56 protein-coding genes and 1 riboswitch (2 of these 57 running past the window's edge) are annotated in these 57,671 nt (G+C 33.6%); of the genes, 18 read left to right on the top strand and 38 right to left on the bottom strand.

The annotated features are described in order from the left end of the window. A protein-coding gene (locus tag J5E45_RS07335) for an APC family permease (protein WP_208181948.1) crosses the window boundary here: on the top strand, positions 1 to 1,164 show its 3' portion. It extends 267 nt beyond the left edge of the window; 1,164 of the gene's 1,431 nt are visible here — the last part of the coding sequence; the start codon falls outside the window, past its left edge; the stop codon is at positions 1,162 to 1,164. 71 nt (positions 1,165 to 1,235) lie between these two features. On the opposite strand, the gene J5E45_RS07330 is transcribed toward J5E45_RS07335, so the two are convergent. The 8 genes from J5E45_RS07330 to yut all read right to left on the bottom strand — a co-directional run bounded on the left by J5E45_RS07330 (position 1,236) and on the right by yut (position 8,943). Next, the gene (locus J5E45_RS07330; protein WP_039069153.1) at positions 1,236 to 1,652 is read right to left on the bottom strand and encodes a MarR family winged helix-turn-helix transcriptional regulator; all 417 of its coding nucleotides are present in this window, start codon (positions 1,650 to 1,652) and stop codon (positions 1,236 to 1,238) included. Between the two features lie 506 nt (positions 1,653 to 2,158). Next, entirely contained in the window at positions 2,159 to 3,070 is a 912-nt protein-coding gene (locus J5E45_RS07325; RefSeq protein ID WP_208181946.1) for an ABC transporter substrate-binding protein, read from the bottom strand. A gap of 132 nt (positions 3,071 to 3,202) precedes the next feature. Continuing rightward, positions 3,203 to 3,892, bottom strand: coding sequence for an ABC transporter ATP-binding protein (locus J5E45_RS07320; RefSeq protein ID WP_039069150.1), 690 nt, complete (start codon positions 3,890 to 3,892; stop codon positions 3,203 to 3,205). Continuing rightward, on the bottom strand, positions 3,885 to 4,664 hold the full coding sequence (locus J5E45_RS07315; RefSeq protein WP_107548519.1) for an ATP-binding cassette domain-containing protein: 780 nt from the start codon (positions 4,662 to 4,664) through the stop codon (positions 3,885 to 3,887). The genes J5E45_RS07320 and J5E45_RS07315 overlap by 8 nt, the downstream gene beginning before the upstream one ends. Further along, the gene (nikC, locus tag J5E45_RS07310; protein WP_039069148.1) at positions 4,657 to 5,478 is read right to left on the bottom strand and encodes a nickel transporter permease; all 822 of its coding nucleotides are present in this window, start codon (positions 5,476 to 5,478) and stop codon (positions 4,657 to 4,659) included. The genes J5E45_RS07315 and nikC overlap by 8 nt, the downstream gene beginning before the upstream one ends. Then, entirely contained in the window at positions 5,478 to 6,455 is a 978-nt protein-coding gene (gene nikB, locus J5E45_RS07305; protein WP_039069146.1) for a nickel ABC transporter permease, read from the bottom strand. Before nikB ends, nikC begins: the two co-directional genes overlap by 1 nt. Next, positions 6,452 to 7,933 (bottom strand): nickel ABC transporter substrate-binding protein, encoded by a 1,482-nt coding sequence (gene nikA / locus J5E45_RS07300; RefSeq protein WP_172643901.1) that lies wholly within the window; start codon positions 7,931 to 7,933, stop codon positions 6,452 to 6,454. Before nikA ends, nikB begins: the two co-directional genes overlap by 4 nt. A gap of 104 nt (positions 7,934 to 8,037) precedes the next feature. Continuing rightward, complete coding sequence (gene yut, locus J5E45_RS07295) at positions 8,038 to 8,943, bottom strand: urea transporter (protein WP_039069143.1); 906 nt, start codon at positions 8,941 to 8,943, stop codon at positions 8,038 to 8,040. Between the two features lie 215 nt (positions 8,944 to 9,158). Here yut and J5E45_RS07290 point away from each other — a divergent pair, with 215 nt between their 5' ends. From J5E45_RS07290 to J5E45_RS07260, 7 genes are read left to right on the top strand one after another with little or no spacing between them, the layout of a single operon-like run. Beyond that, positions 9,159 to 9,461, top strand: coding sequence for an urease subunit gamma (locus J5E45_RS07290; RefSeq protein WP_039069142.1), 303 nt, complete (start codon positions 9,159 to 9,161; stop codon positions 9,459 to 9,461). Positions 9,462 to 9,476: 15 nt separating this feature from the next. Then, the gene (locus J5E45_RS07285) at positions 9,477 to 9,890 is read left to right on the top strand and encodes an urease subunit beta (RefSeq protein ID WP_039069141.1); all 414 of its coding nucleotides are present in this window, start codon (positions 9,477 to 9,479) and stop codon (positions 9,888 to 9,890) included. Beyond that, the gene (gene ureC, locus J5E45_RS07280; RefSeq protein ID WP_039069139.1) at positions 9,887 to 11,602 is read left to right on the top strand and encodes an urease subunit alpha; all 1,716 of its coding nucleotides are present in this window, start codon (positions 9,887 to 9,889) and stop codon (positions 11,600 to 11,602) included. Before J5E45_RS07285 ends, ureC begins: the two co-directional genes overlap by 4 nt. A 10-nt stretch (positions 11,603 to 11,612) precedes the next feature. Continuing rightward, a complete protein-coding gene (ureE, locus tag J5E45_RS07275) occupies positions 11,613 to 12,065 on the top strand; it encodes an urease accessory protein UreE (RefSeq protein WP_069793169.1) in 453 nt (150 codons plus the stop codon). Next, on the top strand, positions 12,058 to 12,747 hold the full coding sequence (locus J5E45_RS07270) for an urease accessory protein UreF (RefSeq protein ID WP_039069137.1): 690 nt from the start codon (positions 12,058 to 12,060) through the stop codon (positions 12,745 to 12,747). Before ureE ends, J5E45_RS07270 begins: the two co-directional genes overlap by 8 nt. A gap of 13 nt (positions 12,748 to 12,760) precedes the next feature. After that, entirely contained in the window at positions 12,761 to 13,375 is a 615-nt protein-coding gene (gene ureG / locus J5E45_RS07265; protein ID WP_017723828.1) for an urease accessory protein UreG, read from the top strand. Continuing rightward, a complete protein-coding gene (locus J5E45_RS07260) occupies positions 13,375 to 14,217 on the top strand; it encodes an urease accessory protein UreD (protein WP_039069136.1) in 843 nt (280 codons plus the stop codon). Before ureG ends, J5E45_RS07260 begins: the two co-directional genes overlap by 1 nt. A gap of 132 nt (positions 14,218 to 14,349) precedes the next feature. Here J5E45_RS07260 and J5E45_RS07255 read toward each other — a convergent pair whose 3' ends face one another. Further along, positions 14,350 to 14,556, bottom strand: coding sequence for a hypothetical protein (locus J5E45_RS07255; protein ID WP_039069135.1), 207 nt, complete (start codon positions 14,554 to 14,556; stop codon positions 14,350 to 14,352). A 185-nt stretch (positions 14,557 to 14,741) separates the two neighbouring features. Between J5E45_RS07255 and J5E45_RS07250 the strand changes: the two genes are divergently transcribed. The 3 genes from J5E45_RS07250 (at position 14,742) to J5E45_RS07240 (ending at position 17,242) form a co-directional block, all read left to right on the top strand. Further along, on the top strand, positions 14,742 to 15,215 hold the full coding sequence (locus J5E45_RS07250) for a thioesterase family protein (RefSeq protein WP_039069134.1): 474 nt from the start codon (positions 14,742 to 14,744) through the stop codon (positions 15,213 to 15,215). A 92-nt stretch (positions 15,216 to 15,307) separates the two neighbouring features. After that, positions 15,308 to 15,862 (top strand): TetR/AcrR family transcriptional regulator, encoded by a 555-nt coding sequence (locus J5E45_RS07245; RefSeq protein ID WP_208181945.1) that lies wholly within the window; start codon positions 15,308 to 15,310, stop codon positions 15,860 to 15,862. 135 nt (positions 15,863 to 15,997) lie between these two features. Beyond that, positions 15,998 to 17,242 carry an MFS transporter gene (locus J5E45_RS07240; protein WP_069793170.1) on the top strand — a complete coding sequence of 415 codons (1,245 nt, stop codon included), beginning with the start codon at positions 15,998 to 16,000 and terminating at the stop codon, positions 17,240 to 17,242. A 135-nt stretch (positions 17,243 to 17,377) separates the two neighbouring features. On the opposite strand, the gene J5E45_RS07235 is transcribed toward J5E45_RS07240, so the two are convergent. Together J5E45_RS07235 and J5E45_RS07230 are read right to left on the bottom strand one after the other, a co-directional pair. After that, positions 17,378 to 18,523, bottom strand: coding sequence for a bifunctional cystathionine gamma-lyase/homocysteine desulfhydrase (locus tag J5E45_RS07235; RefSeq protein WP_039069130.1), 1,146 nt, complete (start codon positions 18,521 to 18,523; stop codon positions 17,378 to 17,380). Next, complete coding sequence (locus J5E45_RS07230) at positions 18,516 to 19,421, bottom strand: PLP-dependent cysteine synthase family protein (RefSeq protein ID WP_069793172.1); 906 nt, start codon at positions 19,419 to 19,421, stop codon at positions 18,516 to 18,518. Before J5E45_RS07230 ends, J5E45_RS07235 begins: the two co-directional genes overlap by 8 nt. Before the next feature lie 218 nt (positions 19,422 to 19,639). Here J5E45_RS07230 and J5E45_RS07225 point away from each other — a divergent pair, with 218 nt between their 5' ends. Then, positions 19,640 to 20,929 carry a homocysteine synthase gene (locus J5E45_RS07225; protein ID WP_039067430.1) on the top strand — a complete coding sequence of 430 codons (1,290 nt, stop codon included), beginning with the start codon at positions 19,640 to 19,642 and terminating at the stop codon, positions 20,927 to 20,929. A 509-nt stretch (positions 20,930 to 21,438) separates the two neighbouring features. Here the strand turns inward: J5E45_RS07225 and J5E45_RS07220 are convergent. The 7 genes from J5E45_RS07220 to J5E45_RS07190 all read right to left on the bottom strand — a co-directional run bounded on the left by J5E45_RS07220 (position 21,439) and on the right by J5E45_RS07190 (position 30,334). Then, positions 21,439 to 22,338, bottom strand: a complete 900-nt coding sequence (locus tag J5E45_RS07220) for an ROK family protein (protein WP_039067431.1) — start codon at positions 22,336 to 22,338, stop codon at positions 21,439 to 21,441. Positions 22,339 to 22,403: 65 nt separating this feature from the next. After that, complete coding sequence (gene manA, locus J5E45_RS07215) at positions 22,404 to 23,339, bottom strand: mannose-6-phosphate isomerase, class I (protein WP_208181943.1); 936 nt, start codon at positions 23,337 to 23,339, stop codon at positions 22,404 to 22,406. 17 nt (positions 23,340 to 23,356) lie between these two features. Beyond that, positions 23,357 to 25,330 carry a fructose-specific PTS transporter subunit EIIC gene (locus tag J5E45_RS07210; protein ID WP_069793174.1) on the bottom strand — a complete coding sequence of 658 codons (1,974 nt, stop codon included), beginning with the start codon at positions 25,328 to 25,330 and terminating at the stop codon, positions 23,357 to 23,359. Positions 25,331 to 25,408: 78 nt separating this feature from the next. Beyond that, a complete protein-coding gene (locus tag J5E45_RS07205; RefSeq protein WP_101094052.1) occupies positions 25,409 to 27,274 on the bottom strand; it encodes a BglG family transcription antiterminator in 1,866 nt (621 codons plus the stop codon). A 171-nt stretch (positions 27,275 to 27,445) separates the two neighbouring features. After that, a complete protein-coding gene (locus J5E45_RS07200; RefSeq protein ID WP_069793175.1) occupies positions 27,446 to 28,378 on the bottom strand; it encodes a lactate/malate family dehydrogenase in 933 nt (310 codons plus the stop codon). 43 nt (positions 28,379 to 28,421) lie between these two features. After that, entirely contained in the window at positions 28,422 to 29,240 is an 819-nt protein-coding gene (locus tag J5E45_RS07195; RefSeq protein ID WP_069793176.1) for a MetQ/NlpA family ABC transporter substrate-binding protein, read from the bottom strand. Positions 29,241 to 29,327: 87 nt separating this feature from the next. After that, positions 29,328 to 29,433: riboswitch (SAM riboswitch) on the bottom strand. Positions 29,434 to 29,578: 145 nt separating this feature from the next. Continuing rightward, positions 29,579 to 30,334 (bottom strand): CPBP family intramembrane glutamic endopeptidase, encoded by a 756-nt coding sequence (locus J5E45_RS07190; protein ID WP_101050122.1) that lies wholly within the window; start codon positions 30,332 to 30,334, stop codon positions 29,579 to 29,581. A gap of 201 nt (positions 30,335 to 30,535) precedes the next feature. Here J5E45_RS07190 and panE point away from each other — a divergent pair, with 201 nt between their 5' ends. The 3 genes from panE to J5E45_RS07175 all read left to right on the top strand — a co-directional run bounded on the left by panE (position 30,536) and on the right by J5E45_RS07175 (position 32,995). Continuing rightward, entirely contained in the window at positions 30,536 to 31,453 is a 918-nt protein-coding gene (panE, locus tag J5E45_RS07185) for a 2-dehydropantoate 2-reductase (RefSeq protein ID WP_208181942.1), read from the top strand. 155 nt (positions 31,454 to 31,608) lie between these two features. Next, positions 31,609 to 32,427 carry an acyl-CoA thioesterase gene (locus tag J5E45_RS07180; RefSeq protein WP_039067443.1) on the top strand — a complete coding sequence of 273 codons (819 nt, stop codon included), beginning with the start codon at positions 31,609 to 31,611 and terminating at the stop codon, positions 32,425 to 32,427. Positions 32,428 to 32,488: 61 nt separating this feature from the next. After that, complete coding sequence (locus J5E45_RS07175; RefSeq protein ID WP_039067444.1) at positions 32,489 to 32,995, top strand: cupin domain-containing protein; 507 nt, start codon at positions 32,489 to 32,491, stop codon at positions 32,993 to 32,995. A gap of 243 nt (positions 32,996 to 33,238) precedes the next feature. On the opposite strand, the gene J5E45_RS07170 is transcribed toward J5E45_RS07175, so the two are convergent. From J5E45_RS07170 to J5E45_RS07090, 17 genes are all read right to left on the bottom strand, one after another. Then, the gene (locus tag J5E45_RS07170; RefSeq protein ID WP_039067445.1) at positions 33,239 to 34,594 is read right to left on the bottom strand and encodes a PTS ascorbate transporter subunit IIC; all 1,356 of its coding nucleotides are present in this window, start codon (positions 34,592 to 34,594) and stop codon (positions 33,239 to 33,241) included. Between the two features lie 23 nt (positions 34,595 to 34,617). Further along, a complete protein-coding gene (locus J5E45_RS07165) occupies positions 34,618 to 34,902 on the bottom strand; it encodes a PTS sugar transporter subunit IIB (RefSeq protein ID WP_069793180.1) in 285 nt (94 codons plus the stop codon). A gap of 5 nt (positions 34,903 to 34,907) precedes the next feature. After that, positions 34,908 to 35,348 (bottom strand): PTS sugar transporter subunit IIA, encoded by a 441-nt coding sequence (locus tag J5E45_RS07160; RefSeq protein WP_069793181.1) that lies wholly within the window; start codon positions 35,346 to 35,348, stop codon positions 34,908 to 34,910. A gap of 13 nt (positions 35,349 to 35,361) precedes the next feature. Continuing rightward, positions 35,362 to 37,305, bottom strand: coding sequence for a BglG family transcription antiterminator (locus J5E45_RS07155; RefSeq protein WP_101094058.1), 1,944 nt, complete (start codon positions 37,303 to 37,305; stop codon positions 35,362 to 35,364). 227 nt (positions 37,306 to 37,532) lie between these two features. Further along, entirely contained in the window at positions 37,533 to 38,264 is a 732-nt protein-coding gene (locus J5E45_RS07150; protein ID WP_101094059.1) for an amino acid ABC transporter ATP-binding protein, read from the bottom strand. Then, on the bottom strand, positions 38,261 to 38,980 hold the full coding sequence (locus J5E45_RS07145; protein WP_069793183.1) for an amino acid ABC transporter permease: 720 nt from the start codon (positions 38,978 to 38,980) through the stop codon (positions 38,261 to 38,263). Before J5E45_RS07145 ends, J5E45_RS07150 begins: the two co-directional genes overlap by 4 nt. Further along, a complete protein-coding gene (locus J5E45_RS07140; protein WP_208181940.1) occupies positions 38,964 to 39,764 on the bottom strand; it encodes an amino acid ABC transporter substrate-binding protein in 801 nt (266 codons plus the stop codon). Before J5E45_RS07140 ends, J5E45_RS07145 begins: the two co-directional genes overlap by 17 nt. A gap of 223 nt (positions 39,765 to 39,987) precedes the next feature. Beyond that, a complete protein-coding gene (locus J5E45_RS07135; protein WP_039067454.1) occupies positions 39,988 to 40,314 on the bottom strand; it encodes a PTS sugar transporter subunit IIA in 327 nt (108 codons plus the stop codon). A gap of 10 nt (positions 40,315 to 40,324) precedes the next feature. After that, complete coding sequence (locus J5E45_RS07130; protein ID WP_039067455.1) at positions 40,325 to 40,645, bottom strand: PTS sugar transporter subunit IIB; 321 nt, start codon at positions 40,643 to 40,645, stop codon at positions 40,325 to 40,327. 25 nt (positions 40,646 to 40,670) lie between these two features. Further along, positions 40,671 to 41,567, bottom strand: a complete 897-nt coding sequence (locus J5E45_RS07125) for a DUF7916 family protein (RefSeq protein ID WP_107548504.1) — start codon at positions 41,565 to 41,567, stop codon at positions 40,671 to 40,673. Positions 41,568 to 41,579: 12 nt separating this feature from the next. Next, positions 41,580 to 42,902, bottom strand: a complete 1,323-nt coding sequence (locus J5E45_RS07120; protein ID WP_107548503.1) for a PTS sugar transporter subunit IIC — start codon at positions 42,900 to 42,902, stop codon at positions 41,580 to 41,582. Between the two features lie 70 nt (positions 42,903 to 42,972). Beyond that, positions 42,973 to 44,103, bottom strand: coding sequence for a zinc-dependent alcohol dehydrogenase family protein (locus J5E45_RS07115; RefSeq protein WP_107548502.1), 1,131 nt, complete (start codon positions 44,101 to 44,103; stop codon positions 42,973 to 42,975). A 62-nt stretch (positions 44,104 to 44,165) separates the two neighbouring features. Continuing rightward, entirely contained in the window at positions 44,166 to 45,014 is an 849-nt protein-coding gene (ahlS, locus tag J5E45_RS07110) for an AhlS family quorum-quenching N-acyl homoserine lactonase (RefSeq protein WP_039067461.1), read from the bottom strand. Between the two features lie 249 nt (positions 45,015 to 45,263). Then, on the bottom strand, positions 45,264 to 46,013 hold the full coding sequence (gene nagB / locus J5E45_RS07105; RefSeq protein ID WP_107548525.1) for a glucosamine-6-phosphate deaminase: 750 nt from the start codon (positions 46,011 to 46,013) through the stop codon (positions 45,264 to 45,266). A gap of 59 nt (positions 46,014 to 46,072) precedes the next feature. Then, positions 46,073 to 47,611, bottom strand: a complete 1,539-nt coding sequence (gene ptsG, locus J5E45_RS07100; RefSeq protein ID WP_069793188.1) for a glucose-specific PTS transporter subunit IIBC — start codon at positions 47,609 to 47,611, stop codon at positions 46,073 to 46,075. A gap of 308 nt (positions 47,612 to 47,919) precedes the next feature. Next, positions 47,920 to 48,951 (bottom strand): ornithine carbamoyltransferase, encoded by a 1,032-nt coding sequence (argF, locus tag J5E45_RS07095; RefSeq protein ID WP_107550225.1) that lies wholly within the window; start codon positions 48,949 to 48,951, stop codon positions 47,920 to 47,922. A gap of 722 nt (positions 48,952 to 49,673) precedes the next feature. Next, positions 49,674 to 50,906 (bottom strand): MFS transporter, encoded by a 1,233-nt coding sequence (locus tag J5E45_RS07090; RefSeq protein ID WP_208181938.1) that lies wholly within the window; start codon positions 50,904 to 50,906, stop codon positions 49,674 to 49,676. Positions 50,907 to 51,317: 411 nt separating this feature from the next. Between J5E45_RS07090 and J5E45_RS07085 the strand changes: the two genes are divergently transcribed. Then, positions 51,318 to 52,907 carry an L-lactate permease gene (locus J5E45_RS07085; protein WP_039067467.1) on the top strand — a complete coding sequence of 530 codons (1,590 nt, stop codon included), beginning with the start codon at positions 51,318 to 51,320 and terminating at the stop codon, positions 52,905 to 52,907. 168 nt (positions 52,908 to 53,075) lie between these two features. Here J5E45_RS07085 and J5E45_RS07080 read toward each other — a convergent pair whose 3' ends face one another. Beyond that, entirely contained in the window at positions 53,076 to 54,275 is a 1,200-nt protein-coding gene (locus tag J5E45_RS07080) for an MFS transporter (protein WP_208181936.1), read from the bottom strand. Positions 54,276 to 54,631: 356 nt separating this feature from the next. Between J5E45_RS07080 and J5E45_RS07075 the strand changes: the two genes are divergently transcribed. Next, positions 54,632 to 55,291 carry a hypothetical protein gene (locus J5E45_RS07075; protein ID WP_039067567.1) on the top strand — a complete coding sequence of 220 codons (660 nt, stop codon included), beginning with the start codon at positions 54,632 to 54,634 and terminating at the stop codon, positions 55,289 to 55,291. A gap of 175 nt (positions 55,292 to 55,466) precedes the next feature. Here the strand turns inward: J5E45_RS07075 and ssuE are convergent, their stop codons facing one another. Beyond that, positions 55,467 to 56,006, bottom strand: a complete 540-nt coding sequence (ssuE, locus tag J5E45_RS07070; protein WP_039067470.1) for an NADPH-dependent FMN reductase — start codon at positions 56,004 to 56,006, stop codon at positions 55,467 to 55,469. Between the two features lie 173 nt (positions 56,007 to 56,179). Beyond that, complete coding sequence (locus J5E45_RS07065; RefSeq protein ID WP_039067471.1) at positions 56,180 to 56,569, bottom strand: DUF1398 domain-containing protein; 390 nt, start codon at positions 56,567 to 56,569, stop codon at positions 56,180 to 56,182. Positions 56,570 to 56,772: 203 nt separating this feature from the next. On the opposite strand from J5E45_RS07065, the gene J5E45_RS07060 reads away from it, so the two are divergent. Then, positions 56,773 to 57,671, top strand: the 5' portion of a protein-coding gene (locus tag J5E45_RS07060) for an ArgE/DapE family deacylase (protein ID WP_039067472.1). It continues 337 nt past the right edge of the window; the window shows 899 of its 1,236 coding nt (coding positions 1-899); it begins with the start codon at positions 56,773 to 56,775; its stop codon lies off the right edge, out of view.

The raw sequence follows: 57,671 nt of genomic DNA, 5'->3' as shown, positions 1-57,671 counted from the left end.
GCTGGCTCAGCTTATTCCTGGATTAATGTAGTATTTGGTGAAGTATTTGGATGGGTGGCAGGCTGGGCTTTACTTGCAGAATATTTTATTGCCGTCGCTTTTGTGGCATCAGGCTTTTCAGCAAACTTACGGGGACTGGTATCACCATTAGGTCTCGAATTACCAAAAGCACTTTCTAACACACTAGGCAATGATGGCGGCGTTATTGATATTGTTGCAGCTATCGTGATTATCCTTACAACTTGTTTATTAGCATACGGGGTATCAGCAGCTGCACGTATCGAAAATATCCTTGTCGTCATTAAAGTATTAGCCGTATTATTATTTATTGTCGTAGGTTTAACAGCTATTGATTTCAGTAATTATGTGCCATTTATTCCTGAACATAAAGTTACTGAAACTGGGTCCTTCGGAGGTTGGCAAGGTATCTATGCAGGTGTATCTATGATTTTTCTAGCATATATCGGCTTTGACTCAATTGCTGCCAATTCAGCCGAAGCAATAAATCCACAAAAAACAATGCCTAGAGGGATATTAGGATCACTACTAATCGCAGTAGTGCTATTTGTTGCAGTTTCACTTGTGCTTGTTGGTATGTTTACATATTCAGCATACGCTGGTAATGCAGAACCTGTCGGTTGGGCTTTACGACAAAGTGGATTTGGTTTAGTAGCAGCAGTAGTTCAAGCAATTTCTGTAATTGGTATGTTCACAGCACTTATTGGCATGATGTTAGCAGGTTCGCGCTTATTATATTCTTTTGGTCGAGATGGCCTCTTACCTTCATGGTTAGGAAAATTAAATAATAAACACTTACCTAACCGCGCTTTGATAATACTTACTATCATTGCTGTTGTTATAGGATCAATGTTCCCATTTGCCTTCTTAGCTCAATTAATTTCTGCAGGAACACTCGTCGCATTTATGTTTGTCTCTATAGGAATATTTGGTTTACGTCCAAGAGAAGGTAAAGATATTCCAGTACCAGCATTCAAAATGCCTTTTTATCCTATAATGCCAGTTATAACATTTGTAAGTGTAGTCATCGTATTCTGGGGCTTAGGTTTAGAAGCAAAATTATATACACTTGCTTGGTTTATCATAGGGATACTTATTTATCTCTTTTATGGTGTGAGACATTCTAAAAAAGATAAAACTTCTTAATTAAAAGAAAAGCAGGGTTCGATACATATACTAATGTTCCGAATCCTGCTTTTTTAAATTGGAAGAAAATACTAATCTTCTTGCTCATCTATTTGGGATAACTTACGAATATTAGAAAAATCTACTTTTTTAATTAATTTTTCATAGGTATTTAGTGCCGCTTCCGTAATTTTAAGCCCTTCTTCTGTCAGATAAATATACATAGCACGTTGATCTTCAACACATTCTTGTCTTACAACTAATGCTTTTTCTGGCTTTTCTATTCGTACAATCAACCTAGACATTGCGCTTTGGCTTAAATCAACAATTTTTATCAAATCATTAATTTTGTATTTTTTTCCTTTAGCTTTATAAATTTCATATAATACATAAAATTCTTTCAAGCTTAAATTGTATGATTGCTTCATTTTTTTCTCAATTAACGTTTCTATATAATGAACGTATTTGGTTAATTGTACCCAATTATCGATTTTTTGTTGTTTTTCCATAATATCCTCCCAAAGATATATGTGTATGATTAACTACCATAGCTTATCTTTTACTCATAAATACTCTTTATATTCTAGTGAGCCACTATATTATATATCTTCTATATATAATCTCTACGACTCAATTTATTAATTGTTATTAATATCTTACATCATCATAACGGATAATGAAATATTTGCTTGCAACCTTTGTCTATTACCATTTAAAGTCAATGCATTTTATTAAAACGTCTAAAATCCCTCAATGTCATAAAGTATTATAATTTCGTTTAATTAGCAATAGCGTTTTGTTACCCCGAAAATTTCAAACGCCTTTTCAGAGCCTCTTCAAGTTAATGTGATATTTCTAAATGCTATGATTAAATGTTAAAATCAATTACTTCCAACATGCTCATATAATCACTTTATGTCGAATAATAATTCCCTTAAAAATTGTTCAATAAAAAACATCAATCTATTAAATAAAATAGATTGATGCTTTATTTGAGCATAGTGACATAATTAGGTTAATGTTGTAATAATTTTTCTTTTAAATCTTTACGTTCATAATCTAATGAATAAGGATCATTCAACCAGTAAATGCCTTCATCTACTTTAAATGTTTGGCCGTTTTTAACTGCGTCTGTATTCTTCCAAACATCTTTATTTTCGAATGATAGATCACTGCCTTTAGCAACTGGTGTAACCACATAGTCGCCTGACATTTCAGGGATTTGTTCTTCAGAGATATCTGCTAGGTCATTTTTTTCTGTTGCTTTTTCTACTTTTTCAGGCATTTTCAATCCAAAGGAATCATATAGAATTTCACTCCCATGACCGTATGTTTTTCCTAAAGCATAGATTTTTTTATCAAAATCTTTAATGATAGATACTGTCGTATCTGCACCAATAGCATCTTTAATTTCTTTTCCATCGTCTTTTGTTTTTTCGTCCCATTGCTTAACCCATGCGTCTGCTTTATCTTCTTTACCTACAATTTTACCTAATTCTTTATGTTGCTCTTTATAATCATGTTTCATATAGTCAAAAGCTATTGTGGGCGCAACTTTATTTAATTTCTTGATATTTTTATCTGTATTATAAGTAATTATTAAATCTGGTTTAAGTTTCGCAACACTTTCAACATTTTCAGCATCTACTTTATCTACATCTTTAAATTTATCTTTTAAAACTTTACTATCATTTACAATATTAGCTACGCCAACAATATTAGCATCAAGTTGTTTTAACCCTCCAGCATATGTAGCGCCTAAGACTACAATACGTTTAGGGTTTTTTGGTATTTCAACTTTTTCTCCTGAATCTTGTTTATAAGTTGTCTTTTCACTATTTTCCCTTGACGACTTGTCATTTGAACTATTGCCACATGCTGCTAGCACAAGTATTAAAGCTAACAATGGTAATAATAATTTTTTCATGCGTAAAATATCCCCTTTTCTCATATTGTATTTAATTATACATGAACTTATATGATTCTCAATAATATGATGTACATTATTTTTAAAATTAAAACGTATATTTTTTCTATCATTAAAACGAAAAACAGCTACTTAGTAAATTGCTAGTAGCTGTTTTGTGTATTCATGACGTTGTTTATCGAATAAAAATTTAATATTAAAATCATCTACGATTTCGCCATTTTTCATAACAATTAATCGTTCAACGATTTGATTTAAAAAAGCTAAATCATGAGATATTAATAGCATGCCTTTATGTGTATCTGTGTAGTACCTTTTTAACACATCTATCATACTTTGCTCAGCAATGACATCTAAACTAGCTGTAATCTCATCACAAATTAACATATCAGGTGCTAACATCAATGTACGTATCGTATTAAAACGTTGCAATTGACCACCGCTTAATTGGTCAGGGAAACTATCTAACAGCTTTTCATCAAGATGCATTTGTTGCATTAATGTATGCATTCGCTGATGAACTTCATTTGAGTTTGTCTCTTGATGATACTTTATCGGTTCTTCTAGAGATGTACTCATTTTGAATTTTGGATTAAAGCTATCATACGCATGTTGAAATATAGGTAATAATTTTAAATTACAATTTGTATATTGCGTTTGAGATACTGGCAACAGACCTAACATAATTTGTGCTAATGTCGTTTTACCTGAACCACTCTCACCTACAATCCCTACGATTTCATCTGGTTGTATCGTAAGATTTATATTTTTCAAAACAGGAGTTTCTCTATATTTAAAGTTTAAGTTATTTAAGTTAATCATTATTTCTCCCCTCCTTTAGTTGGCTACGGGAGTTAAATAATTTTAAACTATATGGTGCTATCTCATGATTTTTAAATGCTTGTACATGATTTGAATCAACCAGTTTACCTTTTTGAATAACATGAATCCAATCACTAAAGTTTAAAACATGTGATAAATTATGCGTGATTAATAAAAGTGTAACTTTATGAACTTCTGCCAAATGTTTGATTAGGTTCATAATATTAGCCCCTGTTATTACATCTAGTGATGCAGTGGGTTCATCGGCAATAATGAGCTTTGGGTTAAGCATCAATACACTTGCTATTTGAACTCTAGCAAGTTGTCCACCTGACAAACTAAAACGATAACTATTCATAGTTTGATTCGGTGCTAAGTCAACCCACTCAAGCGCTTGTATTACAATTTTTTTGGCTTTTGCTTTATCTGTCTTATAATGTTGCCTATAAATTGCGATCAATTGTTTACCTAATTTCATATGCTCATTGAAACTATGCGTATAATCTTGAGAAATAAAACCAATCTCTTTCCCCAAAAGGCTGTGGATATTTGACAGTTTTTTATTTTCATAATTCAACTCATCATAAGTCATTACTAAATTATTAGGTAATTGTTGCACTAACGCTTTTGCAGTTAAACTTTTACCAGAACCGCTTTCTCCTACTAAAACATTAACTTTACTAGCTTTCAAACTGAAATTTATGTGATCTATTAGTTTAGTACCTGTTTCATCTTTAATTGTTAAGTTATTAATCTCAAGTAAATTAGTCATTCATATCACGCTTTCCTTTTAATAATTTATCTCTTAAAGCATCTCCAGCTAAATTAAACAAAAGAATAGTTACTGTGATTAAACATGCTGGAATAATCAAAAGTAATGGATACGAACTAATATAATCTCTACCTGTATTCAACATTGCTCCCCATTCAGGTGAAGGCGGTTGTGCACCGAGTCCAAGAAATGAAAGCGATGATATATATAATATAATTTTCCCAAAATCTACTGTCATCAATACAATAATAGATGGTAAGACTTGTGGAAAAAAATGTTTGAAAATAATAACATGTGTTGGGACGTTAAATAATTTAGCCATTTGTATATAAGGTTTCGTAATTTCACTACTTACGACAGATCGCGTTAATCTCGTGTAAGTCATCCATTTAATAATCGTAATTGCTATGACCAAATTCCAAATACTAGGTTTGAAGAAACTAGCAAATGCAATCATAAGGACAAATTCAGGAATACTTAATCCTATATCAATAATACGCATAATAATTGTATCCACAATGCCTTTTTTATAACCCGCAATTAACCCTAATGGTACACCAACAATGACCGTAATCAACAATGTAATCAAACTAATAATCAATGTATACCTTGCGCCAATAACAACTCTTGAAAGTAAATCTCTACCATAATCATCAGTACCTAGCCAGTGGTTAAAGCTTGGCATTTCAAGACTACTCCCTAGGTTTACCTCATAAGCATTTGTTGTCGACACAAAAAATTGTGCGATGATAAGAGCCAATAAATACAATGCAAACACATAAAATATAAGATGCTGTTTATTTAATTGTTTCATTATATTTCACCATCCTGTCGTTGCGGCTTCTTGGGAGGACGTGAGCTATTATATCGGCGTTTTGGTTCTAACCATAGTAATAATAAATCACTTACTGTATTAGCCAAAACAACAAAGAAACCAATCATAATTACCGCACCTTGTACTACAGGATAATCTCTAGCACGTATACTATCTACTAGGAAGTGGCCAATACCCGGTATGCCAAATAAATTTTCAATGACGACAGTTCCTCCGATAAGACTTCCTACAGACATACCTAATACCGTTATGACTGGTATAATCGCTGGTTTAAATAAATCACACCATAAAATATACCGTTCAGATACGCCTCTAAGACGTGAAGCCTCAACTTCTTTGGATTGGTATAATTCTAGTAAATTTGATCGCATTAATCTTACATAGTATGCACTCATACCTACACTTAATGCTATCACCGGCAATATATAACCAGCCATCGTATCCAAACCTGAAGATGGCAGAATATTAAATTTCTGTGCAAAAACATAAATTAAAATTGTACCTAAAAAGAATGAAGGCACACTAACTGTAAAGGATGTTACAGTTCTGATAAATGTATCAACCCACGTGTGATAATATTTCGCTGCTAAAATTCCCATTGGAAGTGCTGTTAGCAAGACAATTATTATAGTTAAAAATGCAATATTTAAAGTCGGCGGCGTGTAGTAGATTAATTCTTTTATTACTGGTTCACCTGTTTGGTAACTTGTACCAAAATTAAGTTGAACAATTTGGCCTAACCATTGAAAGTATTGCACGACCACTGGTTGATTTAACCCTAATTTTTCTTTTGTTGCTTCAACTTGGTCTGATGATACATTCGCTATATCTAAATGTAGAATCTTATCAACAGGATCTCCAGGCGTAAGTTTCATCAATATAAATGTGATACTAGAAAGGACAAACAATACAATGATCATTTGTCCGATTCTAGAGAGTATATTTTTAATTATCATTGTTTCTTATCTACCCTATAGTCAATTAGATAGATACCCTCGGGTGTTGCTTTTAAGTTCTTTACGTCTTTATTCATACCGACGATATTATCCATATATGAGATATAGCTATTTGCAAAGTCATTTTGTGTAATATCAATAATTTCATTTGTTAATCGATTACGTTCAGATTTATCTACTGTTCTATTAAACTGATCGATTAATGTTGTGACTTTCTTATTGTTATAGTTTCCAGAATTAATAGCACCTTCAGGTTTGTAAGCTTGATTAAAGAAGTAACCCGTATCTCCTCTAGGTATTGTACCAAAGCTATATAAAGAGGCATCCCATTGTTTTTTATCACTTAAATACCCTTCAATGTCATCTACATTTCGAATAGTGATATCAATATTGGCTTTTTTAGCATCTGATTGAATAACTTGTGCCATTTTAGGTAGTTCTGGTCTTCCATTATACGTAGATACGGTTAATTTTAATGGATTTGATTTAGAATACCCTTCTTCTTTCATAATTTGTTTGACTTCTTCTAAATCTTGTTTTTGTATAGGTTGTTTATCTATAAAATCTAATTTTGTATTAAATGGTCCGGTAGCTGGTTGAGCATGATTCTTAGAGATATTACGTGCGATACTTTCACGATTAATAACTTTATCCAAAGCTTTACGTACAGGTTTAGTCATTTTATCACTTGTATGATTGTACATAACCAATGACGTTCTAAATCCTGATACTGCAGATGTAGTTGTCTTATCTCCATTTTTCAACTCTTTTTCCTTTTCAACAGGAACATCTGTAATTACATCTGCTTTACCCGATGCTAAATCGCTTGTACGAGCATTACCATCTTCTTGATATGTAACATTAACGTGATCTAGTTTAGGTTTACCTTGCCAATAATCATCAAAACGATCTAACTTGATATTTTGAGATTGCTTATAGTTTTTTATTTGGTATGGTCCTGTACCAACAGGCGTTTTATTAATGTCATCTGCCTCTGTATCATAAATTGCAGAGAATGGACTCGCTAATTCTGACACTAATTCAGGATAAGCTTCTTTTGTAGTAATCGTAATGTTTTGACCATCTACGTTAATATCTTTTATTGGAAGTGAACCTTTAACGAGGTCACTTTTCTTAATACTTTTTTCCAAACTAGATTTTACCGCTTCGCCTGTCACTTTTTTACCATTTTGGAATTTAATGTCATCTTTTAATTTAATGTCTAATTGTGTTGGTGATTTTTGGTCGTATGAATCAACCAATAACTTTTCAACTTTACCATCTGCACCAGCTTTAAATAGGGCTTCGGCAGCACCTATCTTCACTGGTACATCTGTTTCATAAGGTGCAATAGAAGTTGTTTTTAATGGTAGTTCAACGTCTAAAGTTTTCCCTTTCGATTCATTTCCTGAACCACTACACCCCGCTAAGACTACAGCTGATATTGCAAGTAATGAAACAATTCTTTTCATTCTTATTCCTTCTTCCTAATAAATTTATAATCAATTAGAAAATCGTGCTACTCTCAAATGATGTTTATATTATAAAATATAATTTAGGGTATTTATCCAATAAAGTCATGCTATTCAATTTGTTGTACCTTCATTCGGTTACCTGCAAACAACATAATCCATGTTGCTATGATGAAAGGCAGCGTAAATACCGGTAAACCGAACGGCGTTAATAAAGTCGTCATGCCTGCGTGTAATACAACTGTCAAAAGGATTCCTAAAACAATGCTAATATATCGTTGAATCCTAGTACGGAAAGCAACACCTAAAGCGAGCACTGTTAGTATGACATTATAGCCAAACAATCCATCATTAATTTGGTCATGATTTGCACCAAGCACTAGTACAGCAGTAAAACCAATGAGATTGGCTACTATAGCAAATACACCTGCTTTTCTTGAAGCAATAAAAATCCCTATAAGAATCAATAAGCCTGCCATAATGCTTTTCAATAAGAAGATTTCACTGAACCCTGATAAAAAAGCATTTATAAAATGGATACTATGTCCTGAAAATTGTATCTCTTGTACTGTGTCAGGCAGTATATTGACATCTGCATTCACAAACTTAAATTGAAATGACATTAATAAGATCACCCAGCTAACAAACACATATGGCATTGTTAACATAGGCACGCCAAAAGGCTTAAAAAATTCTCTAAATGCTGAGCCTATTGGCATTGTAATCACAATTGCTATAAAAGCAATTAATATACTATACCATTCTGGCACTAAAAATAGTGTCAATGCAATTGCCGTTAGCACTGGATTGAAACCTGCTAATCCCGTGTTAATCTCTTCATTCGAGTAATTTGTTCGTTTCGCTAATAATAATGCAATAACACTCGCAGCTAAGGCCATAATACCTACCTTCCAATTTCCTACGAATAAACCTAACAAAATAAATAAGCCTGTCCATGCATTATTTAATAGTAGTACTTGTGCGATGTTCTTTAATATAATTCGAACAGCATTCACATTGTCACCTAGTTTCTCTGCTTATTCCAACATACAACATAATATATTATAACGGATAAAATTTAAAGTAATACATATTTAATTTCAACGCGTTTTTTTTCGTCATTAATTTATTTCAGAGGGTTATTCTTGTAGTATACGTCTAATCGTCTTATTATTAGATTAGTCACATACTATATTTTTAATTTATAAAAACGTCGAAAGGTAGTGAGCATGTGCATTTTACACAACGTGAACAAGACAAACTAATGTTAGTTATTGCAGCAGATTTGGCTCGTAGACGTCAGCAAAGAGGTCTTAAGTTAAATTATCCCGAAGCAGTTGCCATTATAAGTTTTGAATTACTCGAAGGTGCAAGAGATGGGAAATCTGTTGCAGAACTTATGAGTTACGGCAAACAAATACTAGGTGAGGATGATGTAATGGAGGGTGTTGCAGATATGTTAACTGAAATGGAAATTGAAGCAACTTTCCCTGATGGTACTAAATTAATTACCGTTCATCACCCAATCGTGTAGAGGAGGAATTTAATTATGAAACCTGGTGAAATTATAGTTAAACGTACAGAAATTGAAGTCAATCAAGGGCATAACGCTACAATACTTGATATCAAAAACACAGGAGACCGCCCTATTCAAGTCGGTTCTCATTATCATTTTTTTGAAGCGAATCCTGCCCTTCAATTCGAACGAGAAAAAGCTTACGGCAAACGGTTAGATATCCCTGCTGGGGCAGCAGTCCGTTTTGAACCTGGTGACGAAAAAGAAGTTCAACTCGTTGAATTTAGCGGTAAAAGAAGAATTTTTGGTTTCCATGGTAATGTGAATGGGCCTATTGACGAGGCGCGTGTTTATAAGGCTGAAGATGACGACAGCGCTACAGAAATTATCGCTGAAGAAAATAAAGTCAGCGAAAATGCTAATAAAGAAAGTGGGTATAACAGATGAGTTTTAAAATGACGCAATCACAATATACAAGTCTATATGGCCCTACTGTCGGAGACTCTGTAAGATTAGGAGATACCAATTTATTTGCGCGTGTCGAAAAAGATTACGCGACGTATGGTGATGAAGCTGCATTTGGCGGTGGTAAATCAATCCGTGATGGTATGGCTCAAAACCCTAATGTGACACGTGATGATAAGCAAGTAGCAGATTTAGTAATTACAAACGCACTAATTCTTGATTACGATAAAATTGTTAAGGCAGATATCGGTGTTAAAAATGGCTATATTATGAAAATAGGCAAAGCCGGTAATCCAGATATTATGGATAACGTAGATATTATAATTGGTGCAACTACAGATATTATTTCTGCAGAAGGGAAAATAATAACAGCTGGTGGTATTGATACCCACGTCCATTTCATTAATCCTGAACAATCGCAAGTTGCCCTTGAAAGTGGTATTACAACACACATCGGTGGCGGAACAGGCGCATCTGAAGGCGCTAAAGCGACTACTGTTACACCAGGCCCTTGGCATTTACATCGTATGTTACTAGCGGCAGAATCGTTGCCTTTAAATATTGGTTTTACTGGTAAAGGACAAGCAGTTAATCATACAGCTTTAGTAGAACAGGTACACGCCGGCGCTATCGGTTTAAAAGTACACGAAGACTGGGGTGCAACACCTTCAGCATTAGACCATGCCCTTCAAGTTGCTGACGATTATGATGTTCAAATTGCATTACACGCTGATACATTAAATGAAGCCGGCTTTATGGAAGAAACAATGGCCGCCGTTAAAGACCGTGTGCTACATATGTATCATACAGAAGGCGCAGGTGGCGGACATGCACCTGATTTAATTAAATCTGCAGCTTATTCTAATATCCTACCATCTTCCACAAACCCTACCTTACCATACACAGTAAATACAATTGATGAGCACCTAGATATGGTTATGATTACTCACCATTTAAACGCTTCTATACCAGAAGATATTGCTTTTGCAGATTCACGTATCCGTAAAGAAACGATTGCTGCCGAGGACGTATTACAAGATATCGGTGTATTTAGTATGGTCAGCTCTGATTCGCAAGCCATGGGACGTGTCGGGGAAGTAATTACAAGAACTTGGCAAGTTGCACACCGTATGAAAGAGCAACGCGGTCCATTAGATGGTGATAGCGAATATAATGACAATAATAGAATCAAACGCTATATAGCGAAATATACAATTAACCCTGCTATTACGCATGGTATTTCAGATTACGTTGGTTCAATCGATGAAGGTAAACTCGCTGATATAATTATGTGGGAGCCCGCGTTCTTCGGCGTTAAACCTGATGTCATTGTTAAAGGCGGATTAATAAACACTGCAATTAACGGCGATGCTAACGGTTCTATCCCTACTTCAGAACCTTTAAAATACCGTAAGATGTATGGCCAACTTGGAGGCAATATGCAAGGTACTTCAATGACGTTCGTATCTACTACTGCTTATGAAAATGATATTGGTAAATTATTAGGTTTAAAACGTAAATTAAGACCTGTTCATAATATTCGCAAACTATCTAAAGCAGATATGAAAAATAATAACGCAACGCCAAAAATAGACGTTGATCCGCAGACATATGAAGTATTTGTAGATGGCGAAAAAATCACGAGTGAACCAGCTACGGAATTACCATTAACACAACGTTATTTCTTATTCTAGGAGGTTAAAAATGATCATCGAAGAAATCGTAGGCAATATTGCTAACATTTCAGATAGCGATAAAGGAAAACATATAGAAAAAGTATATTTAGAAAACTCTGATTTAGTTAAACGCATTCAACGTGTTAAAACAGATCACGGTAATGAACTTGGTATCCGTTTAAAACAACCAATCGACTTACAATATGGAGATATTTTGTATAAAGATGATACTAATATGATCATCGTAGATGTAAATTCTGAAGATTTGCTTGTAATTAAACCGCGCTCTTTACAAGAAATGGGAGATATCGCTCATCAACTTGGTAATAGACACTTACCTGCACAGTTCACAGAAACTGAAATGCTCGTTCAATATGATTATCTAGTAGAATCACTACTAAAAGATTTAGGGATACCGTATGAACACGAAGATCGTAAAGTTAATCAAGCATTTAGACATATAGGTCATTCACATGATTGATCACGCACATTTACGCCTGTTTCAATTTTGTGATTCACAATTTCCAACAGGTGCATTCAGTCATTCATTTGGACTTGAAACTTATATCCAACGCGATATCGTTCATGACGAAGAAAGCTTCCAACAATGGCTCATACTTTTTCTAAATGAACAATTAACATATGCTGATGGCTTAACAATGCGTCTTGTTTACGATGCGCTTGAACAAAATGATAAGCAAACTATTTTACGATTAGATCGTATCCTTTTTGTACAAAATTTACCAAAAGAAACACGACAAGGTTCTAAACAAATGGGTAATCGTATGGTAAAACTCGCTTCTGAGCTATATGACTGTGATTGGATAGACTGGTATCATGATCAAATGCGCAATAAAAAAGCGATATTACACCCTGCTATTTGTTTTACTATGCTTGGCCATCACCTTGGGGTCGATATAGAAACGATTATTGATTATTATTTATACCAAAACGTATCTAGCCTTACTCAAAATGCAGTACGTGCAATCCCCTTAGGTCAAACTGCTGGTCAACGTATCGTTCATCAAATGATACCTATCATGAAAGAGACTAGAGATTACATTATGACTTTAGAGGAATCGCAGCTTGGTATTACCGCACCAGGTTTAGAAATCAACCAGATGGAACATGAAAACGTAAACGTAAGAATTTTTATATCTTAGGAGGTCAATTTTTATGACAGATACAATCAAAATAGGTGTGGGCGGCCCTGTAGGTGCAGGGAAGACACAACTTATTGAAAAAATTGTAAAACGCTTAGCAAAAGATATGAGTATTGGTGTCATCACGAATGATATTTATACAAAAGAGGACGAAAAAATATTAGTTAATTCTGGCGTCTTACCTGAAGACAGAATTATTGGTGTAGAAACAGGTGGCTGCCCTCACACAGCTATACGTGAAGATGCCTCAATGAACTTTGCTGCAATTGATGAATTAAAAGAACGCAATGATGATATTGAACTTATTTTCATCGAATCTGGCGGCGACAATTTGGCTGCAACTTTTAGCCCAGAGTTAGTTGATTTTTCTATCTATATCATCGATGTTGCCCAAGGGGAAAAAATCCCTCGAAAAGGCGGACAAGGCATGATTAAATCCGATTTCTTTGTTATAAACAAAACCGATTTAGCACCTTATGTTGGTGCATCATTAGAACGCATGGCCGAAGATACAAAAGTATTCCGTGGTAACCGTCCTTTCACTTTTACAAACCTTAAAACAGATGAAGGTTTAGATGAAGTTATTGAGTGGATTGAACAAGACGTATTTCTTAAAGGGTTAGCTTAATGTCTAATGGACATAACGAATGGACTGGCCAATTAGATTTAACTGTTTTCAATAATGGTAAGAAATCGGTGGCGCGTGACGTTTTTTTCGAAAAAGCCTTAAAAGTCATGCGACCAGTTTATTTAAACAATTCTGATATCCCTACTTTTTATATTGTAAACGTAGGTGGCGGTTACTTAGATGGGGACCGTTACAAAATGGATTTTAATATAGAACCTAACGCAAAAGTGATTTTAACTTCACAAGGAGCCACAAAAATTTATAAAACACCAAATAACCATGTGGAACAGTACCAAAACTTTAGTATTCAAGATGATGGGTATGCTGAGTATGTAGGTGATCCAATTATCGCTTTTGAAAATGCAAAATTCTATCAACATAATACATTTCATTTGAAACCTACAGCTGCATTATTTTATACAGATATATTAACTCCAGGTTATTCTAAAGAAGATAAAAACTTTAGCTATACGTATATGCACTTGTTAAATGAAATTTATGTCGATGATGAATTGGTTGTATTTGACAATACTTTGCTTGACCCATCCAAAAATAAAGTTGATGGACTTGGTTACATGGAAGATTATACCCACTTAGGATCGTGTTATTTTATACATCCTACTGTAAATCAAAAATTAATCGATAATGTCTATGAACAAATCAAACACTATCAACAAAAATACGATTGTCGCTTCGGAATCACTAAACTACCAACACACGGCTTTAGTATTCGAATTTTATCCAACAAAACACAAATTATCGAAAAAATATTGGCTACTTTACAAGAATATGTAGTAAAAACAACATTTAATCGTGATATAGATTTTTTAAGAAAATATTAAAATATAAAGGAGGGCCCGAAACTTTACTTACGGGCTCTCCTTTTCGTATTAATTAAAATTAGACAACCTGACTGAAAATTAATCTTAATTAACACTTACTATGAATCTCACTCTATTATGCGAACTAAAAAGTTAAATTATATTCAAAAACCACACAAGACTAGATATCAATAATACAATCGTTGTAATGTAAATTGCTAGTTTGTGACTTTTTTTTAATTCATTTTCCTTTTCAGTAAACAAACTAAATAACGTTCCGTCTTTCCCCATTAATAAAGTAATAGAATAAATAAGTAAAACTAAAGATAAAATAAATAATATTAATGCAACGAACACCATAAAAATCTCCCTCCCATTTGAGTGACATTTACTAAATTAATACATTGTCATACTATCTTACCTTAGTTTATTAATAAAGAATAATAAATGCTTTTTATAATAATTTAAACAAATTGTTAACTCTGTACTTCTATTATTGCTACAATGGTAAAGGTTAATAAATAATTTTTAATAGGAGTGATCTTGTGATAGATGAATATATTTATAAAAACAATGTACAACCATCTTGGATAGACAATAATAACCATATGCATGATGCACAATATTATTCTGTGTTCAGTGACGCAGTCGCTGGCTTTTTGGAACATGTTGACTTTTCAACTGATTATCGTCATAGCCAAGACGTTACGATTTTTAACGTTGAAGCGCACATTTCTTATTTAAAAGAATTATTACTTCACGATACGTTTTACATCAAAATACATATTTACAATTATGATTCTAAACGCATACATTTATTCTTAACTATGTACAATGCTAATAATGAACGTACCGCTACATATGAAGCGATGATGATGGGGGTTAGCAATCATACAAGAAGTAGTAAAGATTTCCCACTGCCTATTCAAGAAAAACTTAAGAATTATTTTGATAAACAACAATATTTTGACACACCTAAACAATTAGGTCATGTTATCCGTATCCCACAAAATAAATAGCACACTACGACATACTTCAATTTTGACGTCATACAATTTCATTGATATCATGAGATAGAATGACCATTCTACTTTTGGAAGTGTGAGCTATTATGTCGCAAAAAAAACAAGATATACTAAGTGTTGCTGAGCGGTTATTTTATGAATATGGCTTTCGTGGCGTTGGTTTAAAGCAGATTATTCAAGAAGCAAATGTCGCGACCATGACATTATATAACCATTTTGAATCTAAAGATAATTTAGTAGCACAAGTATTGAAACAAAGAGAAGCACGATATTGGCGTTATCTTGATAGTTACGTCGACAAACATCCAGACAAACCTTTTATTTCAGCCGTTAAAGCACATTGCCAATGGCTTAATGATTACTCTTACAAAGGTGATATGTTTATGCGCGCCATCGAAGATTACGCTGATACTGATAACGAAATTGAAAGCACTGCAAGAGGACACAAAGCGCGCCTATTGCACTATTTAGAAAAACTCGCTAACGATGCGGTCATTGATAACGGCTATGATCTCGCTGTACAATACACCTTATTATTAGAAGGCACAACCTCAATGACTGCATTATTGGGGTCTAAAGAAGCAACTGCACACGCTATTATTATGGCAAAATTATTACTACACGAAGCACATAATCAATAATTTATCGACGAGTAGGTATTAATGTTCAAAAAAGAAACCATCCTACTCGTTGTTTAACAATTAAATAGAATGAACATTCTATATATTTTTAATTTTAACTAGAATGAACATTCTATATAGATTTGGAGGTAGTTTATGAAATTTTCAAGACTTGTATTACCAGGTATCGCTATGATTGCTACAACATATGGGCTGGGGAGATTTAGTTTTGGTCTCTTTCTCCCGGAAGTTTCAACAGATTTAAGTTTAACCGCTTCACAAGCAGGTATGATTTCGTCACTATTTTATTTGGCTTATTGTTTTACAATTATATATTCGACGTTAAAAACTGACAAAATTGGACCTAAAAGAATGATTATTTTTGCAGGTCTTTCTGTTTTAATTGGCTTGATTCTAATTGGGATTTCATCAAATGCCATAATATTATCCATAGGGGTAATATTCGCAGGGGCCAGTACAGGTTTAGTATCACCTCCTTATGGTTATACGATTTCCTTATGGATTAAACTGCAAGACCAAGGTAAAGCAAACACATGGATTAATTCAGGTACAAGTTTAGGTCTAATGTTCACCGGTATAACCGCCATGTTTGTCTTTCTTGATTGGCGTGATACCTATTTAATCTATGCGTTTATAGCATTATTGGTATTGACTTGGAATTATCTTATTATTCCAAGTCTGCAACGAGACATTAAAATCGATACTGGTAGTTTGAACATCAGAGATATTTCCGCCAGTAAACGTATTGTTATAGCCTCTACTTTACTCGGTGTTTCAACTGCACCGTTTTGGACTTTTTCAAAATCATTTGTTCAACTTACTGGCCATTACTCAGATATAGCACTATCTATATTTTGGATTTTAATCGGTCTTTTTGGAGTATTTGGCGGTATTTCTGGAGCGATTATCGATAAGAAAAGTCTTCACTTCGCATTTAATATCGGCGTAATTGCATTAGCATGTGCATCAATTTTACTAGCATTTACTCCAAATATCTGGCTACTTCCATTTATTTCTTCTTCAATATTTGGTTTAAGCTATATTTTCTTAACAGGTGTTTTACTTGTTTGGGGTATAAAATTATTTGTAAAAAACGCTTCTTTAGGCATAGGTATTCCCTTTTTACTACTAGCAGTAGGACAAGTCATTGGTTCTTCTTTCGCAGGTATATTCATAGATATACTAAACTACAAATACACCTTTTTAATTTATGGCATAATCGGTTTAATACCTTTATTAATTTATCCTAAGGTTGAAATTACTAAAAGTAAGATGCCTGAAGGAGACTACAGTAAATTGCAGCAAACCAATGCTGACATATTAAATTCAGAGCATTCCATTGAAATTGAGTCACCTACTCAAACAGAATATAATAATTAATCCATTTCATTTTATATAAGATGAAAAATAACCCAGGTATCTTCTATAGTGATACGACTCTTAAAAGTTAGATTTTTAAATCTACTTCAGGGGCATATCAAATGAAGTATTTCCTGGGTTATTTTCATACTTTATTTAATTTAAAGTATTTAATGCTGCTTTCAAATCTTCTACTAAGTCTTCTGTACCTTCTATACCAACAGATAAACGAATCAAGCCATCTGCAATCCCTTCTTTCTCGCGAATGTCTTTTGGAATAGAAGCATGTGTCATTAAAGCAGGCACGGAAATTAAACTTTCTACCGCACCTAAACTTTCAGCTAAAGTAAAATATTTAGATGCTTTAATTACTTGTTTAGCACTTTCTATATCTGCAACTTCAAATGCAACCACACCTGTATGCCCTTCTGTTTGTCTTTGATGAATATCGTGATTTAAATGAGTGGCAATACTTGGATGGAACACTTGTCTAACAGCATTATGTTCTTGCAACATTGCTATAATTTCGAGCGTATTGCGTTGTACTTGTTCCATACGTATACCTAAGGTTTTAATACCTCGAATCAATAAATAACTATCTTGTGGTCCAAGTACGCCACCTGTTGAATTTTGAATAAATCCAATGCGTTCTGCTAACGTTTCGTCGTTTGTAGCAACTAAACCAGAAACAACATCACTATGGCCACCTAGATATTTTGTTGCAGAATGTAATACAATATCGATACCAAATTTTAATGGATTTTGGAAATAAGGTGTCATAAACGTATTATCTACGACAGAAATCAAATTATGACTCTTAGCTAACTCGGCAGATTTTTTGATATCTGTTACACGTAATAACGGATTAGATGGTGTCTCAATGTATAACATTTTCGTTTCAGGCTTAATATATTGTTCAATTTCGTCAATTTGTGTTGTATCAATAAAATCAGCTTCTATACCAAAACGGGTAAACACTTTAGATAATGCTCTATATGTGCCACCATAAACATCTGAATTAATCAATAAATGATCGCCTTTATCTAACAACATAATAACTGCTGAGATGGCTGCCATACCAGAACCAAATGCATAACCGAATTGTCCTTCTTCTAAATCTGCAATTAGTCCTTCCAATGCAGTTCTTGTAGGGTTTGCAGAACGTGAATATTCGTAACCTTGTCTCATATCTCCAATATCATCTTGAATATAAGTGCTCGTTTGATAAATTGGTGTCGTTACTGCCCCTGTATATGGGTCTGTTGTCACTCCGCCATGTATTAATTGTGTTTTTTTATTCATAATCTTTCTCCTTATAATTTAAGATTTGTTTTGACATATATCGGTCACTTCCGTCAGGAAAAACTGTAACAATAACACCTTTATTAATATGTTTTTTTATGTCTAACGCTCCCTGTAGTGCTGCTCCCGATGAACTGCCAACTAAGAGTCCTTCTTGTTGAGCAATTAATTTCACATTTTTAAACGCTTCTTCATCACTGACTTTTATAATATCTGCTACTAATGCTTCAGGTAAGAATGATGGCCATTGTTCAGATCCAATACCTTCTATATCATGTGCATGTGCTTGACCACCGCTTAATATTGATCCTTCTGGTTCTACTATGACACTTTCAATGTTAAATTGGGCTAAATATGCAGCAATACCAGTAAAGGTTCCACCAGATCCTACACCACCAACAAAATAATCAATGTCATCTAGTTTATTAGTAATTTCCTGTGCTATAGTATCTTTATATGCTTCAGGATTATGTTTAGATTCAAATTGGTTTAAATAAAAAGCGCCAGTCTGTGCTTCAAAATCTCGAGCTGCTACCTTTGCCCCTTCCATACCAAGGCTTCGTTCTGTTCTTATTACCTTCGCTCCTAAAGCTTTTATAATAGCAACTTTTTCTTCAGCGAACCCTAAAGGCGCAAAAATCACACTGTTGAGACCGTAATGATTAGCTGCAAGAGCAACACCGATACCCGTGTTACCAGCTGATGCTTCAACAACTGTATCCCCTTCATGAATTATGTTATCTTTCAATGCTATCTCAATTAGATATTTCCCTAATCTATCTTTAATGCTGCCACCAGGATTAAACTGTTCTAATTTTGCATAAATTTGAACGTCTTTATTACTAAACGACTTTAAAAGTACAAGTGGTGTGTTTCCTATTAAGTCAAAACCAATCATTTCATTCCTCCGTGTATTCACCTTCTCCACTCCTCATTCCCTACTATAACGATAAGAATTATAAACAATACATATTCTCTTTGCAAGCACTTTAACTAAATACATTGCAAAAAACACAAATTAATTCTTACTTTTTTAGTCAGTATAGTTGAAAAGGTCAAAAAGCTCTTGTATAGTGAGAAATATCAGAAAATTCTAATTTTAGGAGGATTTATATTATGGCTCAACACCCTTGGCATTTAGACACGCTTTCCATACATGGTGGTCAAGTAACAGATGACTTTTCAAAATCGCGCGCAGTTCCCATTTATCAGACTTCTAGCTATGTATTTGATAATACAGAACATGCAAGAAAACTTTTCGCTTTAGAAGAACCAGGCAATATTTATACTCGAATAATGAATCCAACGCAAAATGTTTTTGAAGAACGTATTGCAGCACTTGAAGGTGGTGTTGGTGCTTTAGCAACTTCTTCCGGTCAAGCTGCAATTCATTTAGCACTTTTAAATATTGTAGAATCTGGGGATGAAATTGTGGCTTCTTCTAACTTATATGGAGGAACTTACAATTTATTAAACATTACTTTTAGGAAATTAGGCATCAAAGTTCACTTTGTTGACCCAAGTGACCCTGAGAATTTTGCACACGCTATTACCAATAACACAAAAGCAGTTTACGCTGAAACTATAGGTAATCCAAAAATTGACGTATTAGATATCGAAGCAGTAGCTGATATTGCTCATAAAAATAATATTCCATTAATCGTGGATAATACTTTCCCTACTCCATATTTACTGCGTCCTTTTGAATTTGGCGCAGATATCATTGTACATTCAGCAACTAAATTTATAGGTGGTCATGGTACTTCTATTGGTGGCGTTATCGTAGATAGTGGTAATTTCAATTGGGATAATGGTAACTTCCCTGGCCTTGTGGAACCTGACTCAAGTTATCATGGTATTTCATATGCTAAAGATGTAGGAGAAGCAGCCTATATAACAAAGGCACGAGTACAATTGTTACGTGATTTAGGTTCAGCAGTATCTCCGTTTAATGTGCATGAATTTTTATTAGGATTAGAAACTTTACATTTACGCTTAGAAAGACATTCCGAAAACGCCTTGCGTGTGGCACAATATTTAGAACAACATCCCAATGTAACTTGGGTGAATTACCCTGGGTTAGAAAGTAATAGCTATCATCAACTAGCCCAAAAATATTTACCAAACGGCCAAGGTGCAGTACTCACATTTGGCGTAGATGGTTCTGTTGAAGATATCGCAAAATTTGTTGACGCTTTAAATTTATTCTCTCATTTAGCAAATGTTGGAGATTCTAAATCATTAATTATCCATCCTGCTAGTACCACACATTTACAATTATCCCCTGAAGAGCAACAAGCTTCAGGCGTTGTGCCAGAACTTGTAAGATTATCAGTTGGTACTGAAAATATTGATGACATAATTAATGACCTTGAAAAAGGTTTTAAAGCATCACTTGAAAATTAACGAAGGAATTTTCTTAGTGTTGCTTATGCAAAAGTTTACTTTTGTATTCTTCTGTTCACTTGAAAATTAACGAAGGAATTTTCTTAGTGATGCTAATAATAAAACATAATTAAAAACTAGGTTAATGCTAAAGAGGCTGGGGCAATTAATTGTCTCAGCCTTAACCATATAAAGAATATCAATATTAATGATTAAATGAGACACATAGATTCTCCCTCTTCAAAAAATGTATCCTTTTAGACTGTCCGAGTCTATGACCTCACACAAACCTAAGCCTCCCTTCCGTGTTTCATGTATGATTGTTCCAACTTTATATTCCATATTGAATTCATAAATTTATATAGGAATATAACCATATTAATCTCATAATTTGGGGTGTTGATTTGGCTGAGTTGTAAAGCCTTTAAACCATATTTTTTCAACTCTAGTCATCCTAGCCGGGACGAGAAAACGAAATCTTTTCATAAAAATTAGGTTTCATTCCCTTCCCAATAGACACTGGAAAGCTTTCATTTATTTTTATTCACATAATAAAGGCCTGTTAATACATTCGCCTCTAAATCACTTATTCTGACTACTATCTCTCTATTTTGAATCAAGTGATGTTTTTGTGCATATGCCTCAATTCGTGTTTTATAAGGTAATGTACTTTGTGTTACGCCACCTCCAAGTACGATATTATATACATTGAAGATACTATATAGGTTCGTACATAACTTTTGTGTTAAATATATTACTTCTTCAATCATCTGTATGATTTGTTTATTTTTTCCTGCATTATACATTTCTATTGCCTCTCTCGTACTAACTTCTTTGTTAAGCAATAAACCCGCTTTCCTACTTATGGCTAGTCCAGAAATTTCATTTTCAACGCAACCATATTGTTTGCACACAGGGCATTGGTAGTCACTATTATCTTTAATAATTGTATGACCAATCTCACCGAAATTACCATCGCTACCAGAAACTAGCGTACCATTTCTCATGTATGCCATACCAACTCCTGTGCTTATAGTTAAATATATAAAATCCTCTGTCATCGATGAAACATAACGTTGTTCTGCTAATATAGCAGCATCCGTATCATTTACAAAATATGGTTTAAATGAACTATGTTCAGTGATAAATTCACCTGCATTAAAGCCATTGTATTTTTGCAGATTTGGAGGGTTTAAAAATACACCTTGAGTATAATCACATGGCCCAGGCATAGCAATATTTAGTATTGTATCATTTACGTGTTCAACACTTTCTAAATAATTCTTAGCTATATTAATTATTTCAGTAAACTGTTGTTCGGGATTATTTATATACGTTTCAAATTTATGGCTCTCTATAATTTCTAACTCTTCGTTAATCAAACCTACAATTGTCTTTGTTCCACCTATATCTGCACAAATTTTTAACATTGTAATTACCTCCTATAATTGTATAAAAAGGCAGAGATAACTAAAGTTATCTCGCCTTTAATTTTTTATACATAACTAACGATAAATGTCATATCACCTCTAAATGTTATTTCTTCATCCTCAGTAGTTAGTATAAAATGTGTCCCTTTTTCTAAAGTAATAGCTTCGTTATTTACCGTAACTTCGCCATTGCCCTCTACAACAGATACTAAACAATATGATTTTGGTTTTGTATAAGCTAAATGACCATTGATTATCCATCTTTCCACTGTAAAGAACTTATTAGATACAAATTGCGTATAATCCTGACCTTGAACCACTTCATGTTTAGCTGATGTATTTGGTGAGCTAGCCGAAAGGTCAATTACATCTTTACTTTCTTCTAAATGAAGTGTTCTTTTATTTCCTTCTTTATCAGTTCGATCATAGTCATAAATACGGTAAGTAGTATCAGAAGATTGTTGTGTCTCTAAGATTAAGATCCCTTCTCCTATTGCGTGCACGGTACCTGCAGGAACATAGAAAAAATCTCCTGCTTGAACTTTGACTGATTTGAATAATGTATCGAATTGTTTATTATCAATCATTTGATTTAACTCATTTTGATCCTGTGCATTTACACCATAAATAATTTCTGCGCCTTCTTTTGCATCTAAGATATACCAACATTCGGTCTTACCATATTCACCTTCATATTTTTGCGCATACGTATTATCTGGGTGTACTTGTACTGACAAATTATCATTTGCATCTAATATTTTAGTTAGTAACGGAAACTTATCTTCTTTAGGATTTCCAAATAACACTTTGTCTTCTGCCCAAACTTCATCTAATGTTTTACCCTTATGACGTCCATTTTCAATGGCGTTTGGACCGTTCGGATGTGCTGATATCGCCCAACATTCTCCAGTATGAGCATTAGGTATATCGTAGTTAAATGCTTTAAGTGCACTACCTCCCCAAATTCTTTCTTGAAAAACGGGTTTTAATAATAATGGCATTTATTCCTACCTCCCACTTATATTTCTTTAAGTAAATCGTAAATTTGTTGTGTGTGTGTTGCCTCAATTAACTGTTGGCGAATATCGTCGTCCATTAATGTTCGTGATAATCTTTGTAACAGTTTTAAATGTGTATCATTGCTGTCATTAGGTACTGCAATTAGAAATACAATATTAGGCAATGTGCCATCTAAGCTTTCCCAGTCGATACCACGTTTATTATTCATTACAGCGACAACAGGTTGTTTCACTGCCGATGATTTTGCGTGAGGTATTGCGACATTCATTCCAATTGCTGTCGTTGCTTCTGCTTCACGTTTCAGTACAGCATCTTTCAATTCATTTTTATCTATAATGTAATCACCCTTATCTAGTTGATCTATGAGATCGTCTATCGCTTCGTCTCTTGTATTTTTCTTATCGACTATTTTAATAACATCTTTATCAAATACATCAACTGTATTATTTGTCTGTTCAGTTGTTTTCTCTTTATTTATATCCGTTGTAGTATTTGTTGTAGGACTGGCTTCTGATTCGTCATCTTGCTGTTCCGCTGTCATTCCCGTTGCAATACTATTAGTATCAACAGCTAATGCTGGTGTGTTTTTTCTTAAAAATAACACTGCACTCATCGTGACAAGACTACCAACTATCACAGCAATAAAGAACCATAAAATCTGATCTATACCACCTAAAATAGCTACAATCGGACCTCCATGAGCCACTCTATCTCCTACACCACCTATTGCTGCAATAGCTGCTGCTACCATCGCCCCTACCATATTGGACGGAATAATTCTTAACGGATCTTGTGCAGCAAACGGAATAGCACCTTCTGTAATACCAAATAATCCCATAGTAAATGAAGCTTTTCCCATTTCTACTTCACCTTTATTAAATTTACGTTTATTAATAAAGGTAGCTAAACCTAAACCAATAGGCGGCGTACAAACCGCTACTGCAACCATCCCCATTACAGCATAGTTACCTTCAGCAATTAGCGCTGAACCAAATAAGAAAGCAACTTTATTTACTGGTCCGCCCATATCAAATGCAATCATCGCACCTACAATTAATGCTAAGATTACAATGTTAGTACCTTGCATACCTTTCAACCAAGTTGTCAATGCTTCAAAGATACTCGCTATCGGTGCACCAATTAAGAATATAAATATTAATCCCACAATGAGTGATGAGATAATAGGAATTATGATAATCGGCATAATGGGTGCCATCACTTTTGGTGTTTTTACATTTTTAATCCATTTCGCAATGTAACCTGCTATAAAACCTGCTACAATACCTCCTAGAAAACCAGCTCCAGCATCACTACCGTAGAAGCTACCGTCAGCAGCTATAGCTCCACCAATCATACCGGGTACAAGTCCAGGTTTGTCAGCAATACTAACTGCGATGTAACCAGCCAATATTGGCACCATAAAACTGAAAGCTAAATTGCCTATATTTTCAACTGATTTCCAAAATGAATCATCTGGAATCTCCAAACCTTTTGAAGTTGCTTCTCCACCAATTGTCAGTGCAATCGCCATTAACAATCCACCTACAACGATAAAAGGCACCATAAACGATACACCGTTCATTAAATGTTGATAAACCATCTGAATACCAGTTTTAGGTTTATCTTCTTGGCTAGGCTGACTAGTTCCATTAGTTTCATGATGGATATGAGCATCTTTATCAATAATTCGTTGAATCAATACTTCCGGTTTATGAATGCCTTCTCTAACACTTTCGTTAATTAATAACTTCCCATCAAATCTTGATAAATCTACTTGGCGATCTGCTGCAATAATAATGCCGTCTGCTTCTCTAATTTCTTTTGGTGTTAAAACATTTTCTGCACCTACACCACCTTGTGTTTCTACCTTGATATGTACGCCCATATCTTTAGCAGCTTGCTCTAATTTTTCTTGGGCCATATACGTGTGTGCAATCCCATTTGGACACGACGTAATCGCTAAAATTTTCATATCATTCATCCTCCTTAACTCAATTGTAAACGCATTCATAAGATTATAAAAAAGAATAATTGCCGTTACTAGTGGCAATTATTCTTTAATTAAGTGAATGATTTTTTCTTTTAAACTTTGATCTTCAAGCACTAATAATTGGTCTACAGCATTCTCATCCAATTTGGCGATAGTATGAATAATTTTCTTCATTACAGGAATATCTTGTTCCGTAATCGCTAAGAAAAAAACAAGTTTAGCTTTATTTTGTTTCCAGATATAACCTTGCATGTTTTTAAAAATAATTACATGTGATTTTAATACCTTTTCCGGATCACCATGTGGCATACTCATACCATTACCAATATACGTAGAAGAAAACTTCTCTCTTTCCAATGCACTTTTCATGTAATCGTTGGTGACAGCATAATTGTTGTCTAGAACAATTTGAGCTTGTTCAAAAACATAACTTGCAACCACTTGTTCCTGTTTATCTGAGTAAACACTAAACTGAATTGAAGCTAATTCATTTTGATGTAATACAGGGTTTTGCTTATGGTGTAACGCTGAAGCAATTTTATTTTCATCCTCCTCTGAAAATAGAGGAGATACTTCTAAGCAAATTAAGTCATTAGGCAGTTGTGTAGTTTCAATAGTATGTGTAGAAATAAGAGCATCAATATCGCTAAAGTTATAATCATCAATATCTTCTATTTTCAATGTATCTACTATATGAATACTATCATCTATATTTTTAATTTTTGCTTCTAATAAACTAGAAATTCCTAAACCATAATAACAAGTGATAACAATATTAAACGAATCTTTTTTATTGCGATCTATCGAAGATTGAAAATGTAACGCCAAAAATGCAATTTCATCTTCAACTAAATTTATATTCGCATCCTTTGCAAGATGACTCACTGTCTCATATAATGCATTAAACACAAAGGGATAATACTTTTTAATATCTTCAGTTAAAGGATTATTAATATAAACATTCTTTGCTATACGTAAGTAAGTTCTACTGAAATGTGCATATAAATTGTCGCGTAGTTCTTGATCTTCTGTAAAATCAACTCCTACATTTTTCTCCATCTGATGAATCATACGATCGATATAACTTTTAACAAAAACCTGTTCAAAGCCTAAATCGTATTTATTAAAATAATAGCTAATAAAGAAAGATAACAGTTGCGCAGTTTCATCTGAAAGTTGATAACCTAATTCCGAATTGATGTCTGTAATACATTGTTGCGCGATTTTATAAGAGGATTTATCAACTACCCATGAATGACCGTCCTCGTTATTGCGTTTAAATATAATAATTAAATGTATGAGTAATTGTTTTATACGCATTTTAGAGGTTTGTATATGATGTGCATTTAAATTATGTTCAATAATTTGACTAATAATATTGATATGCGCTTTAGGTATTTCATTTAATATCACATCATCAACCGTTTTATTTTCCGAAGATAGTTGATTTAAATGTAAAATCGCATTCCTAATATTCATTTCGTTTCCGTTTACAGTGACGCCTTTTTTCTTAGTTAGATTAACAGTAATATCAAATGAATTGCACCACGACTGAACACGCGTTAAATAATCACTGATTTCTGATTTAGATAACTTAAAGTGATGTGCTAATGAATCTAAAGTTGTGGGTTGTTGATACATTAAAATATGATAACCCAATTTTAGCAGTAGTTCGTTTTCTTTATTTGTAAAATCAGAAACAACTTCTTCTATATACTCTATACTATATAGGTCTTGGTTCATCTTGAAACCACGACCTTTGACACTGACAATTAACGCCGATAATACTTCAACATTTATATATTTAATATCATTCCTCACTGTTCTATTAGAGACGTTTAAGTAATTTGCTATTTCATCTGCGCTTAAAAAATGATTACTGTTGTTGAGTAACAATCTAATGAGTTTAGCATGTCTTTCTAACATCACTGCACCGCGCTTTCTCGTAAATTTACTTTTGTTCAAAGGTTGATTTAATGTTTAAATTCATTGTAGCTATTACCTATTATTTAAGCAAGAAGTGGCTTATTAAAGTTCACATAATAAAAAACACCAATTCAAAAGACATCATCTAATGAATTGGTGTGTAAATGTATTTTATTTTTCTGATGTACGGATAGTTTCTCTAATATATTCGTAAGCTTCTTTAAGCTGTTGCATTTCTTGATCATCCAATTTAATCGCAAACCTCTGTACAATACCAGAACGATCAACTAACGTTGGTAAACTAAATGCACCATCTACTAAGTCATATTCTTGACTGATTGAAGTCAGTGGCATAATAGTACGTTGGTTCAACGCAATAGTTTGTATCAATAATGTCGTAACTTTGGAGATAGCTGCATTGGTCCAACCTTTTTGATAAAAAACATCCATAGATACCTCATTAATAATAGATGTGATATGTGCTTTATCAATTTTCGGGCTATCACTTAGCGCTTCATATTCTGCTAGTGGCATACCATGAATACGTACTTTACTCCACACAGGTATTGCATGTTCCCCATGTTCGCCAATAACAAAAGCTTCAACATTTTTAGGATCGATTTGGTAATGATGAGCGATAATCGTCTTAAATCTTGAGCTTTCTAAAGCAGTTCCCGTTCCAATGATTTTATTAGACGGATAATCTATTTGATTAGCAAAATAAGTCATCGAATCTACTGGATTTGAAACCAAGATAATTATTGCGTCTTGTGTCACTTTAGCTATTTGTTTCGTAACTTTTTTTATAATGTCATGATTGCCTTGTGCTAATAGTGTACGATCACCGTCATTTGTATCTGTTGGCACACTCGCAGCAATCACAATGAAATCAGCGTCTGCTAAATCTTGGTAATCTCCAGCTTTGACCTTGATGTGCGCAGTATTAAATAATCCTTGTGAATGGTTATGATCTAGAGCTTCACCACTTGCAATTTCTTCTTTGTCATCTATCAATATAATTTCCGAAAATAAATTCAAATATTGCACATCCGTTAAAACTTGGCTACCAACTCTTCCTAAGCCAATAATACCTAATTTAGACATACATTACACCCCTTTTTCATTACTGATATATGTTCATAATAATTTATTTTTCATATGGAATAACGTCTTTACCATATTCTTTTTTAATGAATTCTTTCATGTTTTTAGATTGTAAGACTTTTATAAGTGCTTGATACTTTTCATCATCTTTATGTCCTTTTTGCACAGCAACAATATTCGCAAATGGTGATGACTCTGTTTCACTAATAATAGCATCTTTATGCGGCGTTAATCCATTATCTAACGCATAGTTTGAATTCATAATAACTGCAGCACCTTCTTTACTTTCATATGTCTTAGGTAAGAATTCGGCTCCTTGTTTATTATTAAACTTCAAGTCTTTTTTATTTTCTACAATATCTTCAAATTTGGCGTCTTCGATACTAACTCCCTTTTTGATCTTTATTAATCCTTGATCTACAAAGAATGATAAGAATCTGCCTTCTTCAGCTGGATTGTTAGAAACGTATATCGTTGAACCCTTAGGGATGTCTTTAATATCTTTATATTTTTTACTATAAACACCCATAGGCGTAGTAAATACTTTTCCAACTTCTTCTATATCGTAATTATGGTCTTTCTTTTCTGCTTTTAAATATGGTGTATGTTGGAAGAAATTGGCATCTACATCGCCTTTATCTAATAGTTTATTAGGTACTTTATAATCATTTACAGTTTTAACTTCTAAATCATACCCTTGTTTTTTCATTTCTTCTTTCGCATGTTTCAGTACTTCACCGTGTGGTGCTGGTGAAGCCGCAATTGTGATTTTTTTATCCTCATCTTTCCCATTTGTGTTGCCACATGCTGTAAGAACTACAGTTAATATTAATGACAAACTTAAAATAATTAATTTCCTCATAATTTATTTCGCTCCTTATGAATTTTAAAGTTCAAACTAAATAAAAAAATACTTTCTCTTAATTTAACAAGAGAAAGTATTCACCTTCTCTTATCTCTAAAAGTTTAATAACTTTTTGTGAATTAGCACCATTTCGTATAACGACGGTTGCTGGGTTTCATAGGGCACGTCCCTCCACCTCTCTTGATAAGAGTAAATTAATATGTAGTTGTAGTGTTTTTATCCTAGCATTACACTCATGTTTAGTCAATAAAATTTTAGAAAATTCTAAATAATACGTTTATTAACTCTTCCAACCCTGTTCCATGTGAAACAAAAGTCTCTTAAACGATTTATGTTTACATAAGGACCATTGCTACATATGCAACAAGGTTATTTAATGCATGAAGTGCAATAGCAGTAGCTAAACTACGTCGTGTTTTTAAATAGACATATACGATACCTATGGCGATAACAAGATACATAACGATTTCTAATGGTGATTGCGCTTCTGTTACATGTAAAGATGCAAAAATAATTACAGATATCACTGACATTACTATGAAATTCAGTTTTTTTCCTAATTCACCAATTACCAAGTGGCGGAAGAGAAACTCTTCAGTAACCGGTGCAATGATTACAATAGAAAAGAACGCAAGCACTGTTGATAATGGGGTACTAAACATTTGTTGAACTATTAAATCGTTTTGTGTTTCTTCAAACTTCCATTGTTCAGGTGCAAACGCATCGACTAACATAGGAAAAATTAATTTAAATATAAATATGACTATAAATGTAATAACAATGAGTTTCCAGTATTTCTTAATATTAAGGAATCCACTTTTCCACTCAATTTTGTAACTATTTTTATGTAATAACATCCATATAAGCATGATAAAAATAAATACACCAATTTCCATTAATAAAGCAGTCGGACTTGACGTATTAATATCACCATTGAAGTGACTATTACCAGAGCTTATATTAACTGCCAATAATATACTCAAAATTATAATTGATAATATAAAATTACTAGCTAAATAAATGATTGGTAGAAAAAAATCTTTACCTCTAATATCCTTCCATCGATATTTCCTTTCATTTTTAAACGGCATCGTAATCCCTCCTAAAAGTTTATACACAATATACTTTTATATTGCACAATTTCTATTTCCATCAAACATTTTACAGTAATTTAAATATATAGTATAGCTGGTCGTTAAAGTTAAATAATTTAATTTTCAATGCGTAGAAGGAATTGAAAAGTGGTATATAGAGATTAAATATACTATACATATTTGAAGGAGTTGTTATCGATGCGTATATTGGTACTAGGCGCCGGCGGTATTGGTGGCTATTTTGGTGGCCGTTTAGCTGAAGCTGGCAAGCATGTTACATTTTTAGCAAGACCTAAACGCAAATCCTATTTAGAACGAAATGGTTTAGCAATTCATAGTGAAAAAGGTGATTATCATTTTAATCCACAGCTCATCACAAAAGACGACCGTGTCGAACCTTTTGATATCGTACTCTTGTCTTCAAAATCTTATCATTTAGATCATGCTATTGAAGATTTAAAACCGTTTATAGATCATCACACCTTAATTATCCCATTACTTAACGGCGTTGCACATGTTCCAAAATTACAAAATGCTTTTGGGAAAAATAAAATCATGGGCGGTTACTGCATTATAGAAACAACGCTTGATAGCACTGGGGAAATCGTTCAAACTAGTCAATTTGATAAACTCTTTTTCGGAGAATTAGATGGTACTGAAAGTAATCGCGCTAAATATGTTGAACAGGCGCTTTCAGGAACAAAAGCTGAATTCATCCTAAACTCAAGTGTTGAACAAGGTATGTGGAATAAATACTTAATGATTACCGTATTATCAGGTGTGACAACACTCATGCATGCGCCTATTGGACCTATTCGTGATAGCGAAGGTGGTATAGAGTTTATTAAGTCCTTATATAACGAGGCTGCTAGTATTATGCGTAAGCATAATGCACCTATCTCAGATCAAATTGTTTCTAAATATATGAAAGCACTAAATCAACTATCTTATCATTTCAAAACTTCAATGCAACGCGATATGGAAAAGGGACTCAATATCGAAACCGATCATTTGCAGGGGTATTTGTTAGAATTAGCCGCACATTACAATTTAGATGCCCCACTACTTACTTGTGTGTATCAAAACCACAGCGTATATAAAGAAATGTTACATTAAGCAATTAAATATATATAGGACTGTGATAGAAATAGTTTTTTAGCTAAACTTTCTGGGCACTTCCTAAATTTTTTATTATAATGACCAACAACATATTTGTAAGCGACTTATTTTAAATATTTGAACTATTTATTAAGAAAACGGAGGCATTCGTCATGCAATCTAATCAACCTCAACATCCATTTGATTTAGCAACTCAACTCACACAACAGCAATCAGGCGTGTATTCAGGTCATACTTCTAATGACTATGCTAATATGGTCGGCCCCTTCGGTGGTGTCATCGCATCCACATTATTACGTGCAGTTTTAGAACATGATGAAATTCTCGGAGAACCCATCTCTCTGACAATCAACTATGCAGCTCCTATTCAGGAAGAAAAATTTAATATAATAGCCTATCCATCGCGAACGAATCGATCAACACAACATTGGTATATAGAACTCAAACAAAATGATAAAACCGCTATTACTGGAACAGCAATTACTGCTAAACGCCGAGATACATGGTCATCAACCGAACTAGCCTTTCCTGATGTTCCACTTGCAAACGAAGTAACGCTTACATCATTAGAAAACGCACCCCCATGGGCGCAAAACTATGACATCAGAACAATTAAAGGTGTGCCACTAGCAATGGATCCTACTGAACAACCAGATTCTGTCACATTGCAATGGATAAAAGACAAGCCTAATAGAGATTTAGATTTCTTATCTCTTGCGTCTATGTGCGATGCTTTCTTTCCACGTATCTATGTTCGTCGTAAATCATTCGTTCCTATTGGAACAGTGTCACTCACAATATATTTTCACGCTGATTCTAAGTCTTTAGAGAACAATGGAAGCCAATCAGTACTTGGACATACACGTGCCCTTAAATTTTTTAATGGATACTTTGATCAAACAGGAGAAATATGGAGCCACGATGGCAATTTACTTGCAACTACAAGTCAGTTTGTATATTACAAAGAATAAATTTTATACTTATTTGATATTACTATAATTAATAATTTTTGATATAGCGAGGTGTTTAAACTTGAACAAACCAGAAGAAATTACTATTAATACATTAAATTTTGAAGACGATGGGCAAATACCTAATAATCCTTATTTACCTGTTTTAGCTTATCAAAACTTATTTTCAGCGACTGATGATTTGAGACATATATTATCCGCAAATCAATGGGGTAATACTTGGGAAGGCGGTGTTTTCTCTTATCATCATTATCACAGTAATTCACATGAAGTATTATTAGTAATCAATGGAACTGCTCAATTAATAATAGGAGGCAAAAATGGCGCCACTATTAATATTAATGAAGGTGACGCTTTAATATTACCAGCTGGCACTGGTCACAAACTATTAAGTCAAAGTAATGACTTTACAGTTATGGGCGCCTATCCCAATAGTCAGTCTTATGATATTTGTGTTGGTAAAGCAAGCGAACGACCTCAAAATTTATATAATATTGAAAATGTTCCCGTACCTAATACAGACCCAATCTTTGGTAGTCAGGGGCTATTGAAAAAATATTGGACTTAAATATCGTGTTTTTTAATAATAATCAAATAACATTAAAAATGGTCCGTTTCATATCTAAGCTATGGAACGGACCATTAAATTGTTTTAATTATTTAGTTGTCTGCTTGAATGGGTGCAGTTCAAAATTGTCTCATCCTTTATCATTATATGAGCATAGCTGACCTGGACTACGAACTCTTTATAAATAAATTAGGTTTTTGTCCCACTCACCCTAAAATCTATATCATTTTATTATGATATCTATTATTCTTTTACTTCTTTTTCATTTGTACGTTTTTGTAAAATAATAGCTAAAGTTGCAACTACTAAAATTAAAATTACGATGCCGATTATTCCTAGGAATTTGGCGACATTGCCAAACACAATCCCTACAACTAAGAAGTCTGTATCTGAGAATGTCGTCGCTGCGCCACCTAAATCTCCTAAGAAAGGTAAAAACAGTAACGGCAAGAATGTGATTAATAAACCATTTAAAGCAGACCCCGCGACAGCTCCTTTTATACCGCCTCTTGCATTACCAAAGACACCCGCCGTCGCACCTAAGAAAAAGTGTGCTACAACGCCTGGGAGTATCACGACACCACCAAATAAGAACAAGATAAACATACCAATCACACCAACTATAAAACTGACAAAGAATCCTATTAACACAGCGTTCTGTGCATAAGGGAAGACAATCGGGCAGTCTAAAGCTGGCTTTGTATTCGGCACCAATTTCTCTGAAATACCTTTAAATGCCGGTACTATTTCAGCTAAAATCAAGCGTACACCTGTTAATATAATAAAGACACCCGCCGCAAAAGTCACACCTTGTATTAGTGAAAATACAATAAAGTTTTGTCCATTACTAATCTCACTATGTACATAAGTCGGTCCTGCAAATAATGCCGCAACAAAATACAATAATGTCATTGTTAAAGAAATACTAATCGTACTTTCTCTCAAAAAGCTTAAACCTTTCGGAAAATTAATTTCCTCTGTAGATTTTGATTTACCTTTAAATAGTTTTCCAACTTCTCCAGCTGCCCAATAACTTATCGTGCCAAAATGACCTAGAGCAACTTGGTTATTACCAGTGATTTTTTTCATTGTAGGATGTGCCAATGCCGGTAATATAGCCATTATTAACCCCAAAATAATAGCTCCAACAATCACTGTCAAAGTACCTGTAATATTACCGACAGATAATAATATTGCTAAAAATGCTGCCATGTAAAAAGTATGATGACCAGTTAAAAAGATATACTTTAAGTTAGTAATACGTGCAATAATAATATTTACAATCATACCAAATACCATTATTAGTGCTGCAGTTGTGCCATATTGTTCTAACGCAATTGATATAATTGCCTCATTATTTGGTACTACGCCTTGTACACCAAACGCATGTTGAAATATTTTTCCAAATGGCTCAAGAGATTGTGTTACCACATTTGCACCTGCGCTTAACACTAAAAACCCGAGAATTGTTTTAATCGTTCCAGATGTAATATCTGTCGCCGATTTCTTCTGCATAATCAACCCGATAAAAGCAATTAGCGCAACTAATATCGCTGGTTGACTCAAAACATCAACAATAAAATCAAGTATTGGTTTCATTTTACTGCCCCCTTACGTTTTATTTATAAGATATTCAGTTCGCTTAATTTATCATTTAATTTTTGTTGTAATTCTTCTTTGTCCAAAATATTATCTAATACAATAACGTCCCCTAAATTCTTAGTGTTTTCCTCTAAATCTCTACCACAAACAAATAAATCTGCCATATCAGGACTAGCACTCATCACGTCACTGTGTTCCACTTTAATATCTGCTGGCGCGTTTAAATTTTTCAGCGCTTCTTGCGCATTCATTTCCACCATAAAACTACTACCTAAACCGTGACCACATACTACTAAAATTTTCATTTTCCTCATTCTCCTTTAAATATATTTACTATTTCCTTAATTTCTTGGGCTGCTAATAATTGGTTTACTGTATCTTGATTACCTAATTTAGTTGCTAAATCTCTTAAAATGGCCAAATGACCATCATTATCTACAGCACTAAGTACAAATATAAGCGATGCAAAGTGGCCTTCTTCAGAAAAATTAATATGTTTATTTAATTTTAATAAACTTAAACCAATATGTTTCACATCATCATTAGGCCTTGCATGAGCGATTGCAATTTCAGGTGCAATCACAATATAAGGCCCTAATTCTTTCACACTGTCAATCATCGCTGTAACATAACTTGGTTCAAAATAGTCTTGTGTAAGTAAGGGATTTGCAGCTATTGTTATTGCTTGTTCCCACGTTTCTACTTGATCTAATATTTGTACCTTGTCTGCAGACAATATTTCTAAACTCATCTATATCCTCTCCTTACAGTTGGCTTACATGTTTAACGTATTGCATAATAGCTGTTATATTTCCTGAAAATATAGTCTCTCTTGCTGCTTTATCCATAATTAGTGTACTCAGTTGCCTTAACGCATTTAGATGTATTTGAGGTTGTGCTGTAGCTAAAGTAATAACGATGTACACCGGATCATATTGATCATGTGAAAAATGAATACCATTTTCATATTGGATCAAACTAAAGCCCACTGATTGTTTTACATGATCATGCTTTGCATGAATCAATGCAATATGAGGACTAATCACCATATAAGGCCCAAAAGTATCTAATTGACGGATGATATCAGTCGCATATGCTTTGTCTACTATACCGTCTTTTTCCAGCATGGATACAGCTTGTTTAATAGCATCATCACGTGAAAGTACTGGCTGCTGCGTCAATATCCTCGATTGTGGTAACACCTGTTCTAAAGTAGGGCCAATACCACGTAAATCATCAATGTATTGTTCTCTAGAGTGATTAATAATTTCATTTAATTGAAGACGATCATTTCTATCTAAAAACGGCGAAACCCTAATCACAGGTACTGTTACTTGATCGAAAGGGACAGTAGAAATAATATAATCTACTCCTTCATGCTTTAACACACTTTCATCTATCTCATATATAGAATACGCATCCACGACCTCAAGCTCTGGGTAAATGTGAGTAATTCTGCTTTTTAATAATTGTGAAGTTCCTATCCCAGAACCACATAGCAGTACAACTTTGATTCTATTTGTTGTCACAGTCGAAATACGCTCAATTGCTGAGGCAAAATGTAAGGTAATATACGTTAGTTCATTATCATCAAACTCAATATTATAAGTTTCTTCAATGCCCCATATATGTTTTTTTATACCTTCAACCAACTGTTGATATTGCAGAATAACTTCCTTTTTCAAAGGGTTTTCATGTGTCATATCAAATTTCAACCTGTGAATTGCAGGTCTCAAATGAACAATCAAACCGTTTAGTAACTTATTATCTGACATTAAGTCCAAACCTAAATTTCCGCTCATTCGTTCAATGAGTTGTTCCGTTAGAATATCCAAATCATCTATTTCACGATGATGGTATTTTACTCCTGAAGTCTTTGCCCCTAGTAAATGTAAAGTAATAAAAGCAGCTTCACTTTTTGGAAAATTAAGCTTAAAAATCTGTTCTAATTTCCCCTTAATTTGCAAGGCGATTTTAAATTGTTCAGTCTTTTGCAATTTTTTATATTCTTTATCCGGAATCTCAAAGATAAAATCTTCATTCGCTCGATGAATCGCTATCAAAATATGATAAATCAATCCATCAATTGCACTCTGTACAAGTTGATAATTTGCATCAAGCAATATCGAAGCAACACTCAATCGAATTTGTTCTAACTCATGAGTTGAAAACAAATCATGACCCATTTGATGTGTATGCGTTTGAAAATATTCATGAACCATTTCTGCATATGCTTTACGATATGCATTTTCATCGCCCTTAATTAAGAAACCTTTATTCTTCTCATATTTAAGTTGTAAATTGTGTTGCTCTAACCATTGCTGTACGCGTTTTAAATCTTCCACTATCGTACGTCTAGTCACTGAAACCATGGTCGCCAGTACATGAGAAGCAGTAGGTGTTGTAGATTCAAAGAGTTTCAAGGTAATATACAATAACCTTTCGTCTTTGGAATAATGTATAGACGTTGATAAATATTGAGGTTCTACAGCCTTTAGTTTCTCTGATGAGGCCGTGATTCTAATACCATCATATTTATTTCGTTGAATCGTTAAAGCTAATTTACTCGCCATATCTTCAATGTATTCAAGATCATATTGGATCGTCCTCTCTGAAACATTGAAATGTGTTGCTAAATTATGAATTTGCACAAAAGTTTCACGTTCAATAATGAACATCAAAATGTGATACTGCCTCTTGCTTAACATATTAGCAACCTCCTTACACTTATATTGTAACCGCTTTCCTATGGTTATAGATGTGTAATCTACTTCGCCTACTAATACGAAAAATTGCACATCAAAAAATTACATTCCATTTATAAATTATATAATGTCATTTGAATGATCGATAGATTTTTATAATAATTATTTTTAAAAATAAAAAAATGAGACTTCAGCTATCTAGCTTCCATCTCATTCAAACATTATATATTTTATACTTCTCTAATCATATTTAAAAAGCGTTGCAACTCTGTCGTTTGTGGGTGATTAAAAATTTGTTCTGGTGCTCCTGACTCACCAATAACACCATCATGAATAAAGACAATTTTATTAGAAACTTCCTTAGCAAAACGCATCTCATGTGTCACTATAATCATGGTCATTCCTTCGTTTGCTAGGTCTTTTATTACACGTAATACGTCGTTCACCAGTTCTGGATCTAATGCAGAGGTAGGTTCATCAAAAAGCATAACTTTTGGATTCATTGCCAAAGCTCTCGCAATCGCGACACGTTGCTGTTGCCCGCCAGACAATGCATTAGGTCTTTGGTCTTTTACAGCTGTTAAATCTACCCTCTCTAAAAGTGCTAATGCTTGGTGTTGTGCCTCAACCTTTTTCATTTTCTTAACAGTAATTAGTCCTTCCATAACATTTTCTAATGCCGTTTTATGGGGAAAGAGATTATAACTTTGAAAAACCATACCCGACTGCTTGCGCACTTTAATTTGGGATTTTTTATCTTTATTGTCATAAGTTTCACTATTGACGTAAACGGCGCCTTCTGTAGGTAATTCTAGCGCATTAATCATTCGTAATAAAGTCGTTTTACCAGAACCTGAACGTCCAATAAAGGTAACTACCTCTCCTTGATTAACTTTTAAATCAATGCCTTTAATCACTTCTTTATCATTAAATGTTTTCTTTATATTTTGTAATTCAATCATGAATGATACCCTCTTTCAAGATAAGATTCATAAAAGTTTTGGACGAGTGAAATAATAAAACACACAACCCAGTACATAAGCGCAACGAGTAGATATATTGTTAAATATTCATAAGTCGTCGACGCAACTTCTTGTGCTTTTCTAAACATTTCAGCAACAAGTATAAAACCGAGTAACGATGTATCTTTAATTAAACTTAAGAACGTATTACCTAGCGCAGGCACAGAAACTCTTATTGCTTGTGGCAGTATAATACGTTGAATCGTTTGACGATAATTCATACCTATTGAATACGCTGCTTCTGTCTGGCCTTTTGGAATAGACATAATACCTCCACGAATAATTTCAGAAGCATACGCGCCTACATTTAAAGATAGACCAATAATTGCAGCTATTACTGGTGCTAACGTCCATTGATTTTCTGAGTTGTTAGTTAATAGTCTGCCGAGTTCAGGGATACCATAAAAGATAATGAATAATTGTACAATCATCGGTGTTCCTCTAATGATTGAAATATAAAAACGTGCAATGCCTCTGAGTATACGGCTTGTTGATATACGCATTAATGCAGTTACTAGTGCTATAATCAATCCTAAAACAAAAGTCACTAAAGTGATTGGGATTGAAAATTTCACCAATCCTTCAAGCATTGGCATAAATGCTTGTCCAGCTGCATCTAATGCATGTTGTTGCTCTGAATTAAGGTTTAGAAACATCTTCACCAAACCATTTTTCACTTATTTTTGCTAATTCACCATTATCTTTTAACTTTTTCATTGCTTTATTAACTTCTTTGATTGTTTTATCGTCTTCTTTTTTACTGAAAGTCAAAGCAGATTGACTCTTTTCAGCATCGCCTTCAATTGCTTTCACCTTAGCGTTAGGTTTTTGTTTTTTATAGTCTAAGTACGAGATATTATCGTTAAACGTGCCTTCTACTCTGTTTGATTGTAATAAATCCATCGCTTGGTTGAATCCATCAACTTTCGTAAGTTCTGCACCTTTAGATTTTGCTAATTTACCATAGTTTGATGTAAATGTTTGTGCTAATTTCTTACCTTTAACATCGTCAAATGATTTGATATCTGTATTATTTTTATTTACCACTAGCACACCCTGAGAATAAGTGTAAGGTTCAGAGAATTTATATTTTTCTTTACGTTCTTCGTTTATACCAACTTGGTTCGCAACAACATTAAATCTACCCGAATCTAAGCCTGCAAACATTGAATCCCACTGTGTTTCTTTAAATTTAACTTTATAGTCCATTTCTTTAGCTACTGCCTTCACTACATCTATATCATAACCAGTTAATTTATCATTCTTATCATGAAATGAGAAAGGTGCATATGTCCCTTCTGTTCCCACAACAAATGTTTTATTTTCACTAGCGGTTTTATTTTTACTATCGCTTTCTTTTTTACTTGAAGAGTCATTACCGCATGCTGCCAGCCCCACTGTTAAAATTAAAGTAATTAACATCATTAACAATTTTTTCATTTCTTGCCCTCTATTCTTATTATTCTTATCGGATTAAAATTAGTTTATTCCTATCCTACTATTTAGTCAATAGATTTTTATCGATATGATAATATTTTTTTAAATTTCATATAATTTTAATTTTTTGCAATTTTACGTTACCTCTTATTTATAAAGGGTCTCCGAATTTAAAATAAAAAAGCATATTTCCATTATGTTCATGGAGATATGCTTTAAGATTTATTTATAGACTTTTCTTTAACACTTTATATAAGTCAATCATTTCTTGCGCAAGATCTTTAAAAGTAATAGCAGTCATTAAATGATCCTGACTATGCACTGTCAGCAATGTCATTGTTATATTTTCACCCTGCGCTTCTTTAGATAACATATTAGTTTGTATATGATGAGCTTCAAGTATTGATGATTCAGCTTGCTCTAACTTTTGTTGTGCTTCCTTAAATTTGCCTTTCTTAGAAGCAAAAATCGCTTCCATTGCATGACTTTTCGCATCACCACTATAAGCTATAAGAGCCATGGCAAATTCTAATTCTTGTTCTTGTTCAGCCATATATTCACCTCTAATTAACCATTAACTGTTCTGCTATTTTTAACACATTGCCACCATTCATCGTTCCATAATCTCTCATTTCAATAACATCGACTGGTATATTTTTATCACGACACTTTTTATTATATTCTTCTTTTTTAAAGCGTACTTGAGGGCCAAGTAACAGCACATCAACAATGCCATCATCAATTTTTTGATCGGCCTCCGAAGTAGAAACAGCGAAAATATCTCTATCTAAGTTTTGACTCTCTGCTTCTTTTTGCATTTTTTGAACAAGCATACTCGTACTCATTCCTGCTGCACAAACAAGCATAATTGTTTTTTCAGCCATATAAATCCCTCCTCCATTTTTATTTTTAACGTTGAATTGATCTTGCTATCATTGATACTGTATGTCTTTCTCCTCTAATAGCTTTACTTAACTCAAATATATTATTTACTGGAGCCAATCCTCCAAATCCTGCATCACCAATATGCTGTATATCCACACCACAAACTTTATTACGAATTGCAAAATCTCTAATTGTGCTTGGATCAGAACTTTCTTGGCTTGTGCCAATTGCCGACATAACTAACCCGCCATGTTGATGAACTGCCTTAACTATTTCTTTTAATTGAATTTCATCAAAACCTGGTACAGTACCAATTGATGGAGCTAAAATAATATCTGCACCAGCATCTATAAATTTATTTACAAATGTTTTCGTAATTACGGGTTCATCGACACCTGCACTATGCATCTTACCAGCTATAATTAATCCACTAAAATTTGCTCTTGTATCTGCAATAGCATTGACAATTCTTTCATTAGATACCCCAGTACCTGGATTCCCTGTCATACAAATAAAATTTATTCCTAATTGCTCTAATGCTTTTACTGTTTTCGGACTTGCCTGTCTACCTTCACTTATATTTAACTTCTCTTCTGTCATTGTTGCTTGAACATCTACTGGTTCTAAATTCACACCAATCGGTCTGGCTACAAGCTTTCTTAGTTCTTTAATGACATGCTTATTTTCATCTATATTTACAATCTTGGGATCAAATGCATCTAGCCCATTTAATAAAATCAAGTCTGCTCCAAATGCTCTTGATAGCTCTGAATTCGTAATATCAGGAATAACTGGTGTGCGAGTTACGACATTTTCCGCTAGCACTACACGACCATCACTTGCCTTTATACTTTGTTTTAATTCTGCAGATGTCATTTCTACTATTTCTGTAGCATTTGCACTTAATAATCTTTTCACCATATTATCTCCCCTTTATTTTTCAGTTTCCTTCATATTCTCTGCTTCTTTTTGTTCTAAATGTAAATTATATTTTTCCATTGTCCGATAAAAAGGATAATAAAGTAGAATGTCTACAATGATACATACCATTTGAACCACAGACCCACTATAATGACCTGTTGCTAAAAATCCGCTTATTATTGGTGGAATAGTCCAAGGCATCGCAGTACCGTTTGTAAGATGTACTAATCCACTTGCCATAGCAAAATAAGTTATCGTTGCATTAATCATTGGCGCTAAAATAAATGGCACGATAAGTCTCACATTCAATACGACTGGCAAACCAAACAATGTAGGCTCATTAATATTAAATATACCCGGCATTAGCGTCAGGGGTGCCATTGTCTTCGTGATCTTACTAGAGCGTTTCTTAAATGCTAAAATGGCAATCACAATTACCAGCCCAATGGTTGAACCACCACCACCCATAAACACAAAATTATCTATAAATGGCTGTGTAATAATATGCGGTAATTCACCATGTGGATCCACTTGATATGCTAGACGGTTTTCATCTATATTTTTCAACCATATCGGTTGCATAACAGCATTAACTACATTAGCGCCATGAATACCTACAAACCAAAATGCGCTATTGAGACCAACTAGAATAATTGTTCCAATCAATGTGCCACCCATAAGACTTAATGGAACACCCAATGTATTGACAATAAGTTCATGAATATTACCAAAAGGTAAATTATCTAGTAATGTATAGATAATCAACCACATAATAATGATTACAGCTCCTGGTATTAATGCGCTGAAACTTTTAGAGACAGCTGGTGGTACTTGATCAGGCATTTTTATTCTTATATTTCTATTAATAAACCATTGAAAGATTAAACCTGAAATAATACCGACGATTAAAGCAACGAATAGACCCTGGCTCCCCATATACATCTGCGGAATCGCTTCTTCTGGTGCCTTTCCCCCAGTCATTACTTTTGGTGTCACAACTAAAAATGCAGACATAGAAATTATCCCAGCCGAAACGCCATCTGTATTGTATTGGCGTGCAATACTATGTGCTACCCCAAAACTTGCTACTAATCCCATTAATCCAAACGTACCATTAACTGCTTTCATTAAATATGGTTGAATACCTTTTGATTCTAGCCATTCAATCCATCCCGGTATTGCAATACCACTGATGACTAAAAATAATGAGCCAATGATAATTAAAGGCATTGCAACTATAATTCCATCCCTTAATGAAATTAAAATTTTATTAGACCCCAGTTTTGAAGCAACAGGTAATAAATACTTTTCTAATGTGTTATTTAGCTTACTCACATTAACACCCCTTATAAACCCAAACTGAAAACATATTTAAAATTACGATAAAAGTATAGTTAAATTATCTTTAAGTGATTTTCACAACTAAGCGTGCCGCTTCTCCTCGGGCTAAACGGTCAAAACCTTCGTTTATTTCTTCTAACGATAAAGTATCTGTTAACAGTTGATCTACGGCCAGACGCGATTGTTTATATAAATTTACAAATCTTGGTATATCGCGTTCAGGGACACAACTCCCTACATAAGAACCTTTAACTGTGCGTTCTTCTGCTGCAAGTGTAACTTGTGGAAACGAAAAATTATGCTTTGGGTCAGGCAGACCAGTTGTAGTAGTCGTGCCGCCACGTTTTGTTATTTGATATGCAACTTCCATTGCTGGCACAACTCCAGCAGTTTCAAAAGCATAGTTAACACCCCCACTTGCATAGGCTTTAACATTTTCAACTACATTATCATCTCCCGAATTAAATACTGCTGTTGCACCTAATGATTTTGCTAACTCAAATTTATCTTCATTTATATCTAATGCTATAATCTCACTCGCACCCGCAAGACGAGCACCTAAAATAGCATTAAGCCCAATACCACCTAATCCAACAACTGCTACTGTACTACCTGCACTAATGTTAGCTGTATTTATAACTGCACCAATGCCTGTTATCACTGCGCAACCAAATATGGCTACTTTTTCAAAGGGTATATCCTTATCTACCTTGACAATTGAATTGGTTGAAACAACTGCGTATTCCGCAAAACCTGAGATACCTAAATGATGATACATCGTTTGATTATGTTCTGATTGTAAACGAAAACCACCTGCTAACATTTCTCCCTTTTCATTAGAAGCTGCCCCATTTTCACATAATGCTGGTCGTCCTTCTCTGCATGGAATGCAGTGACCACAACTAGGAATAAACGTGCATACGACATGATCACCCTTTTCAAAATCTGTAACGTCAGGCCCTAATTGTATAACTTCACCTGCCGCTTCATGACCTAACACCATTGGCATAGGTCTCGGACGACTGCCGTTAATCACCGACAAATCTGAGTGGCATAACCCTGCAGCACCAATTTTTATCAACACTTCATTAGTTTTAGGCTCAGATAGTTCTAATGTTTCTATTGTTATAGGCTTACTTTCAGCATATGGCTCTGTGCTTCCCATTTCATGTAATACTGCAGCTCTCGTCTTCATTTAAAACCCTCCTTGGTTAACGTACGTAAATAATTACAATAAATTTCAGTCTTAAAATTATATTATTCGTAGTAGCCATCAGTAGATTTTCTTAATCCTTCAAATTGCTCTCCATCATGGCCAAACCAAATTTGCGCATCTTTTTCTTCAGCTAAACGTTTAATTTTTTCTACTGATTTAGTCCAACCGATTGAATCGTATAAAATACCGGGGGGTTTTAATGTTTCTCCCATACTCTCTTTCGTATAAATTGCATCAGAAGCCAATATAATAGTACCAAGCTCAGCGCTTTCTATCTCTAGACCAATCATGCCCCAAGCATGGCCACTACCATAGTTTAAAATGCGCACCCCTTCTACAAGTTTCAAATTATCTTCTTCTTTTTTAATCGTTCTCCATTTTAGGTTATTCTTAATCCATGCATCGATGTCAGCCCAAATATAAGCACCTTCTTGTTGGTTACGAGCATATGTCTGCATCGTCCCATTCAATTCATCATTGTGAACAATAATTGTTGCATTGGTAAAATATTCTAAGCAACCTGCATGATCTAAATGTAAGTGTGATGCCACAACAAAGTCCACTTCTTTTGGATCTACATTGATTTGTTCTAAACGATTTGGTAAATGACAAGCTTCATCAGCAAAATAAGGAAATGCTTTTTGAGTAGCACTAATCCACCTACCATTCTCACCCATTGCATTAGGATTACATGCAGTATCAAACAATATTTTGGCTTCAGGATGGTCTATAAATACTGTGTAAATAGGAAATTCGTGCATTTCATTTTTGGCTTCGGGATTGTCTAAAGTAGCTTGATTTGAATTAGCAATCATCAAATTCTTATCCATCTTCATACGTCCATTATCTAAAACATACATTTTCATGCGTTCTTTATTCACATTCACCATCACGATACACCCCTTTTTAAAATTGTATAATTACATTATAATTGTAAACGCTTACAAAAATCAATTTTTTAATTATTTAAAACACATGTTTATTTTAAAATTTTATAATGCTTATTTTTAAAATAAATACGCCTAAATACATAAAAGCGCAGTGCAAAAATCTAAAATAGTCTTTTAGACTTCTGCACTGCGCTTTTAATATTATTGTAACCACTACAATGTTTACTATTCATAAGATGCAGCGTAATATTATGGTATTAATTTAGTGCTTTTTATCGTTTGGAATATTTCATCATCCACGATAACTTCAACATTAGCATGTTGTCGTAATATACTTGCAGGTAGTGATTCAGATATATCATCTTTCAAGAGCTGCTTGATTGCATCTCGCTTATGTCTACCTAATGCTAGCAAAATTATTCGCTTCGCTCGCATAATAGATGTAAGCCCAAGCGATATTGCTTGTTTAGGTACATCTTCAATCGTTTCAAAGTGTTTACTATTCGCCTTAATTGTCGAAGGTGTCAAATCCACTACGCTCGTTACGCTGTCAAAAGATGTATATGGTTCATTAAAACCAATATGCCCATTCTCACCAATACCTAAAATTTGAATATCTGCTGGCCCTATATCACATAAAAGCTGTTCATAAACTTTAGATTCATGTACAACGTCTTTTGCATTTCCCATTGGTAAATGTATATTATCCTTCTGCCATGAGTCATTATGCTTAAATAAATGTTCATTCATATATACATGATAACTATGTTTATGATTTGGCGCTAAGCCAACGTACTCATCTAGGTTAAATGTGGCCACCCGTGATAAATCAATTTGGTTAATGTTTAATAACTCTGATAAACATTTATACACATCTATCATTGTATTTCCTGTGGCCAAGCCTAAAACTGTATTAGGTTTAGATTTGACTTGTTTTAATAACTCAGTTGCTACGTATTGGCTAGCAATAGTTTGATTTTTCAAATTTATAAGATTCATCGTTTCACCATATCTTTCTTCAATCATTGACATATCCCCATATATTTCCTCATGTTATACTAAGATGTTTCATTTTCTAAAAGCGCCTCAACCTCATTTTTTATCGTAGTGACATGAGGACCATATATAACTTGAACGCCATTCCCTTTTTGAATAACACCTCTAGCTTGCGTAGCTGATAGCATGGATTTGTCCACTTCTTTATCAGTGTTTAATGTCACTCTTAAACGTGTAGCACAACAATCAACTACGTCTATATTTTCTTTACCACCAAGTGCTTTGATTATTGTTTGTGCACGGTCTGTTACTTCTACAGCTTCTGTTGTCACTTCATCTTCACGGCCAGGTGTTTTAAAATTAAACTTCGTAATCAAGAATCTAAAAATAAAGTAATACATTATAAACCAGATGATACCAATAGGGATAACCCACAAGAAATTTGTTTTAGAATTTCCTTGAAGTACACCAAATAGTAAAAAGTCTATAAAACCTCCACTAAAAGTTTGTCCTACTGTTATATTAAAAACGTCCGCCATCATAAATGCTAGGCCATCTAAAAATGCATGAATCACATATAATAATGGTGCAACAAATAAGAAGCTAAACTCTAAAGGCTCTGTAATGCCTGTTAAAAATGATGTTAATGCTGCAGATAACATTAATCCCCCTACAACTTTTTTACGTTCTGGTTTAGCCGTATGATAAATCGCTAATGCTGCTCCACAAAGTCCAAACATCATAGTAATAAATCTACCCGACATATATCTTGAAACACCTGAAAAGTATTTTGTAACGTCAGAATCCCCTAATTGCGCAAAGAAAATATTCTGCGTCCCTTGTATCATATGCCCTTTAACTTCTAACGATCCTCCTAAAGCTGTTTGCCAAAATGGTAAGTAGAAAATATGATGCAATCCAAAGGGACCTAATAATCTCAAGATAAAACCAAAGAAAAATGTACCAATTATTCCTGTTTTATCTACTATTCCACCAACACCAAAAATCCACCCTTGTACTGTAGGCCAAACAAAAAACATAATGACACCCAATACAATTGAAGCAATTGCTGTAATAATCGGTACAAAACGCGAACCACCAAAGAAACCAAGATAATCAGGTAGTGATATCTTATGAAACTTATTGTGTAAAAGCGCTGTCATTATACCAGTGATAATACCACCAAATACACCTGTTTCCACAGTTTGAATACCCAGTACCATACTTTGTCCTGCCTCAGCTAAATTATCTTTTGCTAATGTCCCAGTTATCGTTAACAAGCCATTCATTGATGCATTCATGATTAAAAACCCAAGCATTGCCGCTAATCCAGCAGTCCCTTTATCACTCTTTGCCAAACCTATGGCTACACCTATCGCAAATATAACTGGTAAGTTTTGAAAGACGATATTTCCTGCAGACGACATTAAAATAAATATATTCTGTAATAAACCAATATCTAATACTGGATAAGCTTTGACCGTGTTTGGATTACTCAATGCGCCCCCAATGCCTAGTAATAACCCTGCTGCCGGCAAAATTGCTATGGGTAGCATAAATGATTTCCCAAATTGTTGCGCTCTTTCAAACAATTTACTCATAATAGATAACCTCCTAATTACCATAAATATACAACTAACGAAAATTTTAATCAACGCCTATCATTATAATGAAAATTATTTTCACATAAGTATTGATTTTTAATACGATAAGTATATATATTTATAAAAAATCGAGGCTAAGACATTTATAAATGTCTTAGCCTCGAATATTATATTGGCAGTTACTAACAATATTGAAAATCAACTTGTCATAAGTCTTGCCGTAAAAGGTATTACGATTAGTCAACGGTAGAGGAAAAAATAATTTTGAAAAACGTTTTCTGCCTTAATCCGTCTAAGATAATTATTTAAAATATGTCACCTAATGTGACAGCCATAATTGCTTTAATCGAATGTAATCTATTTTCAGATTGATCAAAAATAACAGCATGTTTTCCTCTGAATACATCATCTGCAATTTCCATTTCAGTCAAACCATATTTTTCATATATTTGTTGACCTACTTCTGTGTTTACATCATGAAACGCTGGCAAACAATGTAACACGATAACATCTGGATTCATCGTATTCATTAACATTGATTCATTTACTTGATAAGGCAACAATTGATTGATACGGGATTCTAACAATCCTTCATCTTCACCCATAGAGAACCAAACATCTGTATAAATTGCATCAGTTTGATATATCGCTTGTTGAATATCATCAGTAATCAAAATATCACTTTGTGAATCAGCAGCGTATTTTTGAGCCAATATTTGAATATCTTTATTCGGTTGTAAAGATTCTGGTGCAGCAATATGAACATTAACGCCTAATATTGCGCCAGTAATTAATAAATCATGTGCCACATTATTTCTAGCATCGCCGACATAAGTTAATGTCTTTCCTTTTAAAGTGCCCCAGTTTTCTTTTAATGTGAAGAAATCCGCAATCATTTGTGTTGGATGCCATTCGTTAGTTAAGCCATTCCACACTGGTACGCCAGCGCTTGTTGCAAGTGCTTCTACGTCCTTTTGGTGATGTCCTCTAAATTCAATACCATCATACATTCTACCTAATACTTTTGCAGTGTCTTCTGCAGACTCTTTAACTCCTAAGTGAATATCGCCTTGTCCAAAATATTCAGGGTATGCACCTAAATCATAGGCAGCAACACTGAAAGCTGAACGAGTTCTTGTAGACGGTTTTTCAAATAGGAACGCTAAGTTTTTACCTTTTAAATAAGGATGTGGGATATTACGCTTTTTCTTTTCTTTTAATTCACCAGTAAAATCAATTAAAGTGTTCAATTCATCAGCAGAAAAATCGCATGTTTTCAAAAAATGTTTGCCTTTAAATGTTTGTAACTTATTTAGTGCTGTTGTGTACGCCCCAATTCCATCACTCCAATATTTTTATAAGATTTATATACATAATAACTGTAATTTCAAATAAAATCAAGTATAAATATACTATATACTGTATAATATTAAATTATTCCGTAATTATTCGCTATTAAAATACTCTATTTTTACACATAAGCGTAATTTTATATCACTTAAGCAATTAAAATATCAGATAATAAACAATTATGAAGTTAAAGATTTCATTTATGCGTTATACAACATTCAACACTTTCTATATAGTACCTTTGTGTTGTAACAAATTAATCAATGGAGGTGAATTGTGATGTTTAAAGACATTTTAGCTCTTCTAAAACAAATCGTTGCTCATTTCGTTTCCGGCGGTTTTCAGGAAAAATAACGGCGTACATTTTTGTTCTACCTAAAAAACCTCATAATCACATTAAACTTTAAAAATGAATAAAGTTAACAGTCGTTAAACGTCGATGTATCAAAAGCCTATTGAGCTATCCCACCATAGCTCAATAGGCTTTTTATTGTATGCTTATTTTCAAATTTTTTGCTATGTACTTTTGAATAGAGATTTCATATTCATTCAAAACTTTGGTGAGATATTCTATTTCAATTTATAACAAACAAAGCAGGAAGTAGAACAGTTCAATCATTTTAGTAAAAATTGATTTCTGTCCTACTCCCTGCTTTAGTTAGTATTAGTTATTCATTTGAGTATATTGTTTTAAACAACTTCCTTATTTTCACTTATACCTCTCTTCTGGTGTTTTTAGGAACCGCGTCATAACCGCACTAGCTACATATAAAGCAAATATTAAGTACATCATACCTTGCACACCAATACTATCGTAGAATAATGCAACTAAACCGGGACCAGCAAAAACACATAAACCAGCACCTAAATTCAATATTGCCATTGCTGGTCCTTTATCACCATCATGCACAAGAGATGGTACTAGTGCTGATATTGGCACGAAACCAGCTAAACACATCCCCCATAAAAACCCTATAGTTCCCACGATAAATACGTTTCCAGTAAAAATTTCAGGAATAAAATATAATCCTAAAGTGAAGACAGCACAACCAACACCGCCGATATATGAAATGGTGTTTTTCCATCCAATCTTGTCGCTCAAAGCCCCAAATATGATATTAAAAATAATGTTAGCTATAAAAATAGTGCCCCAAATATTTAACCACGTTGTTGTAGCGATACCTTTGGTGGATAAATATATTGGAAGAAACAATGGAAATGCGTATTGCGCTGCCTGGTTTATAATTCTTACAATACAGGCTACTGCTACACGAGGCTCTCTTTTTAATATTGTAATACCAGCACCCATTTCTTTCAGATGCGCTTTAAAACCATCTTCTTTATGTTCAAGTTCAAATTTATCACGATTTACAAATACTGCTAAAAATGTTCCGATAAGTACCCAAATAATCGCTGTCCATAATGTAAAGAAATGCCCAAATAATTGAATTGTAATTGAAGAATAAAATGATCCAAGGACGCTTAAACCTCCTGTAAATACAAACCAAAACCATCCGACAGCTGCGCCTAAACGTTTTTGTGGAGAACGATATGCAACCCATACTAAAAATGAGTAAGCAAATAGAGGATAACCGAAACCTCTAATTGCATATGATGGTATCATCATTTCATAACTCATTGTTGGAATTGCTAAACCTACAAAAATAATATGTCCAATAATATATAGCAATGTACCTAATAACATTACTTTTCGCGGCCCGATCACTTCCACTAAAACGCCAGAGAACCAAGAGCCAATAGCAATAGTTACGCCATAACAAGTTGTTAATAATGCCGTTTGTTGTACGGATAAACCTTGTTCATGTAGATATGGGCTAATCCATGCTAATTCTAGACCGTCTCCCATCATAAATATAAGTACACCAATGTATCCCCATATTAATGTTGGTGGCATTCCCATTTTAGCTAATTTCTCATTCATCTATAACACCCCTGTTTATAAAATATCATTCCTAATTATCCTTAATTTCGAGAATATTTTTACCCAATGCTAAAGTTACTTTATCCATCATGCGCTATTCACTAAAATTAGAAAGCGCTTTCAGATATTGTAGTTATTTTATTTCATTTTTTTATTTTATGCAAATTTATTTTCGTTTATTTTCGTTATTTTAGGTTATCGGTAATAAAACACTAAAAGTTTTAATTTTAAAATAATACGTTGCCTCGTTTTTTCTTATCTAAAAAGTGTCTTTTTTCAAAAATCTAATAGATTTTTAATGTAATATTTTATTTAACAATGATTGAAATTTTTTATGAATGCGATTACAATTAAGGATATTTAGTCATCATATGACTTGATGATATCTATTTTATGGGAGATGTGATTATTATGATGCTTCTTGTTGCTTTTAGTGCAGTTATTGTTCCGTTTATTTTCTTAGTATTATTACGTATGTCTGCATTAAAAGGAATGACGATAAGTGCAATTATTATAACGTTATTAGGGGTTTTTGTTTGGGGGATGAATGGTGATGTTATCATTGCATCGCTATTACAAGGTACACACAAAACATTTACTATTCTTTATATTTTATTTGGCGCCCTTTTATTACTCAATACATTGCGTCAAACTGGTGCAGTAATTCGCATTAATGAAGGATTCAAACAAATATCAGGAGATATGCGTGTCCAAGTTATCTTAGTTGCTTTTTTATTTGGCTCATTAATTGAAGGTGCCTCCGGATTTGGGACGCCTGCAATGGTAACTGCTCCACTAATGGTTGCCTTAGGATTCCGACCAATTATCGCAGTTGTAACTGCATTAGTTGCAGATAGTGTAGCCGTTTCATTTGGTGCAGTTGGTACACCAGTCCTTGTAGGACTCAGTACATTAAATGACGCAGATAGTTCTTTCTTTCAATCAACGGCAATACGTATTACAACTTTAGATTTATTGAGTGGTATTTTCATTCCTATTATTTTAATTACTGCAATGGTGTTATTCTTTGGCAAAAATAATAAACTTAAATCTATCGTTGAAATGTTACCTTGGCTTGCACTAATTGGTATTGTTTATGCTGGTTCTGCATTTATATATGCCTTTTTATTTGGCGCAGAATTTGTTGCTATTTTAGGCTCTCTTACTGGATTAATCGTTGCTGTTATTTCAGCTAGAAAGGGTTGGTTATTACCTAAAGAAGAATGGACAGATGGCTTAAATCCTGATTATGAAGTCACTACAAAAGAGCAATCAATGCCATTATTAACTGCTTGGGCGCCATATTTAATGGTTGTTGTCTTATTGTTACTTACAAGAACTGTTCCAAGTATAAAACATTTTACAACGCAAGTATTGGATCTTACATGGAATAACATTTTAAATTTTGAAACAATCACATCTGAATGGGAGATTTTATATTCGCCAGGAACGATTCTTATACTTTCAGCAATTTTTGCTGTTTTTATACAGCGAAAACCATTAAAAGATATAGGACATGCTAGCCTTGATTCATTAAATACCATCAAGACAACTGGAATTACGCTCATCGCTACACTTGCGATGGTACACGTATTTATTAACTCTGGTATTAACACACATGATTTAATCAGTATGCCAGAATATATAGCTAAAGATATGGCACATTACTTAGGACCAATTTGGTTATTTGTCGCTCCATTTTTAGGTGCGTTAGGCTCATTTATAACTGGAAGTGCAACTGTTTCTACATTGACATTTTCACCTATCCAATTAAATATTGCTGAAACAATTGGCGCCGAGCCATTCACTGTATTAGCGGCTCAAATTATCGGAGCAGCTGCTGGAAATATGATTTGTGTACACAATGTTGTAGCTGTTTGTGCTGTTGTTGATATGCCGGGTAAAGAAGGCAGTGTTATTAGAAAAACACTCGGACCTGCCTTAATATATTGCTTACTTGCAGGTATCAGCGCTTTCATATTTACTTGGTTGTTCTTTTAGCTAATATTAATTTTAAAGGAATATTTTATAACCTGCTTTAGATTTCTAAAAATTAAATAGTATTTGAAACTAACATAATAGTTTCAAATCGGCGCATTAGGAAAGCATACTTGCAAAAGCCCTACTACTTATTTCTATGAGATAGTGGGGCTTTAATTATATTCATCATTATTTAATTATTTTACTTGAATATCTAATACCAATAAAACTTAATAAGGCTATTATTACTCCCCCTGAAGTAAAGACTCCACCTAGAGTAATCAAAGGAATAACCAAACTGATAACTCCTAAAGATAGAGTGTCTGCAGCGTAATTGGATGTTGATGACAGGCTGAAAACTTTACCCATTAAATGGTTGGGTGTCTTAGTTTGTATTGCTATAGATCTTGTTAAGCCCTCTACAGACTGACCAACCCCGACTAGTATAGCGGCTACATATAATATTAATGTATGAGGGAACATACCAATGATTAGTAACCCTACTCCCCAAATAAAAACGCCTAAACTAAATTTGAAAATAATATATTTTTCAGATAAAAGCCCTACTATTAATGAAGTAAGTAAAGATGCTACTCCAAGGAAAAAAGTGGCGAGGCCGTATACTCCAACACCTTCTTCCAATGATTTAGCAATAAATAAAGGTAAAGCAACTCTCCACACGCCTGTATTTATAAGGATACATAAGAACTGTATGATTATAATATATGGTATTTCTTTAGACCTTTTAATGAACTGCCAAGATTCGGAAAAATCTTCTTTTGCATTTGTTTTCTCAGAAGTTTGGCTAGGCTTATATTTTATTAAAGCATTTGCTATGAATCCTAAAAATAACAAAAGGCTACAGATATAAAATATTCCAACATTTCCTACAAGTATAACTAACACACCTATTAAAGCAGGTAGTATAATATTAGAACCTCGTTGCAAGCTATCTATTAATGCATTACTCGTTGATAGGCTTTCTTTTGAAACGATTTCTGGTAACAACGCTCTAAAAGCAGGGTCTGTAAAACAATTTAGTATCGTGATTACTGTCGAAATAATTAATAAAGTTATGTAATTTAGTTGTCCTATTAAGGATAGCAAAGGTATCGATAAAATTATGAATGCTAAAATTAAATCAGATAAACAGAGTATTTTCTTCTTATTATGTTTATCAGAAAATGCTCCCCCAAATATGCCAAACAAAATAAAAGGAAGCGTTTGGCTCATTACCATTATTGATAATTTCCAAGACGAGTTATTAGTTAAATCAATAGTAAACCAAATTAATTGTAAAGAAAACAGAACAAAACAACTACGTCTAAAAAAATTACCCGTTAATAAGTAAGTAAAATCTTTAATTTTCAAAATATCTACATACGTCACTTTTATCACCTATTTTTAATAATTGAATAGACTTACTTATTCATTTCGAAAACAAATTATACTTACATCGCGAAGGCTTAATAATAACTCTGTCGCTTTTAAATTTTATTATTACTATACTCTTTTTAAAATCATATTTATACCTTTAATTAATTTTAAAAAAATATTTAAAAATTAATTCACTACTGAAAATAAAAGTAGGTTGTTTTTTATAGAGTTAATATCAACTACACCAAATAACATTTCAAAAAATTTAGGTTTTATAAATTCTTAATATTATCATCAACGTAATTATTTTGATAAAGTACAGTTAAATCATTATATATATGGGTACTACGTGGGGATGGGATATGCATATGAAATTTGAAAGTATAACGTTATTAACGTCAGAATTGGAAGAAACAAGACAGTTCTACGAGGAAACATTAGAGTGTCCAGTTGAAATCATTGACGAAGAGGGTTTTATGGTTCAAATAGGTGAAACAGAATTACATTTTAGAGATACACATAATAACAACCAACCTTATTATCATTTTGCGATTGATATTCCTTATAATCATTTTTATGATATGAAAGACCATTATCAAAATATTTTATTTTTGTTGATGGAGAACAAACAACATACAACTTATTTTGAATCTTTTGTAGCACATTCTGTTTACTTTAATGATCCTTCTGGAAATATTGTCGAATTAATTGCTAGAGTCTCTAACATGACAGAAGAACCTGAATTTTCAAGAATTAGCGAGATTGGTTTTGTATGCAATGATACAGAGTCTATCTATCAAGCTTTAGCACAATATCATTTGGAAACACATGAACAGAAACAGTTTGTACCTGACGCCTTGAATTTCCTAGGAGACACACGTGATGAAAGTTTTATTTTATTAACACCTGAAGATAGACGGTGGTTCTTTTCTGAAAAGACATCAACCGCCTTCCCAATAGAAATTAAAACGCAACAATTTTATTTAACTTATGATCACTTTCAACAATGGCATTTAACGCCATCATAATTATGACATAATAAAAACGACATGCATAAGTGGGAAATCAGTATTTTTGATTCCCCACTTATGCACGTCGCTTTTTATACAATTTAAGATTTTTCTAGACTTGTCTAATTAAAATCAACGATTATCCCAACATATATGTCCCGTATATTAAATACTAAGCATATGAGACATCAATTTATTCCGTCACTTGAGCTTTATCACTGACAAACTTTTTTAACGTTTTGTTCAGTCCATCTTTCGCTTCTTGATCATAGCCATATGTCCCATCTTCATTTGCAGTAATGTGCTTATCTAAAATAAATCTACCTTTATGAATCGTATCTGCCCCTAGCTCTTTAATCACTGGGTCTAAGCTATACTGAATTGCCAGTACATGTGCGAATGTGCCTCCTAATGCTAAAGGCAATACAGTTTTCCCAGTAAATGCACCTCGTGGTAATAAATCGAGATAAGTCTTAACTATACCTGAATATGCTGCTTTAAACACTGGGGATACGATGATAATGCCATCTGCATTTTCAATTTTTTTGTGCGTTTCATTAATTGAGTCGTTCGAAAAATCTGCTGTAATTAATGCTTCAGCATCAAGCTGATGGACATGAATGACTTCAGTATCAATTCCTACACCATTCAAATATTGTTCGGCATAATCCACAACTCCGGTTAAACGTGATTGTATTTTATTGCCACCTGCAATAATAGCTACACTTGTCATATTAATGAACCCCTTCCCATAACTTGCTATAACCTCACTATAATAAACTACATATAAATATGCTGGATTTGTTATGTTAATTATTCTATGAGCCTAGCGTATCATCAATGATTAATGCTGTCATAATATTCGTCTTAAAAACTTATCTCTTTCCTTATATCCCATAAAAATCATTATTCTGGAATCTGCTCGATAATAACAATTTCATTATTTAAATTTATGTAAGCACATGTCCCAGCGTCAATACTTATATGCCACTTATAAACTCCTGATTGCGCCATTGCATCACAAAAGGTTGGGAAGTCTGTTTCACCTGCTTGATGTTGTACCAATGCTTCTTTCACTTGCTCTTTATCTGTATGTTTTGCTATAGGTACAGTACTTTTCACACCTGTATCTATAATTTGTTCTCCATTTTGATGCGTATATACTGTTGTTCCAATTTGAATATCAACTGTATTAATCGTTATTCCCATTACTTTAAACGCTTTAAATAATTTTGGAAAATCTACACCAGTATATTGTTGATGTGCTTGATGAATTGCAGACAATGAAAAAGTCATAATGTTTCTCCTTAGTATCTTGTTTTTTATTATCATATCTTTAAAAGTTTAGTAAAACAAGGTTTTTTACAACTAAATACCGCGTAATAACTTTACACAAAATAAATAAAATTATTATAAGATTTTAAATAAAAGTCCTTTTGCTTATCAAATTAAATTGCCAGATGTATAATTGTGATAGTTTTTAAAAGGAGTGGTATGTTATGAGTACATTTTCCAACGAAGAAAAAGTACAAATTTTATCTGATATTGTGGCAATGAACACAGTAAATGATAATGAAATTGAAGTGTGTGAATATTTTCAAAAACTATTTGCACAACACGGTATTGATTCTACGATTGATAAAATTGACGACCGTAGAGCTAACTTAATTGCTGAAATTGGTGAAGGACAACCTGTTATCGGTATTTCCGGTCACATGGATGTTGTTTCTGAAGGTGATCATAGTCAATGGACTTACGAGCCATTCACATTAACTGAAGACGATGGTTTCTTATATGGACGTGGCGCTGCAGATATGAAATCTGGTCTTGCCGCTTTAGCCATTGCACTAATTGAAATCAACAATACACAATCATTAAAACAAGGACGTATTAAATTCTTAGCAACAACTGGCGAAGAAATGGAGCAACTTGGTTCACAAAGTTTATACGAAAAAGGTTATATGGACGATGTTGAGGCACTTGTAATAGCTGAACCATGCCAAGATATGATGGTTTATGCACACAAAGGCTCAATGGACTATCGCATAAAATCTCACGGTACATCCGCACATAGCTCAATGCCAATCCTCGGCTTTAACGCAATTAAGCCCTTAATCGAATTTATTCAAGATATAGATGCTTCTTACAATAAAATTTCTAAAGAAGTACAAGGCAACGCTTTAGATTTCACTCACTTTATAGATAGAATGAAACAATCCCTACCTGCAACATATGCTGCAGAAGAAATTGAAAATGCCCTACAAGGCCTTGTAATCACAAATACTTTAATTAAAGGCGGCGTTCAAGTCAATTCTGTACCAGAAGATGCAGATGCAGACTTCAATATTCGTACAATCCCAGAGTATAATAACGATCAAGTTAAAGCATTGTTTGACGA

The sequence above is a fragment of the Staphylococcus shinii genome, assembly GCF_017583065.1.
GTDB classification, from domain to species: domain Bacteria; phylum Bacillota; class Bacilli; order Staphylococcales; family Staphylococcaceae; genus Staphylococcus; species Staphylococcus shinii.
Note: the sequence above shows the minus strand (reverse complement) of the source record. Positions and strands in the feature narration are given on the sequence as shown.

What these genes read in the sequence shown, in the direction of transcription:
- J5E45_RS07330 (WP_039069153.1), bottom strand. Translation starts at nt 1,652, where the DNA reads ATGGAAAAACAACAAAAAATCGATAATTGGGTACAATTAACCAAATAC.
- J5E45_RS07325 (WP_208181946.1), bottom strand. Translation starts at nt 3,070, where the DNA reads ATGAAAAAATTATTATTACCATTGTTAGCTTTAATACTTGTGCTAGCA.
- J5E45_RS07320 (WP_039069150.1), bottom strand. Translation starts at nt 3,892, where the DNA reads ATGATTAACTTAAATAACTTAAACTTTAAATATAGAGAAACTCCTGTT.
- J5E45_RS07315 (WP_107548519.1), bottom strand. Translation starts at nt 4,664, where the DNA reads ATGACTAATTTACTTGAGATTAATAACTTAACAATTAAAGATGAAACA.
- nikC (WP_039069148.1), bottom strand. Translation starts at nt 5,478, where the DNA reads ATGAAACAATTAAATAAACAGCATCTTATATTTTATGTGTTTGCATTG.
- nikB (WP_039069146.1), bottom strand. Translation starts at nt 6,455, where the DNA reads ATGATAATTAAAAATATACTCTCTAGAATCGGACAAATGATCATTGTA.
- J5E45_RS07285 (WP_039069141.1), top strand. Translation starts at nt 9,477, where the DNA reads ATGAAACCTGGTGAAATTATAGTTAAACGTACAGAAATTGAAGTCAAT.
- ureC (WP_039069139.1), top strand. Translation starts at nt 9,887, where the DNA reads ATGAGTTTTAAAATGACGCAATCACAATATACAAGTCTATATGGCCCT.
- ureE (WP_069793169.1), top strand. Translation starts at nt 11,613, where the DNA reads ATGATCATCGAAGAAATCGTAGGCAATATTGCTAACATTTCAGATAGC.
- J5E45_RS07270 (WP_039069137.1), top strand. Translation starts at nt 12,058, where the DNA reads ATGATTGATCACGCACATTTACGCCTGTTTCAATTTTGTGATTCACAA.
- ureG (WP_017723828.1), top strand. Translation starts at nt 12,761, where the DNA reads ATGACAGATACAATCAAAATAGGTGTGGGCGGCCCTGTAGGTGCAGGG.
- J5E45_RS07260 (WP_039069136.1), top strand. Translation starts at nt 13,375, where the DNA reads ATGTCTAATGGACATAACGAATGGACTGGCCAATTAGATTTAACTGTT.
- J5E45_RS07255 (WP_039069135.1), bottom strand. Translation starts at nt 14,556, where the DNA reads ATGGTGTTCGTTGCATTAATATTATTTATTTTATCTTTAGTTTTACTT.
- J5E45_RS07245 (WP_208181945.1), top strand. Translation starts at nt 15,308, where the DNA reads ATGTCGCAAAAAAAACAAGATATACTAAGTGTTGCTGAGCGGTTATTT.
- J5E45_RS07240 (WP_069793170.1), top strand. Translation starts at nt 15,998, where the DNA reads ATGAAATTTTCAAGACTTGTATTACCAGGTATCGCTATGATTGCTACA.
- J5E45_RS07235 (WP_039069130.1), bottom strand. Translation starts at nt 18,523, where the DNA reads ATGAATAAAAAAACACAATTAATACATGGCGGAGTGACAACAGACCCA.
- J5E45_RS07230 (WP_069793172.1), bottom strand. Translation starts at nt 19,421, where the DNA reads ATGATTGGTTTTGACTTAATAGGAAACACACCACTTGTACTTTTAAAG.
- J5E45_RS07225 (WP_039067430.1), top strand. Translation starts at nt 19,640, where the DNA reads ATGGCTCAACACCCTTGGCATTTAGACACGCTTTCCATACATGGTGGT.
- J5E45_RS07220 (WP_039067431.1), bottom strand. Translation starts at nt 22,338, where the DNA reads ATGTTAAAAATTTGTGCAGATATAGGTGGAACAAAGACAATTGTAGGT.
- manA (WP_208181943.1), bottom strand. Translation starts at nt 23,339, where the DNA reads ATGCCATTATTATTAAAACCCGTTTTTCAAGAAAGAATTTGGGGAGGT.
- J5E45_RS07210 (WP_069793174.1), bottom strand. Translation starts at nt 25,330, where the DNA reads ATGAAAATTTTAGCGATTACGTCGTGTCCAAATGGGATTGCACACACG.
- J5E45_RS07205 (WP_101094052.1), bottom strand. Translation starts at nt 27,274, where the DNA reads ATGTTAGAAAGACATGCTAAACTCATTAGATTGTTACTCAACAACAGT.
- J5E45_RS07200 (WP_069793175.1), bottom strand. Translation starts at nt 28,378, where the DNA reads ATGTCTAAATTAGGTATTATTGGCTTAGGAAGAGTTGGTAGCCAAGTT.
- J5E45_RS07195 (WP_069793176.1), bottom strand. Translation starts at nt 29,240, where the DNA reads ATGAGGAAATTAATTATTTTAAGTTTGTCATTAATATTAACTGTAGTT.
- J5E45_RS07190 (WP_101050122.1), bottom strand. Translation starts at nt 30,334, where the DNA reads ATGCCGTTTAAAAATGAAAGGAAATATCGATGGAAGGATATTAGAGGT.
- panE (WP_208181942.1), top strand. Translation starts at nt 30,536, where the DNA reads ATGCGTATATTGGTACTAGGCGCCGGCGGTATTGGTGGCTATTTTGGT.
- J5E45_RS07180 (WP_039067443.1), top strand. Translation starts at nt 31,609, where the DNA reads ATGCAATCTAATCAACCTCAACATCCATTTGATTTAGCAACTCAACTC.
- J5E45_RS07170 (WP_039067445.1), bottom strand. Translation starts at nt 34,594, where the DNA reads ATGAAACCAATACTTGATTTTATTGTTGATGTTTTGAGTCAACCAGCG.
- J5E45_RS07165 (WP_069793180.1), bottom strand. Translation starts at nt 34,902, where the DNA reads ATGAAAATTTTAGTAGTATGTGGTCACGGTTTAGGTAGTAGTTTTATG.
- J5E45_RS07160 (WP_069793181.1), bottom strand. Translation starts at nt 35,348, where the DNA reads ATGAGTTTAGAAATATTGTCTGCAGACAAGGTACAAATATTAGATCAA.
- J5E45_RS07155 (WP_101094058.1), bottom strand. Translation starts at nt 37,305, where the DNA reads ATGTTAAGCAAGAGGCAGTATCACATTTTGATGTTCATTATTGAACGT.
- J5E45_RS07150 (WP_101094059.1), bottom strand. Translation starts at nt 38,264, where the DNA reads ATGATTGAATTACAAAATATAAAGAAAACATTTAATGATAAAGAAGTG.
- J5E45_RS07145 (WP_069793183.1), bottom strand. Translation starts at nt 38,980, where the DNA reads ATGTTTCTAAACCTTAATTCAGAGCAACAACATGCATTAGATGCAGCT.
- J5E45_RS07140 (WP_208181940.1), bottom strand. Translation starts at nt 39,764, where the DNA reads ATGAAAAAATTGTTAATGATGTTAATTACTTTAATTTTAACAGTGGGG.
- J5E45_RS07135 (WP_039067454.1), bottom strand. Translation starts at nt 40,314, where the DNA reads ATGGCTGAACAAGAACAAGAATTAGAATTTGCCATGGCTCTTATAGCT.
- J5E45_RS07130 (WP_039067455.1), bottom strand. Translation starts at nt 40,645, where the DNA reads ATGGCTGAAAAAACAATTATGCTTGTTTGTGCAGCAGGAATGAGTACG.
- J5E45_RS07125 (WP_107548504.1), bottom strand. Translation starts at nt 41,567, where the DNA reads ATGGTGAAAAGATTATTAAGTGCAAATGCTACAGAAATAGTAGAAATG.
- J5E45_RS07115 (WP_107548502.1), bottom strand. Translation starts at nt 44,103, where the DNA reads ATGAAGACGAGAGCTGCAGTATTACATGAAATGGGAAGCACAGAGCCA.
- ahlS (WP_039067461.1), bottom strand. Translation starts at nt 45,014, where the DNA reads ATGGTGAATGTGAATAAAGAACGCATGAAAATGTATGTTTTAGATAAT.
- nagB (WP_107548525.1), bottom strand. Translation starts at nt 46,013, where the DNA reads ATGAATCTTATAAATTTGAAAAATCAAACTATTGCTAGCCAATACGTA.
- ptsG (WP_069793188.1), bottom strand. Translation starts at nt 47,611, where the DNA reads ATGAGTAAATTGTTTGAAAGAGCGCAACAATTTGGGAAATCATTTATG.
- J5E45_RS07090 (WP_208181938.1), bottom strand. Translation starts at nt 50,906, where the DNA reads ATGAATGAGAAATTAGCTAAAATGGGAATGCCACCAACATTAATATGG.
- J5E45_RS07085 (WP_039067467.1), top strand. Translation starts at nt 51,318, where the DNA reads ATGATGCTTCTTGTTGCTTTTAGTGCAGTTATTGTTCCGTTTATTTTC.
- J5E45_RS07075 (WP_039067567.1), top strand. Translation starts at nt 54,632, where the DNA reads ATGAAATTTGAAAGTATAACGTTATTAACGTCAGAATTGGAAGAAACA.
- ssuE (WP_039067470.1), bottom strand. Translation starts at nt 56,006, where the DNA reads ATGACAAGTGTAGCTATTATTGCAGGTGGCAATAAAATACAATCACGT.
- J5E45_RS07065 (WP_039067471.1), bottom strand. Translation starts at nt 56,569, where the DNA reads ATGACTTTTTCATTGTCTGCAATTCATCAAGCACATCAACAATATACT.